Raw genomic sequence first — 57,671 nt, 5'->3', positions numbered from 1 at the left:
TACTGAGCAAGGATGGCTCAAAAAAATACGCTGCACCTGATTTGATTTTTCACTACATCACGAAATATAATTATTGCCCTCCAGAGAAATTTATTGAGGCTGTCCTTACAGGGCCAAAGCCTGGGTCATCAGAATACATACATTTTATATCAAAATATAATGAAGAGAATTTATGGGGAGAAAGCGCTGAAATCGTCCATCTATCCGAGAAGCTCAGAAAGAATATCATTAGCCACAACAATGCATTTGTCATTAGAATACTTGAAGAAAATTTAGAGTATATCAACGTTTTAACCAAGGAAGGTTCACTGCTTAATGCCTCCATTTTAAATAAAAACACTGCTCTCGCGAAACAATTATTAAACATGGGTATCGATGTGAACAAATTTAGCGGAATCGAACTCATAAGCGCATTAACGCATGAAGAAAATGATTTAATTGAGCTGCTCCTAACTAGACATGTGATGTTCAACTTAAGTTCCCCAAGAACAAATCCACTTTTTATAGCAACTAGAAAAGGAAACCTTAAAGCTGTTCAGTTGTTATTAGAAAATGGAATAGACCCATCCATAGAATACTCAAATGAATTTATGAGAAATTTTAGTGTGATAGATTTAGGACGAGAAATTTGATGGATTGTAGATGGTGAAGGAGCTACTATCTCAAATTAACAATGAACGCAATAATTATAAAGGATCTTTTTAACGATTTCTCGGTCTCCCCCTTCAGTGACAAGCATACAATAAGAAAGCAGGACTGGCTTGTCACTCCAATCTATGAAGGATGATTGATTTCATATGAACTTGCCGTTCATACCTGACCGAAACAAGACACTCTTTTATCGCCGTGTAATTAAGAAGTTTTTCCTGATTACCGCCGGCTCCGTCATGCAGGGATTCGCTATGGCTATTTTTCTGTTTCCTCATGCCATTCCCTCCGGAGGAGGGGCAGGAATCGCTGTCCTTTTGAATCATGCGTTCGGTTTGCCCATGGGCCTCGGGTTATGGTTTGCTAATACTATTTTTCTTGTGTTCACGGTCAATTATTTGGGCAGGATCAGCGCGTTTGGAACCGTGTTTGTCATCACCGTAACTTCCGTATCCGTCAATTTCTTCGAGGTGTTCATTGATCCTCCTTTTTCGAACGTATGGATCGATTTGTTGTTCGGTTCGGTCATTCTCGGAACCGCCGTCTCGATCCTGATCAAACAGCGGGTATCCAACGGAGGAATCGGTTATGTAGCTTTGGCGATCTACAAATACAAAAGAATCAATCCTGGCACTTCGTTGTTCTGGATGAACGGATTTATTTTTGCCCTTACTGCATATGTCATTGACTGGAAAATTATTATTCTTGCCGTTGTGTGCCAGTGGCTGTCTACCCGGATTATCAACTGGTTCCATCAGTACCCTGGTTTGAAATCGATTTTCTATCCTGCTTGGCGCAAAAAGTGATTCCCTCCGTATGTACTATTCAGAAGACAGAAAAACCAGCATTCATGTGGGCTGGTTTTTTGGTATTGAGCGTATAAATAGCTTTTGAAGCAAATAAATTATTTAATTACTGTAAGGGTAGCTTCTCAATAAGCGGAAGTTCGTCCTTATAATTCACTTTCATAACAAATTCAGCGGACAGCTCTCGGGTGCAAAATGCAATGTCCTCCTGTAAGAAGTCCGGTTTCGCGGGGTCGTAAAATTTCTTGGCCGCTTCCGATTTTCGAATTCGTTCGATCGTTTCATTAGCCGATAAACGGTTTGAACTCTGTAAGATCCCTGATATATATTGCGCGCATGCCAGGTCATCATCCCCGGATGGGTGTGAAGCAACTAAATGAATAGACATGGCGGTGTCTTCTTTCAATAATTTATCCCGTATAAACTCCGCTGTCGTTCTTGCATTTGTGAAGCCCGTAACAAATATATGGTCTGCATTTAATGAGTTTAAGGTTGCTTTTACTCCGTTGGTTGTCTTCTGAATCAGGAATTTCCCCCTTAGATCTGCATTTTGCAAACGTACGGGCGAATTGTCCAGATCAAACCCCGCAATCGGAAGACCTTGGATCTCTCCCGCTAAAATAAACTCGGGGAATTGCTTTTTTAAACGAAAAGCATCATCTAAAGTTCCTGCCAGAATGATTCCCTGTACCCCCTTAATAAAAGCATAATGCGCTACAGTAAAAGCTCGGATGACATCAATGATGACATTAATATTTGAAGCTCCGAGTGTATGGTTGTGCCCCTGTATAATCTTTATAGTCATTTAACATCCCTTTCAGCCAGCTAATGCGATGTTTTATAACAGTATATTGGCCTTATTGAAGGAGGTGCTTCTCCCCGGTACATTAGAAATTTTAAGTATATCCGTTTCTAAGCTCGTAAGAAGAATATTTATTTTGCAATTTGCAAATAATAATCGAACATTTCAAGTCAGGGGAGCTATCACAAATGGAAAAAACAAAATCGCGAAAGCTGAATATTAGCTTCCAGAGCGACATAGAACTGACGGAACCTCCGAAATCAAAGGACACGTCGACAAAATCGGATAAGGGCTCAAAAGGACGCATCTGGGAGTTTATTGCTCTGGCTACGATCCCTATCGTGCTCGTCTTCGGCAATTCCATGCTGGTACCGATTCTCCCCGTAATGCAAAGAGAGCTTGGAATCAGTAAATTCCAAAGCAGTTTGATCATATCCATTTTTTCTTTGGCTGCAGGAATTTTTATTCCGGTGATCGGCTATCTGTCCGATCGTTTTGGCCGAAAAGTCATTATTGTGCCCTCCTTAATCATTTATGGGGGAGCCGGCATCTTGGCCGGGTTTGGTGCCATCTGGGACTCGTATGCGATTATTATTGCCGCCAGAGCGATTCAGGGTCTTGCTGCAGCAGGAACGGCACCGATTGCTATGGCGCTTGTAGGTGATTTATACGATGGGGGGACGGAGAGCAAGGCACTTGGCTTGATCGAGGCATCCAACGGGACGGGAAAAGTTCTTAGTCCGATCATTGGTTCCCTGCTTGTTTTAATCGTCTGGTATGCCTCATTTTTCGCCTTTCCTGTATTTTGCGCCTTGTCCCTGCTAGCCGTGATCTTTCTGATCAAAGAACCGAAACAGAACGAAAAGAACGAATTATCAAAATACATTAAAAAAATCGGACAAATATTCAAGGAAAAAGGGAAATGGCTCATCACTGCATTCTTCGCAGGCTCATTAGGACTTTTCATATTATTTGGAGTGCTTTTTTATTTGTCCAACATTCTTGAGGAGAAACCTTACAATATCGATGGAGTCATGAAAGGTTTGATACTGGCCATTCCCTTATTAGGTATGGTCATTACTTCATATACCACGGGAAGCCTGATTAAAAAAAATGGCAAATTAATGCGATGGCTTATGAATATCGGGTTGGTTGCCATGACGCTTTCTCTTGCTGCCACCTTGTTCTTTTTAAAAAATATATATGTATTTATCGGGTTGCTAACGGTTAGCAGCATTGGAACCGGTCTGCTTCTCCCCTGCTTAAATACGATGATCACCGGTGCGGTTCAGAAAAGTGAACGGGGTATGATTACGTCTCTATACAACAGCTTGCGATTTTTGGGTGTGGCGGCGGGCCCCCCATTATTCGGCTGGATGATGGATAAGTCCGATAGCCTGGTTTTTATAACGGTTTCCATACTATCGCTTGGAACCCTTTGTTTTGTATTTTTTTTAATCAAACCTCCTCCTCAAATTGACTAAATAGCTCTTGTAAATTTCAAAGCTATGGGCACATGCCATGAAAAATCAGCATATGATGCCTATGTCATTGGAATGAAGCGACAAGTCAAAAAGAATTGAGGAGAATCTAGATGAAAAGTTCCTTACATGAAATTTGGCCAACAGAATTAAGTGACCCGTGCGGATTTCGTAAACCATCTGTACTTGATAGCACGAACGAAACACACCCTGTCACTAGTCGAGGACATACGATGGTTATCGATAAGGGTCTTGGCAGAAACTCATTTATGGATCTGATGGAGACAGGTTCAAACTATATCGATTGCGTGAAATTTGGATTTGGAACGGCCCCGCTCTATAATACTGAATTGCTGCTTTATAAGATCAATTTGGCCAAACTGCATGGGGTCACGGTTATGCCGGGCGGCACGTTATTGGAGACGGCCGTACAGCAGGACGTAGTCCCGGATTTCTTCAACACCATATGCAATCTCGGTTTTAATGGTGTTGAAGTTTCGGATGGTACGATTGAACTCTCCCGCGCTAAACGTACTGAATTGATCCAAGAAGGCAAGAAGTATGGCTTGAAGGTCTTCACGGAATACGGGAAAAAAATGTCGGGATCACTTATAGATGCAGCCGTGCTGGCCGATACGCTTGAGGACGATCTGAAGGCAGGGGCAGAGCTATTAACGATTGAAGCTCGTGAGTCAGGCATGGGGGTCGGCGTTTTCGATGAACATGGTGAATGTCAGTTGAATCTTCTGGATGATGTGCTGAAGTTTGTAACGGATACGGATAAATTGATATGGGAAGCGCCTTTAAAAAGTCAGCAGGTGCTGTTTCTGAACAAATTCGGCCCTAACGCCAATTTAGGTAATATCTTTCCAGGCGATATTCTTTCTCTTGAAACGCTGCGGCGAGGACTCCGTCAGGATACTTTTACCTTTGGGGTCAGAACGAAAAAAGAAAAGGAAAAGGAATATTTTTATGTGATTTAACCCTGGATGTCCATGGTGCAAAACCAGCGCGTACCGAGATTCAACGGGTACGCGCTATTCTTTAATTGCCTGAAGACAGTTACTTTTAATGAGTAGTTGAAAAGCAAATCCACTTTTTATAGCAACATTAAAAGCTTATTCCATTTCAGAAACGAGAAGGAATAAGCTTTTCTTGTTGGGTAAAATTTCCTCGAGGGTTAACCGAGATAGATAGTATGGGTCAGGAGAAGAGCCTCTCTTGTGAAAATGCCGTTTGTTGAGCCTATTTCCTCTAAAATATGTTCCACTCCTTGTCGAGAGATTTCTTGAGAAATTAACTAACGGTTGAACACTAAAAAAACACTACATAGTAAGGGAGTTTTGTATGATTACTTGGAAAGGTTGGGGGATCTTTACTATCGTTATCCCAGGGATGATATTTTATTTTGTTGATGTTTTAGTAAAGTCCTTGGGACTTCACTCATTAGATGAGCGGTTACCGATGGCTTTTTCTTTCATTGTGTCGGGAATTGTTATTTGGTATGTAGGAAAGGCATTTAACGCCGACTCGTGCAGAGTACTGATCGATGAGGAAACGGGAGAACGCTATCGAATAAAGCATAAGCATAGTTTTTTGTATATACCTATGCATTATTGGGGCCCTATCGGTCTCGGGGTAGGACTTATTCTAATAATTGATACGATATTTTCATAAGATGATTGCAAAACAAAAGTAATTAAATATATGGCAAGCTGGTCAGCATCCATTAAATTGTTGGAAGGTGGTAACGGAAAAATTGCCGCCTTCTTGACAAGGTTCAAATAAAGGTATATTTTGTTAGTAACAAATAGATAATATCAAATCGATACGAACGGGTGATTATAGTTGAGTATCAGGGATCGCAACGGATTAACGGAAGAGCAGTTTCTGAAACAGTACGACGCCGGGGATTTTGAACGTCCATCGGTGGCTGCGGATATGGTTATTTTTACGGTGATGGAGAAGGAAGAGTCCAATTATCGCAAGCTCCCGGAGAAGTCGCTTCGCGTATTGCTGATTCAGCGTGGAGGGCATCCGTTTTTGGGGAAATGGGCATTGCCCGGCGGGTTCGTAAGGCCCAGTGAGACAACCGAACAGGCGGCGGAGCGTGAACTGCGGGAGGAAACAGGCGTAGATAACGTCTATTTGGAACAGCTGTATACTTTTAGCGATCTGGGGCGTGATCCTCGTACCTGGGTGATGAGCTGCTCCTATATGGCACTGATCGATAGCAGCAAGGTAGAGGTTCGGGCAGGTGATGATGCGGACAATGCGGCCTGGTTCGAGGTATCTTATTCACTCCTGCGTGAGTTGAAGGAGATCACTCCAGACGGGGTTGTGAGAACCTGGCAGTATGAGCTGGAATTGACCTCGGAGCGGGAGCGGCTGTTGGCGGTCGTGGAGCGTAAGGTTACTTCGACGGAGACGTCCACACGAACGGAGCATGCTGTGGTGTCTAATCAGGGCTTGGCTTTTGACCATGCCCAGATTATTGGCTGCGCGATCGAGCGGCTGCGGGGCAAAATCGAATATACCAGCATTGCGCTGCATCTCATGCCGAAGCTGTTCACGCTAACGGATCTGCAGCAGGTCTATGAAGTCGTGTTGGGCAAGGAGCTGCTGAAGGCAGCCTTTCGCCGCAAGGTTGCCCATCTCGTCGAGGAGACCGATCATTACACGGAGAATGCCGGGCATCGGCCGTCACGGTTATATCGAAGAAATTGGGAGATGATTTGATGTTTTACAACATAGATAATTTACGGAAAGCGTATCAGGCGGGAGAGAATTTTAAATATTTATTTTTTTGGGGGCATACACCGCCCGCGGACGGCTCAATTAATCAGAGCTGCTTCAGTCAATGGTGGAAGTCCAGCTTCGTTGTTGAGGGGGAAACTTACTCCTGTACAGAGCAATATATGATGGCGGAGAAGGCACGGCTGTTTGGCGACGAGCCGATGCTTGCGAAGATCATGGCTGCCGGTCATCCAAAGGAAATTAAAGCATATGGACGCGCGGTACGTCATTTTGACCAAAAGGTATGGGAAGAGCACAGCTATGACATTGTTAAAAAGGGGAACTTAGCAAAGTTCGAGCAGAATCAGGAGCTGTGGCTTTTTATGAAGACGACGAAAGATCGAATTTTAGTAGAAGCAAGCCCTCGCGACCGCATTTGGGGAATAGGTATGGGCAAAGCCAATCCGGATGCGGAGAATCCGATGAAATGGCCGGGAAGGAACCTGCTTGGTTTTGCGCTTACTGAGGTGCGCGATCAGTTGCTTGCGAGAGAGGAACAGAAATGATGAAACGAAAAGAAATCGCTCAAGAAACCGTAAAAATTATGGAGCAAGGATATTATGAATATCAGGGGAAGACGGTGGACATCCGTGCTGCCCAGAACGATTCGGAAGCCCGGAGTGTGTTAATTACACCGGATGAAGGGGCAGTGCTTGTCAGACAATCACGTGAACGGGGGGAACAGTTAGCTGCTTTCAATCCTGCTCAGCAGCAGCTTAGACAGGAAGTAACTCGTCGGGCTACGGTTGAAGCTATCCTGGATAGGAGCACCGCAGGGCTTCAAAACATTGGCGTACTTAACTTTGCCAGTGCCAAAAATCCGGGAGGCGGCTTCCTGAATGGAGCCATGGCTCAAGAGGAAAGTTTGGCCGCATCCAGCGGACTGTATGGTACGCAGCTTCGCAATAAGGCTTACTATGAGGCGAATCGGGAATGTAAATCGATGATGTACACCGATCATGCCATCTATTCTCCGGATGTTGTATTTTTCAGGAATGAGCAGTTTGAACTGCTGGAAACTCCAGTACGTGCTTCCGTATTGACATTGCCGGCCGTAAATTACGGGCAGGTTGTGTTGAAAGGCGAGGATACTGCGCAGGCGGCCAAGGTGATGAAGGATCGAATGCGGCTAGCCTTGGCGATTTTTGCCCACAAGGGGGATAAGAACCTCATTCTCGGTGCGTACGGCTGCGGGGTGTTCCGCAACAACCCGGCATTGGTCGCGGTGTGGTGGAAAGAGTTGCTGGAGGATGAAGGGTATGGGGTATTCTTTGATCGCATTGAGTATGCCGTGCTGGACGGCTAGGGTGGAGCGTGCATTCGTGCTTTTGAAGAGACTTTTGGCGGTCTATAGGAAGCCAACACTAAAAAGAGAACGGGAAAGAAAAAGGAAAGGAGGGTATGGATATGAAACAAGGTAAACAAGATGTTGAACTGGGTCGTTTCCTCAGTCTGATCCTGCGTCATAACCCCGGAGCCGTGGGGGTCAAGCTTGACGCGAACGGCTGGGCGGATGTCGAAGAGCTGCTTGCAGGCCTGCGCCGTGCAGGGCGTGTCGTTGATATGGATATCCTGGAGCGGATTGTACGGGAGAATAACAAACAGCGTTATAGCTTTAATGAAGACCACAGCAAAATTCGTGCCAATCAAGGCCACTCCATTGCTGTAGATGTGGAGCTTAAAGTAGAGGCTCCGCCAGAATACTTATACCATGGTACCGCAGCGCGATCCGTTGACAGTATTCGCAAGCAGGGAATTACGAAGCAATCCCGGCAGCATGTACACCTCACCGAGGAGAGAGAGACAGCCGCCCGCGTGGGCGGCCGCCATGGCAAGCCGGTTGTTCTGACGCTTCGGGCAGGAGCTATGCATCGGGATGGATTTATTTTTTACCGGTCGGAAAATCAGGTATGGCTATGTGATCATGTACCGTGGGAGTACATCAACGTGAAGTAATATCTTTCAATTCAACATAGAGGAGAATCAGTTCGCTTGAAATTGTTGTATAAAACCTTCAGCCAAGGTCATGAGGTTGCCGTATATGAAGCTGCGGAACTGGATGGAGTGAAGGGGAATTTTCGCGTGCTGCAGTTTTCGGAAGAGGCGGTACAAGGGGCCATGGATATGGCTGATCCAGAACGTATCGTGCTGGAATACCCCCGGGCGATCTGTCATCTGATGGAATATAACCACCCCCCATTTGAACGCGTATTTCTGATTGGACATGGGATTGGCACGCTCTCCCGTCATTTTTCGGAAAGATCGTTTGATGTGGCGGAGTTAGATCAAGCTGTTGTAGAAATCAGCCGGGAGTGGTTTGGGTATTCCAAAGACGATGTCAGGGTAGGCGATGGTCGAGTTCTGTTAGAGAACGAACCACCGCATGTCTATGATTATGTGGTCCTGGATGCATTTTCACCTAAGGGGACGCCTAGTCATCTGTTGTCCAGCGAGTTCTTTCACGTGGCAGCTAGCAAGCTGGAGCACCATGGTTCGCTAGTCATGAACCTTATGGGCAGAGGCGAGCAGGATCAGTGGATGAATGCGATACATAGCACGCTTAGCGAAGTGTTTCCTTATACGAAGTGTTTTGCCTTGCCCGTTGAAGGGGACAGGGATCTCCGCAATATGATTATGATGGGCAGCAAACAAAATATCCAGTATCAGACCCGGCATATGGCGGGATTTACCGAGTTTGAAGCAGGGCAGGGTTATATTATTTATGACCCTAGTTAATAAGGCGATTGAGAAATTGAATTTATGAAAGGTTGGTATTTGCCTGAATAGATATCAATTGCAACTTATATGTGAGAAATTGGGGATTAAAGTAATTATTAATAATCGAGTTATAAAAGAAGATAAAGGGTATTATGAAAATTTTATTCAGATACAAGATGATGGAGGAAGTTGGAGCTACTTTGAAATGAATTTTGAAAGAAGGCACGAACCGGGGAAAGAAGAAGTAAAGAAATTTGACAATGAAAAGACAGCGATTAAGTATTTTTTTTTAAAAACTCTGAGAAGATTCTATTTTTATAAAATTCATATACCAAATAACCCGATTAGAAGCCTTCAAACTATCGAGGAATTAAAACATTTTTTAGAGAACCTTGGCGTTTCAGATGAAAGATATAGTTTTAATGCTATTAGACCCCAGGAGATCTATATAGAAACAGTTGACAATAAAATAACAGTAAGCTACGTAGATAAGAACAGCCAAAAAAAATTTACTACAATGCCTTTAGAAATAGAGAGAGGAATTTTTGTAGCATATAAATTAGCTTATTCTTTACACCTATTAAAAAATATAGAGCGGGAGTACCTGCAAAAGAATAGCTTGCAAGAAACATTCAGTGATGATGATATTGAGTTTTTTATCAAGTGAGAGTACTTCTACTCCGAGCCATTAATTTTATGATGCGATGTTAAGTACCACAGATATAAAAAAGTCTCATTCCTGAATATAAATATGGAATGAGACTTTTTTGTTCGTCCAATTAAGGGGCGGATAAGATTTTCAACCCGCCTTCACTGATTTATCAAAGTACCCGATGAGAAAATCACGAAACTTGCGCGCAGCGAGGGACAGATACCGTTTCTCGTGCCAAATGATTTGGAAATTACGCTGGCAAACAGGGAACTCAATTTGCAGCAAGTTCAGCGGGATGCCCGAGGCGCCGCAATTTCCCACAAGTGCAACGCCCAGCCCGGCGCGGACAAGACTTGCAATACCGGCAGGTTCGTCTACTCGGCAGACAAAGTTAGGAGTGATCCCCGCTTCTTGAAACAGCAAATCGTTCATTTTCTGAACAGGAAACCCTTCCTTGTACCCAATAAACGGGTCCTTCGCCAGTTCACTCAAGCGGATGCTCTTTTTCCCGGCAAAGCGGTGTCCTTGGGGGACAGCCAAATAAACATCTTCCTTCAAAACAGATGCCGTGCTAATGTCAGGACGATCGATTGGCAGAGGCGTGAAGCACATGTCTACCTCGCCTGTCTCCACCAAATGCGCCATTTCCTCCATCGAAGCCTGTGTAATCCGAAAGTTGACTTCCGGATGAAGCGCAAGAAATTCGCCTAGTGCATCTGATAACCGGTCCAGCGTCGATGTCGCGAGGTGAATGCTCCCTTGTTCGAGTCCAGCCAGTTCGGTCACTTCTTTCCTTCCTTCTTCCAATAAGGTGAGCGCCTTCTCGACTTTGTCCAGAAATGCTTTGCCGAATGCATTCAGACGAATCCGCCCTCCGTGCCGGTCGAACAACGGAACCCCCACGTTTTCCTCTAGTCTTGAAATCGTCTTGCTCAGCGCAGGCTGCGCGATGCACAGCTCCTCCGCTGCCTTCGTCATGTGCTCCATTCGGGCCACCGTTCGAAAATACCTCAACTGCAGCAGCTCCATATGCGTCACCCTCCCATATACCCCAGTGTATGACCTATATGTGTAAAGATATATTTTTGTTTATTTATAAGTGATTGTAAAATAAAGCATGTAAGGAAAGCAATACGCTCAGCGTAAAAAAATACTGCATAAGGCAGAGAGGAGGCTTACCGCTATGCAAGCGGCACTCCAGCAACAAACCGGCGAAAAATTGATTCGGATTTTGGCTTTCACGCTGGTCATATCTGTCATGAGCGCAACGATGTTCAATATCGTGCTGCCCGAAATTGCTCTGGAATTCAACCTATCCTTATCGCAGGTCAGTTGGGTGTCATCCGCCTTTTTGTTGGTTTATGCGATCGGTACAGTGACCTACGGTAGGTTAGCCGATACGTATAAACTCAAAAACCTGCTGACCTTTGGGCTGCTCTTTTTTGCGCTTGGCTCAATGATTGGTTTGTTGGCCCAGCAATATTGGGCCGTTCTGCTCGGCCGAGTATTGCAAGCCGCAGGTGCGGCGGTTATTCCCGCCACAGCTGGCATCATCCCGATCCGGTACTTCCCGCCGGAAAGCCGTGGACGCGCGCTCGGCATTGCAATGACCGGTCTTGCGCTCGGCAGCGCGCTAGGTCCGGTTGTCGCTGCTTTACTTGTGAGCGCTGTTCACTGGCGATGGCTGTTCTGCATGCCGCTGTTCACGCTGTTGGCGCTGCCTTATTACCGCAAATATTTGAACGACACGCCTGTGAATTCAGGCCGGATTGATTGGCTGGGAGGCGGATTGCTTGCCGGGGCCGTAGCTTTGCTGCTGCTGGCAATTACAAATCAAGCGTGGATGCCCGCCATCGGCTGCTTGCTCTTGTTCGCCCTATTTTTGACGAGAATTCACTCCGTGCCGGATCCGTTCATCAAGCCTGGTTTGTTCCGAAGCAAAAGATACTCGCTGGGGCTGACGATAGCATTCCTGGCGAACGGAATAGGGTACTCGCTTGGTTTTCTCAGCCCGCAGCTGCTGGCGCATGTCAATCAGCTGGAACCGGGACTGGTAGGCTTCGCACTGGTTCCGGCTGCGGCGATGACGGCGGTTTTAGGACGCAAAGGCGGCCAGCTGGCAGATCAAAAAGGCAATTCATATCTTTTCTATTTGGCATCGGCATCGTTGCTCATATGTTTCGTGCTATTGTCCACTTTTGCAGGTATGTCGCCTATGCTCATTGCAATCATCCTGATCTTCGGCAATGTCGGACAGTCATTCCTATCCATTGCGTTGTCAAATACGGTTTCCCGTTCGCTGCCGAAAGAACAGATAGGTGTAGGCATGGGGTTGCTTGCGATGCTGAATTTTGTTTCAGGCGCCATCGCGGCGGGGGTTTACGCACAAATTGTCGACCAAGGCGCGAGTATACGTTGGAATCCGGTGAACTCACATCCTGAAGCGACAGTCTTTAGCAATATTTACTTGGTTCTTGCGGTTTTGCATGTGGGCATTTTGTTGTTCTATTATGTGCAGTTCGGGAGGACTAAGCATGCCGTCCAGAAAGTTAATGATTTGAAACAAACAAACAGGGAGGAATTCATATGAAACCATTAAGCATCGGCATTATTTTAGGAAGCACACGTCAAGGACGCGTAAGTCCGCAAGTAGGTAATTGGGTTAAAGATATTGCTGACAGGCGTGGAGATGGGAATTATGAAATCGTAGATATCGCAGACTATCAATTGCCCTTTTTTGGAGAAGGGACTGGTGAAGAGCCTGGATTAATCGCTTGGCCAGAAAAGCTAACCAGCTTGGACGGGTTCGTATTTGTTGTCCAGGAGTACAATCACAGCATTACGGGAGTGTTAAAAAATGCACTGGATTCAGCGCGCAGCGAATGGAACAACAAAGCAGCGGGCATCGTTAGCTATGGTTCAACGGGCGGAGCCCGCGCAGCCGAACATTTACGTGGAATTCTAGGAGAGTTACTCGTGGCGGACGTTCGGACACATCCAACATTTTCGCTATTTACGGATTTTGAGAACTTCAAAACATTTAAACCTGCCGAGCTGCACGTAGAGAAAATAAACGAAATGTTAGATCAGCTTATCGCATGGAGCGGTGCATTAAAAACATTGCGGTAATCGACGGTGCTATAAAGTATGGATAAATAAGGGGGGACACTATGAAAGCAGCAGCATTTCGTTCAATTGGCGGGCCTGAGGTGATGGAGATTATGTCGTTTTCCGATCCGCAGGCTGGTCCAGGGCAAGTCAGGGTCCGGGTAAAAACGGCCGGGGTACAGCATTATGATTGCGGTTTGCGTAGCGGCTGGACACCACAGGGCGTCGTTATTCAACTTCCGCAAATTCCAGGCAATGAGTTCGCGGGCATCATCGATCAAGTGGGTGAAGGGGTGACGGGCTTTCAAATAGGCAATGAGGTGCTCGGCTTCGCCCTAATGAATTGTTATGCGGAATACGTGGTTGTGGGCACAGACCAAATCGTAAGCAAGCCCCGCAGTATGACCTGGGAAGAGGCAGGTGGGCTGACTGGCAACGGCCAGGGGGCGTATATCGCCTTGAAAGCTATCGGCGTTGGACCAGGCGATACCGTATTGATTAATGGCGCGGCTGGATCGCTGGGGGCTTTTGCCGTACAACTGGCGAAGGAGTGGGGGGCCAAGACGGTCATCGGTACTGCCAGCGAAAGGAACCACGACTACCTTCGTTCGTTGGGCGCTGTTCCGCTGACGTATGAGGAAGGACTGGCCGAGCGAGTACGCGCGATTGCGCCGGACGGCGTCGATGCCGCATTCGATACGGCTGGAGGCGAGGGGCTTCGGGCTGCAGTGGACTTAGTGAAGGACAAGGAACGGATATGCACGTTTTTCGCCTATGACCTCATCGAGGAGCACGGCCTCCGCCTCGTCCGCGGTGAACGCTCGGCAGCCCGCCTTGCAGAACTGGTCGAACTGCATTCAAAAGGCAAGCTGCACATCCATATCAGGGAGACCTTCCCGCTGGATCGGGTCGGCGATGCCCATCGGGCTATCGAAACAAGACGCGGCCGCGGGAAGATCGTCCTCACCCTCGACTAAGCAGAGGCGGGGGACGACTATACGAATCTTCGGCAGTCTTATAAGTCACTAATGTTAAAAGCTGAACGAAAAACATTGCGTACCACATTTTGACGTGACCTGTATCTACGATTCAAAAGGGTATTATTAGCCCGTTTACCGGTTCACAGGAACAGTGAATGAATCGTCCTGGTCAACGTTGATTCCGGCAGAGAAATGAATCATGAGTCACTCGACTATTTTTAATTAGTTCCCTTAATGGCAAGGGTGTGTCCATATTTTTGGCCACCATGATTGGTGGCCAGATTTATGAAAACCTACCGCTACAGACAGAGAACCTTGTCTACAAAACATGGTCTCAAGTCAAATTTACGATCTGATTCATATCCGTCCCCTCGGTATTCTTGCCTAACATTCTGCGAAACAAGAATGTTACCATTTTGAATTTATTACCCGAATCCCAGTACTCAGCAGTTTCTGCATTTACCTTTATGAGAACCAGATTAGGATCGTCAGAGGTGGTTTCAAGTAGTTCCTCGTACATCGGATTCCAAAATTGTTGCAATTTCTCCTGATCCTCCACCAATTCAGCTTTACCACGGATAGAGACAAAGGATTTTCCCACATAGGCTACGTTCACATGTTGATTCTGAAGCAACTCGTGGAATTTGCCGCTATCCTTCTTTGTCAGGAACCAAAGAGTTCCGTCAAACTCAACGTCCTGGGTTTTCATGGGTCGAGAAACGAGTCCCTCTTCTGAAACTGTCGTTAGCATCGCGGTTTCAATTCCTTTGATTAATTCATGAACGGTTTGGATCGCTTCCTGATTGTCGGTAACAGAACTCGTCATGTTCTCATCCTTTCAAAAAGTTTATGTTTTATCATTCTGTTACCTTTCCCTAATCCGAAAAAAGTAGTACCGCTGTTTATGAAATACAAAAAAAGCTCATTCCAAATTGAATTACGGATGAGCTTTTTTAGTGCGCAAATATTATATAAGCGTCTCATTAACGCTTAAGAATACGTCGCCATTTACCAGATTACAGAATTCAGTTATCAAAAAGTCTAGAGCACTTATCTGAATCAGCTTGTCCATTATGTCCAAGATAAAGCTTGAGTTTGTTTGTGTTATGCCAGCAGCCAGAATTAAACCTGAACAATTGGGATCGTCTATGTATAAATAAGTATGATCTATGGCCTTTTGGACTTTTCGTAACCAAAGGTAACTATCTGTTACATACAAAGCAAAATGATCACGAACCAAGTAACCATGGGCTACAGTGTAATCTAAATCATTGGAATCATAAGGGCCTAAAACAATACAAATACGGGTCGGCATAGGAGTGTATTGTCATCCTTTCCTAAAAAAGCTCAGCATCACGTATTTGTGTACGCATAGGCGTACATCGTTGGGATGGATTATATCGTACGCTTATAGGTACAATCAATAGGGTAAAACTAAATAAGGGGATTAAGATGAAAAAAGTGAAAATTACATTAGGGGACTTGTTGAAGCAACAGGGAATGTCGATTAATGAATTATCATTGCAATCCGATGTTCGCCGGGCGGCCATCTCTGAATTGGTTAATGGGAAGCGCGAAAATATTAATTTCCGGCATATTGAGCAAATAGCAGAGGCTTTACAAATCACCGATATCCGTAAAATCATAACGCTTGTAGATGAAGGGAAGTAAAGGCTGTTTGGAAAAAATCTATTCGACAGATCACATCTTGAGCAGCATAGGCAGGCGAAATAATTGCCTGCCCATGCTGCGGAGGCGATAAATTTTTGATCATAGCCGCCTCCCTTGGATAGTTTTTTTAATGAAATGAGAACTCTCTTACCTCACTTGCCTCTTTAAATAAACGTATATTGTCAGCGGAGCGAGGACGACGATCAGCAGCAGGCCAACACCGATGCCCGCCGCAAGGTCGGCTGTGTCCGCAGTTCCGTGAAACAGTCCGCGCGTCAGAGCAACGGCTGTACTAATCGGGTTCACATCGACCACTACCTGCAGCCATCGGGGCATTGTCGATGTGTCGACGAGTACGTTGCTGGCGAACAGGAGGGGGTACACGAGCATCATGCTCGTGCCTGATACCGTCTCCGGTTGCTTGGCTACATTACCTATGAGCGAAAATACCCAACTGACACTATAGGCAAAAAACAAAACGTATACCGCCGCCAGCACAGCGCCACCTACACCCCCGTCCGGTCGGAATCCAAGCGCAAGTCCGATTGTCAGAACGGTGAGCACTGCTGCCAAATAGCGCAAGCCATCGGCGATAACCGAACCGAAGAGGGCAGCAGGCTGCCAGAACGGCATCGTGCGGAACCGATGATAGACGCCTCTGGCGATATCCGTGCATAACGTTGTACCGCTATACACCGTCATTGGCACAACTGTCAGTACGAGGATGCCCGGCAGTAGATATTGAATATACCCGCTGACGGAACCGGCAATCGCCCCACTGAACAAGAAGGTGAAGATGAGCAGCATGATGATCGGCGACAAGACCGCCTCAACGGCCAGGCCGATGCCGTTGTTCCCCATATGGTGTAGCGTTCTTCGCATGAACAGCGCAGTTGCGACCAGGCCGCTTGGACTTCGCCGCGGTTTTCGCCCTTCATACGTCTGCGGAATACTCATGTTCCCACCTCACTTCCGCGATTTGGGGTCAGCGCGAAGTACACATCGTCAAGGGTTGGCTCACTCAAGGCGAAATCATCGATCGCTGCCCCCTGACCGATAAGCGTGCCGATGACGGCATGCGCTAATGCGGCTTCCGGCACAGCCGCTTTCACAATCAGCTCGTCTTCTTCCGAATGGGCCGCTAGCCCATGTTCGCTTGCGAGCAGATGACAAATGTCGGCTGAATCGGTTCCCTCCGCCAGTCTGATCGTCAACGTCTTGCCGCCGATCGATGCTTTGAGCTGCTCCGGCGTGTCGACGGCGATGATCCTGCCTTGGGCAATGAAACCGATGCGATCGGCCAATTGGTCGGCTTCTTCCAGGTACTGAGTCGTCAATAGCACAGTTGTCCCATTCTTCACCAAACGGCGCACCGCCTCCCACAATTCACGCCGGCTCTGGGGATCTAGCCCGGTTGTCGGCTCATCGAGGAACATCACCTGGGGCGCCGAGAGAATGCCGGCTGCAAGGTCCAGCCGTCTGTGCATGCCGCCGGAATATGTTCCGACGGTTCGGCTTCCGGCATCCTCCAGATTGAAAGATCCGAGCAATTCTGTCGCAAGCGCGTGGGCATCCTTGCGTGAATAGCCGTGAAGCCCCGCGAACAGGGTCAGGTTTTGCCAGCCGGTAAGCCCCTCGTCCAGTGCCGCATATTGACCCGTGACGCTGATGTGCCTGCGCACGACAGTGGCATCCTTGACCACATCGTATCCGGAGATGCTCGCAGTTCCCTCATCCGGACGCAGCAGCGTTGTCAGCATATGGATCGTCGTCGTCTTGCCGGCGCCGTTCGGCCCGAGGAGCGCGAACAATTCCCCTTGCCGAATCGCCAGGTCCACTCCGCGCACTGCCTCATGCGTCTGGAACGATTTGCGCAAACCTTGCGCTTCAATGGCGTAGGCCATCTTTTATTCCTCCTCTGCTCCCCATTAGGATAGAAACATCCGTTTATGCTCGTCAGCCCACTCGGCAAACGTCCGGGCTGGCCGCCCAAGTACTTGCTCGATCGTCGTCAACACGGTATAGCCAGCTTCTGGTGGATTTTTCGCCATCTGTACAAAAAAATCAACGCTCTCCTCGTCGTAGCCTTGATCCCGCCATTGCTGCCGTGCTTCTTCCTCGCTCAACTCGATAAAGGGGATATCCTTGCCGACCGCCGTAGCGATCGCGTTAACTACTTCTCGGCGCGTCAGCGCTTCGGGTCCGGTCAGCGGATAGCTTCGGCTGTGATGGCCCTCGCCTAACAGTGCTTCGACGGCAACGGCAGCAATATCGCTTTCGTGTACCCGCGCGCTCAGCGCGTCCCCGTAGAACTCCCGCACGACGCCTTCCGTTCGGATGGTCTCCCCCCAATCCGCTAGCACGTTGGCCATGAATTCGGCCGGCTTAACCAGCGTCCATTGCATGCCGCTGGCCCGCAGCGTTTCCTCTGCCGGTCCTTCCTCATAACCGACCAGTACGACAACTCGCTTTACACCGGCAGCTTCTGCCAGCGCTACAACTTGCGGGTCCGTGTTGAGATCAGCATTGGGCTCGTCGCTGGAGATAATCAAGAACATGGCCTCGATCCCTTGCAACGCTTCCTTCAGAGTCTCCGGCTTCATTAGATCACCCGCCGCGATCTGTACGCCTTCCGGCAGCTTGGCTTTCGCCCGTTCGGGATTACGCGTCAGTGCCCTTACGGAACTTCCCCGCTGCACCAGCAGCTCCGTTACATGTTGTCCAACCGTTCCTGTTGCCCCTATCACCAAAATCGTCATTTTATATTTCCTCCTCGTTTTCTCGCGTAATGCTGGCGGATGGCTTCGATATGGGCGATGACGTCGTCTTGCAGCTCAGCCGGAGATACAATCTCGACGTTCATTCCGTAGCTGGCGATGACCGATAGCGCATACTCTTTCTTGTAAAAGGTCGTGTACACATCGATCCAATCTCCCTGATACACGCATTCACCCGGGAATTGCTCTAATACACGGGTGCGAACCGTCAGGTCGAAGCGAAGATGGGCGTGAATACCTTGAATTTCGTCCTGTTCCGACTCGTCCGAAATTTGCCTAGGGACGAACAATTCCTCGGACACGTCGAGCGAGGTAATTCGCGATACGCGAAAGTACCGTTTTGATTGGCGCGATCGACAGTACCCTTCCAGGTACCAGATGCCTTTTTCCCACAAGAGATTCAGCGGCTCCACGCTGCGCTCGGTCGCTGTGCCGGATGTGCTTGTGTATTCCAGCCTGACGACGCGGGATTGCCGGACAGCTCGGAAAAGCTCCTGAACGTAATCCCTCTCAAAGTCCAACGTGCTGATGTTCAGAATGACGGCTTCGTGACTTCCTTCGTTCGCTAGTAGCGGGTTCAGGCTGGCCAGCTTCCGCATTGCGGGTGCTACGGCACCTCCCATTGCTCCTTCCATCGCCTTCAAAAGCATATAGATCACCGACAAGTCATCGACCGAGAAGTACTGCCGCGTCAGGAAAAATCCGTTCATCAACTCGAACCCGCCATCTGCGCCGGTAAACGAAGCGACCGGGATGCCAGCCCGATTGATCAGTTCGACATCACGGTAGACGGTGCGGATCGAAACCTCAAACTTGGCGGCGAGTTCTGCAGCGGTTACCCTTTTTTTGGCCATCAGCTCCAACGCGATTCCCAGCAAACGATCCAGTCTCATGCGTATCCTCCCCCTTGGTCAGTGAAGTGTGGGTGATCTGTCTCTTATCCTAAACTAACAATCCTGACAACATAGTTGTCAGGATTAAAAGATACACGAGGTCATTTTTTTTCCAAAACCCTGTTCACCAGCTGGTCCGCTTGGCGTGTTGTCTCCGGCAGGCGGTAACGCGGTGCTAGCTTCAATATCCAGTCGCAGGCTGTCGCCAGTGAAATTTTATGTCCTACCGAGACGAAAATCGGCTTGATCCCATCCTGTGTTCTTACCACGCTGCCTATGACTTTGCCATGATCAACTAATGGGGACACAGACCCTCTAACCAAGCTGGGTTCCTCGAACTCCCCTAGCAATCTAGTCTTGCCGCAGCCAATGGCAGGCATATCGAAAAGGACACCCAAGTGGCTGGCTAGGCCAAAGCTCCGCGGATGAGCCAAACCCTGCCCATCGCACACAATCAATTGCGGCGGCGTCTGGATCTGCTGAAATGCCTTAATGACAGGCGGCAGCTCCCTAAACGAGAATAGTCCTGGGATATAAGGGAATTGCACGTGATCTTCAACGACGACGGACTCTGCAACTTTCAAAGAATCCGCCTCCAAAATCACTACGGCAGCGATTAACTTGTCGCTATGCTTGCTATAGGCCACGTCGACTCCGGCGACATATTGGACGTCAGCCAGCTGATCCTCTGTTATCACTTGCCTTGCCAGCTTCTGCTGCAATTGAATGGCTTCTTCTTCACTCAGCTTCCACGAGTGCATCGCCCTAGGTTCCATATTGGTCCTCCACAATTAGGTTTACTAGTATTGATTATAACCGAATCATGGCTAGATTTAATGGGTTGGAACAAATCGTCGTCAGCAGGGATTGCCAGTACGGCATGGATCAGATTGGCCGAGGCTGTATCCGTTTCAAAAAGATTATTTAAAAGGGCGGTGTTCTTTTTTTGACTACATTTTGCCATCACCTACGTATATAGTATTAATCCTGTCGATTATTTCTGATCGATTAGGTTTACAATATATAGGTAATGCAGATATACATATTATCAATATAATAAGAGGTGTTTCTTGATGTGGCATGCGAAATCGCAGGAAGAAGTACTGAAGGAGCTTGCTGTCGACCCGGCTAAAGGGCTTTCCGAGGAAGAAGTACGAGCGAGGCTGGAGAAGCACGGCCCGAACAAACTGAAGGGCAAGCCGAAGAAGAGCATGGTCGCCCTTTTTTTCGCCCAGTTAAAAGATATGCTCATTTATGTGCTCCTGGCTGCTGCTGTGGTGACCCTTATCGTGGGGGAATACGTGGATGCGGTCATTATCCTGGCCGTCGTTGTGCTCAATGCGGTGATTGGTGTATTCCAGGAGCATAAGGCGGAGAAAGCGATTGAAGCGCTGCAGCAAATGACTACGCCGAAGTCGCTCGTTCGCCGTCAGGGCGAGGTGAAGGAGATCAATTCCGAGGACATCGTACCCGGAGACATCGTCATCCTCGATGCAGGGCGGTACATCCCTGCGGATCTCCGGCTGCTGGAGAGCGCCAATCTGCAGATTGAGGAATCCGCGTTAACCGGGGAGTCCGTTCCTTCTGACAAAGACGCCGAAGCACGACTGGATGATCCCAAAATCACGGTTGGCGATATGTCCAATATGGCGTTCATGTCCACCCTTGTGACCTATGGAAGGGGAGAAGGGATTGCCGTAGCGACCGGAATGAATACGGAGATGGGGAAAATCGCCACCATTCTCGACGAGGATACGCATGGGTTGACCCCGCTGCAGAAAAAGCTGGAAGAGCTCGGCAAGACACTGGGCTACATCGCCATTGCCATCTGCGTCTTGATTTTCGTTATCGGTCTGATTCAAAAACGAGATTTGTTTGAGTTGTTCTTAACCGCCATCAGTTTGGCTGTAGCTGCTATCCCTGAAGGGCTGCCGGCCATCGTCGCGATCGTCCTCGCGCTTGGCGTGACCCGGATGTCGCGGATTCACGCGATCGTGAAGAAGCTGCCCGCCGTGGAGACGCTGGGCTCTGTCAGTATCATTTGCTCGGATAAGACAGGTACCCTGACCCAGAACAAAATGACGGTCGTAAAATACTATACCGCTACGCCGCTGGGTGATGAACCTCCGGTAGAGCTGATTAAGACCTTCGTGCTCTGCTCTGACGCGACCCATGAGAACGGGGAAAGCACGGGCGACCCGACGGAAGTAGCCCTTGTCATTTATGGCGAGCAGAACAATATTATGAAAAAATCACTGGAAGCGGAGTACAAGCGGGTCTCCGAGAAGCCATTCGACTCCGACCGCAAGCTCATGTCTACGCTAAACAAGACGAGACAGGGCTATCGTGTCCATACGAAAGGGGCCATCGACCAGCTGCTGAAGATCTCTACCTCGGCCGTTGTGGACGGGGAAGTGGTTCCGCTGACCGAAGAGCTGAAGCAGCAATACTTGCAGGCGGCCGAAGGGATGTCGGACGATGCTTTGCGGGTTCTCGGTGCAGCTTATAAGGATACCGAGGAAATGCTGGAGCCTGAGCAGATGGAGCAGGATTTGACGATCTTAGGCTTCGTCGGCATGATCGATCCGCCAAGAGTCGAAGTGAAGGATTCCATTCACGAAGCGAAAATGGCGGGCATTACGCCGGTCATGATTACCGGCGACCATCGCAACACCGCCGTGGCGATCGCCAAAGAGCTCGGCATTGCCAGCTCGATCGAGCAGAGCATGACGGGCGCGGAAATCGATGAGCTCTCCGACGAGGTTTTTACCCAGAAAATCAAGAATATCCGGGTATTTGCCCGCGTCTCGCCAGAGCACAAAGTTAAAATCGTCAAAGCATTTAAAGCGCAAGGCAACATCGTCTCAATGACCGGCGACGGAGTGAACGATGCGCCATCTCTGAAGACCGCTGACATCGGCGTAGCGATGGGCATTACCGGCACCGACGTCTCCAAGGGTGCCAGCGACATGATATTGACCGACGATAATTTCACCACCATCGTGCACGCGATCCGGGAAGGGCGAAATATTTATGCGAACATCCGCAAGACAGTCACTTTCCTTCTGTCCTGTAATTTCGGCGAAGTTGTAGCGATTCTGGCCTCGATTTTGTTCTTCTGGCCGCTGCCGCTCCTGGCGACCCAGATTCTCTGGATCAACCTGGTGACGGATACTTTGCCAGCGATCGCGCTTGGTGTCGATCCAGGCGAGAAAGATGTGATGAAGCGGAAGCCCCGGGATCCGAAGGAGAGCTTCTTTGCCGGTGGTGCAGCGTTTCGGGCAATTCTCGGCGGCCTCCTGATCGGTTCTCTGACTTTGGTAGCCTTCTATTTGGGGCTGCGAGAACACGGCTTCAGCATGACTTCAGCGAATATTACCGATGAAGCGATGACTTATGCGCGGACGATGGCGTTTGTCGTATTGGCCGCATCCCAGCTGTTCTACTCCTTTACGAAACGGAGCGACACGAAGTCCATTTTCCAGGTCGGCCTGTTCTCCAACAAGCTTCTGGTCGGCGCGGTCATTGCCGGGCTGGCCCTGCAGTTTGCCTCGATCAGCATTCCGTTTCTGGCCGCGGCCTTCAAAGTGCATAACCTGTCCCTCGCCGATTGGGGAGTCGTCATTGTTCTGGCCTTAATTCCGCTTTTCGTTAACGAGTTGATTAAGGTGTTCATGCGCCTCAGAACAGCAAAATAAATAGGTGGCAAAGGGGCTGCCCTATCCAAGAAGTCCCTAAAATAAAAGTTAGACGGAAAACATCGCGTTTTCCGTCTAACTTTTTTACATATCTGCTATTGCTGTTGTGAGGCAGTTGGTTGTAGGTTGTCGATTGCTGGCTGAGTGGCTTGGTGGTGGTACCTGAATGGCTTGGCTGCGTGGCTTGGGTGGCTGGCTGGGCAAATGAATATGTGCAATCCTAAACGGACACAGGGGGCGCTATTTGTGAAATAACGAGGAATTTGGAGAGCTAACGGACCTACGTTCCGCTATTGCTCCCCAAAACCCGTTTATGGCAGTCAATTTGGTCGAATAGCGGAACTAGTGTCCGTAAGCATAGCGAAAGGGGCCTATTTGTGTGATTAGCGGATCTCCTGTCCGTAAGCGGATGTTAGCGGGTGACCAGCTCCATGAGTTCAGACAATTCCACTAGTCCAACAGTTCCAACGTTCTCGGCAATCTCGCTAGTCCAACAAATCCAACGTTCCCAGCAATCACGCTAGTCCAACAGTTCCACCGATCCCAACAATCTCATAGTCCGATCACTCCCAATAATCATCATCACTCTCATAATCCCCATAACTCCTATAAATCCCATCGTCCCTATTGTTCACATCAATCCCATCAATCCCATCAATCCCATCAATCCGTCCAATCCCAACATTCTCACGCGTCCTCATCATTCCGATTGATCCCAGCAATTCCCTCTCATGCTACATCGTAAATCCAGAGGTCATATTCCGGAGCTTCTCGGCCATGGCGGACAGTTGTCCGGTCGTAGCATAGACCTCGCTCATGGCGCTGAGCTGATCTTGGATGCTTGTGCTGATTTGCTCCGTGCCGTCGGCGATTTCACTGGTCGAGAGGGCGATATGGCTCATCGCAGTCTCGATTTACGTAGGACAGATTCGTTTGTGCGGAGATTCCCGCATCACCTTGGCCGGCTTAATTCCAATTGAAGGGACACTGAAAGCTTACTGAAAGAGTTACATGTTTTGAAAATCAATAAATAGCATTGCGGACTTCGGGTTTCCTGTGCTACTATAGCCTTGTCACCGAAAACGTTACCGAGAAGGATTCCAAACCTATTTTCGGAAACGTTTCCGAAAACGCTATCATAATTATTGCAAGGCGTTTTCATGACGAATGATATTCATTAAGGAAGAGGGGTCTGTACGATGAACAAGCTGAAGAAAATGCTGGGGATTATGCTTGTATTCACTCTAGTAACTGTGCTGGCTGCAGCGTGCGGCAAGAGTGATAATTCAGCTGCCGGGGAGAATGGCGGCAAAGGTGAAGGAGCTCCTAGCGGAGCCAAGGAAATTTATTTCCTGAACTTTAAGCCGGAGATTGCGGAAGTATACGAGAAGATCGCGAAAGATTATGAAGCGGAAACAGGGGTCAAGGTTAAAGTCGGTACGGCAGCAAGCGGTACTTATGAAACGAAATTGAAGTCGGAAATTTCCAAGAAGGATGCACCGACGATTTTTCAAATCAACGGACCTGTCGGTTACGAGGCCTGGAAAGATTACACGCTGGATCTGAAGGATTCGAATCTTTACAGCTACTTATCTGATCCAAGCCTCGCGGTGGCGAGTGATGGCGGCGTGTATGGCATTCCTTACGTCGTAGAAGGCTACGGCATCATATATAATGATGCGATCATGCAGAAATACTTTGCGCTGCCGGATAAAGCGGTCTCCATTTCCTCTGTGTCCGAAATTAACAACTTCGCTGCTTTGAAAGCGGTTGTTGAGGACATGACGGCGAAGAAGGATCAGCTTGGCATTAAAGGCGTATTCGCATCTACTTCGCTTGGCGCAGGTGAGCAATGGAGATGGCAGACGCACTTGGCCAACCTGCCGCTGTACTATGAATTCAAGGATAACACGGAGTTCGACAACACCGTGATGGCCGGTCTGGCAGCGAACGAAGTGCAGTTCAAATATGCAGATAACTTCAAAAACATTTTTGATTTGTATACGAACAATTCGGTAACGAAGGGAGCACTGCTGGGAGGCAAATCCGTAGCCGACTCAATGGCTGAATTTGCGCTGGGACAAGCGGCGATGGTTCAGAACGGGAACTGGGCTTGGGGTCAAATCAATGAAGTAGGCGGCAACGTGGTCAAGGCGGAGGATATCAAGTTCCTGCCGATCTACACCGGAGTTAGCGGCGAAGAGAAGCAAGGTCTGGCCATCGGTACCGAGAACTACCTTGCGATCAATAGCAAAGTGTCGCCTGAGAAGCAGCAGGCTTCGATCGAGTTCCTGGAATGGCTGTTCGCCAGCGACAAAGGCAAAGCTTACGTTACACAGGAACTAGGTTTCATCGCGCCGTTCAATACGTTTAATGAAAACGAGAAGCCGGCTGACCCGCTGGCCAAAGAAGTGATGTCCTGGATGGAGAAGGATGTGACCTCTGTTCCTTGGACGTTCGCGGCGTTCCCGAGCGAAGAGTTCAAGAACCAGTTCGGCGATGCTTTGCTGCAATACGTTCAAGGCAACCAATCCTGGGATGAAGTTGTGAAGGTGTTCACGGAGAGCTGGAAAGCAGAAAAGGCAAAATAATAACGTCGGGTGTATGCGATGCCACTGGGCTGAAGAAAGAAGCCCAGTGGCATCAATCCCATATCCATCCGATGATCGATAAGTGAACAGGCATTCCGTTATCATCATCATGTTTAATACTTAGATAGGAGAAAAAAACATGCAAAAGTCGATGAAAAAATATTTTGCCCTTTTTGCATTGCCTACGATCATCGCCTTTTCGGTAGCTTTTGTTATACCGTTCATTTTAGGTGTATACCTCTCCTTCACGGAATTTACGACCGTGAACGATGCAAAGTGGGTAGGATTAAGCAATTACGTCAAAGCGTTCTCGAATCAGGACTTTTTGAATGCATTATGGTTTACAGTGAAATTCACTGTGGTATCGGTACTATCTATCAATGTGTTCGCCTTCATTCTCGCTATGCTGCTCACCCGCGGGAAGAAAGGAACGAACTTGTTCCGTACGGTGTTCTTCATGCCGAACCTGATCGGCGGGATCGTGCTCGGTTACATTTGGCAGCTGATCATTAACGGTGTGCTGTATAAATTTGATCTCACGCTGACGTTCGATCCGAAATACGGCTTCTGGGGACTCGTCGTTTTGATGAACTGGCAGCTGATCGGTTATATGATGATTATTTACGTAGCGGGCATCCAAAACGTACCCAAGGATGTCATCGAGGTGGCGAAGATCGACGGTGCTTCCCGGTTCCAGGTACTGCGCAACGTGACGCTGCCGCTAGTCATGCCATCGATTACGATATGTCTGTTCCTGACGTTGTCGAACTCGTTCAAGCTGTTTGACCAAAACCTGGCTCTGACGGCAGGCGCGCCCGCGAAGCAGACGGCGATGATGGCATTGGATATTTATAACACCTTCTATGGTAAGACGGGTTGGGAAGGCGTGGGTCAGGCTAAAGCGGTCGTGTTCTTCGCTCTGGTGGCCTTGATTGCGCTCGTTCAACTGCTGATTACTAGAAGGAAGGAGGTTGAGAGCTGATGCAAAAGACAAACAAAGGAGCAGATATGCTCATCTTTCTGATTTTGTTCCTATTGGCGGTTGCATTCATTTCTCCGATCCTGATCGTATTGATGAACTCCTTTAAAGGAAAATTCTTTATCAGCGATACCCCGTTCCTGCTCCCCAATAGTGAGACGTTCTCCGGGCTCAGCAACTATACGAGCGGGATCGCCAAGACGGATTTCATATCGGCGTTTGGCATGTCGCTATTCATCACCGTTTTCTCTGTAGCCGTCATTGTCCTGCTTACGTCGATGACCGCTTGGTATATTACAAGAGTAAAGACGAAGTTTAATCAATTGCTGTATTACATTTTTGTATTTTCCATGATCGTGCCGTTCCAAATGGTCATGTTCACCATGACGAAGACGGCTAACGTTCTAAATCTTGACAATCCGGTCGGCATCATTCTCATTTATCTCGGCTTTGGCTCGGGATTATCCGTCTTCCTGTTCAGCGGCTTCGTGAAATCGATCCCTATCGAAATCGAAGAAGCGGTCATGATTGACGGCTGCAATCCCGCTCAGTCCTTCTTTAAGGTCGTGCTGCCGATCCTTAAACCGATTGCGATCACGGTGGCCATTCTGAACGTCATGTGGGTATGGAACGACTACCTGCTGCCTGATCTCGTCATCGGAAGCGAGTTCAAAACGATCCCGATTGCGATTCAGTACCTGAAAGGCGGGTACGGCTCCATCGACATGGGCGCTATGATGGCGATGCTCGTGCTGGCGATCGTGCCGATCGTCATATTCTATTTGCTCTGCCAGAAGTATATTATAGAAGGCGTTGTTGCTGGGGCGGTTAAAGGCTGATGGCTATTGTGTTTTTTGCTGGAGGCTGCCTTGTTTTCTAGAACTTTAACTGCTATCCTTATGAAATGTATACGGTGTAGCGGTTTAAATTACGATGTAAGGGAAGAACAATATGGCTTCTATTACAATTAAAGATATTGCCAAAATGTGCGGCGTCGGGGTAACTACGGTTTCAAGAGCAATCAACAACCATCCCGACATCAGCGAAGAGACCAAGGCGATGATCATGCAGGTCATCAAAGACAATCATTACGTGCCGAACAACAGCGCGAGAAATTTGAAGCGCTCGGTATCCAAGACGATCGCGGTGCTGATCAAGGGGATCACGAACCCGTTCTTCAACCCGATGATTCAGGTCTTTGAACGGGAAATCCAGCGGAGAAAATATTCGTTCATCCTGCAGCGCGTCGACGAGAAACAGGATGAGATCGAAGTGGCAATCGAGCTGGAGAAGGAGAAACGGCTGAAGGGCATCGTGTTCCTCGGCGGATATTTCTCGCATTCCAAAGAGAAGCTGGATCAACTGACTGTGCCTTTTGTGCTCAGTACGATCGGGATGACGGAAGAATTCGATCCTAACGATTACTCCTCTGTCTCCGTTGATGACGTCAAGGAAAGCTATAAAATCGTCGATTATTTATGTAATGAAGGACACCGTAAGATTGCAATCATTACCGCGCCGATGGATGACGTAAGTATCGGTAAGCTGAGGTATGAAGGATATAAGAAAGCCTTGAAGCAGCACGGCATCGAATATAATGAGCGGCTGGTGCGCTCCATGCGGGAGGACATCGGCAGCTACTCCATGGAGAACGGTTATGAGGTCACCAAGGAACTGCTGCAGTCCGGCGAGGAATTCACGGCGATTTACGCCGTATCCGACAGCCTCGCGATTGGGGCGTGCAAAGCGATATTCGAAGCGGGCCTAAGCGTGCCCGACGATTATTCCGTCGTCGGCTTCGACGGGTTGGATATTTCTTTCTATTATAATCCGTCGATAACGACCATTAAGCAGCCGACAGAGGAAATAGCGCAAGAGACGATTAAAATCTTATTTGATTTAATAGATAAAAAAATAACTCACGCCCACAAAACATTCCCCGGCGAGCTCGTCATCCGCAATTCGACGAAACGTGTCTCAACTAGCGATAACGGTTTACTGCGATAGCGGCAGACCCGCTCTAATCTGAGGAATGTGGAAGAGCCCTGTCCCCATTACCGTGGGAGAACAGGGCTCTATGTATGAGGCGGTACATCGTGATCAGCGATTGGCCCCGAACAGCCTTTTATCGAAAAATAAAATAACGATGAACAGGGCGATGGCGATCAGCAGGACGCAGGCCGGCAGGATGAAGGCAAGTAGTGTCGCCGTATTCTGCATTTTGTAATAGACGAGCATGCCGAAGGGCATCAATCCGCCGCCAATGATGCTGCACCATACGTGCAGCTTGGCCGTTCTAACCATGCTAATTTCTTTGAAGATATAGTAGAACATGCCGTAGGCGAACAAGGTCAGCCAGCCGACGACGAGAATATGAGCATGGGCGGGAGTCAGCGTGTAATCATATCGCCCAGCCATATCCGCACCGATCAAAGCGCCGATAAGAGAATAGATTGCCGCAATGCGAATTAACCATTTGCTGTATTTTACCATAGCACACTCCCACAATTCGAATGTAATGACCCCTTCAATATAGAACGGGAGTATGAACGCAATATGAACAAAGTGTGTCAAAGCAACCGAAGAGGTTGTACCCAAGAGTTTGTATTAACGATAGTTTTAATGCGATATAGTACTGATGGGTTATTCGTCAGGCGAGGCGAAGCATGCTACAATAGCGGAGAATGGAAAGGAGTGAGATAGTAATGGCATTGGAATTCGATGTACAGGCCACCCCGAACCCAAACGCCGTGAAGATCAGCGCGAATGAGGCGTTGTTCGAAGGCACGCGCAGCGTATCCTTGAAGAGCGGCGAGGCGACGGATCATCCCCTGGCCAGCGCTCTGCTTGGCATTGAAGGCGTGGACAACATTTTTGGATTAAGAGATTTCGTGACAATTACGAAAACGCCGGAAGCGGACTGGGATCCGATTCTGGAACAAGCAGAAGAAGCATTCAAGAAAATTTACGGCTAGCAAAAGTTAGCAAAAGTTAGCAAAAGTTAGCAAAAGTTAGCAGGATGATGGTTTGCGGTTAACAGAAAGGCGTTATACGATAAGTCTGTGGAAGTCACGCGAGTAGCCATCAGGCTAGTGATTATACGGATTTATCTCTAGTGAAAATGTGATGACACTGTAAAAAAAGGGCGGCTCCTTAAGGGAATCGCCTTTTTTTCTTGCCTTGTGTCACAAATCTGGCTCCTTTGCCGTCCCATGGGAAACAACACAAAGGAGATGGGAAAAATGAACGAATTAACATGCCTGGTCGTAGGCGGGGGTTACGCAGGAATAAATGCGATCCGCTCCATTCAGCAAGCATTTCAAAAGGCTGGCGAGACAAGGAAGATACGAATTGTTTTGATCGATAAGGAGCCTCATCATTTACGGAAGGTGTTGCTCTTTAAGCCTGCTGCCTATAAAGAGGAAATCACGATTCCTTTTGCACGTATGTTTTCGGATATCCAAATTATCAGAGGAACTGTTGGAAGGATTGATCATGAAAAGAAACAGGCTCACTATCGGGATGGTAATGGAAACGATCATGCGCTTGCATATGACATGGCTATTGTTACGGTTGGCAGCATCATAAGACGGCCTAAACCCGATCAAGGCGGGATCGCTCTAACGGAGCTGGAAGCGGCTGCGGCAATACGTCAGCAGTGGCGGGAGAATATGCGCCAAGCTGCAGCGGAGACCGATCCCGGGGCGAAGCAGCGGCTGCTGACGACGGTCGTGGCCGGGGCTGGTATTAGCGGAATCGAGACTTCCGCTGAACTGGCCTTGTTCATGCGTCAAGAAGCCGAGGCTTTGCAAATCAATCCGCAAATGATCAAAGTTTATTTGATTAATGCGCAAGCGAGGCTGTTTCCGGAGGGTCCGGCCAAAGTGGGTCGCAGGCTGGAACACAAGCTTCATGATTATGGCGTAACCGTGAGGCATGAAGTCAAGGCGCTTCAGGAAAAGGAAGGGATGGTGTCTTTATCTAGCGGTGAGGTTATACCGGCGGGATTATGCGTGTGGACGCTAGGCTTGCTGCCAAATCCAGCGCTAAGGGACATGGGTCTGCCGCTTACGGCTGCCGGGCAGGTTATCGTAGATTCAAGCTATCGGGTACAAGGCATGCCGGGGATGTACAGCATCGGGGACTGCGCGAGAATCGTCGATCCGGCTACCGGTCGTGCCGATACGATGACATGCAAAGAAGGAGGCGCACAGGCGTCCAGATTGGGAGCGATTGTGCTGGCGGACTTGAACGGCCGTCCGGCTCCACAGCATAAGGGCTACATGGACGCGTATTGCTTCGGCTTGGGAGGGGAGCGGGGGATGGTCTGGACGCGGCAATGGGGACTGGATATGATAATTACAGGCAGGCTGGGATGGAAGATTCGCCAATACACTTGGGATATCGCAAGCCTGGTGAAGCAGCCCCATCGGAAACCGTGAAAGGACGATGCGCAATGCATGAGCTTTATGAAAAATACAGAAGACTGCTGTTTACTCTCGCTTATCAGTTGACTGGTTCGGCAGCGGATGCGGAGGATGCGGTGCAGGAAGTATTTTTGAAGGTCTATGCCATGAACACGGACCATATCGAGGAACCTAAAGCTTATTTATGCAAAATGGTGACAAATCGCTGCCTGGATTTGCAGCGATCGTCCCGGAAGCGGCGCGAGCAGTATGTTGGCCCCTGGCTGCCCGAGCCTGTGCCGACGCCGGATGAGGATGCGCTGCAAACGCTGATCCGCAATGAGCTGCTGTCGTATGCTATGCTCGTTCTCTTGGAGCGATTGTCTCCAGCAGAACGGGCTGTTTTCGTACTTCGAGAGGCGCTCGGCTTCGATTATTTTGAAATCGCCGAACTGCTGGACAAGCGCGAAGCGAATTGCCGGAAGCTGATGAGCAGGGCCCGGGGGAAAATGGGGATTGACGCTAACGGACTCATAAACAGCGGTGAAGCGGCAGGCCGGCGTTGGGTTCAGGCCTTTTTGCAGGCGCTGGAGCAGGGGGATATGGATGTCTTGTTAGCGATGCTTACCGAAGATGTCGTCGTTCTTTCTGATGGAGGGGGCAAAGTTGCGGCAGCAGTCCGTCCGATCACATCGCGGGATCATGTCAGCCGTTTCCTGCTCGGTTTAATGCGGCAGCTAGCCCTGCAAGGGGATGTTCGTATCGAGCTGGCTTCCATAAACGGAGATACCGGCGTCATTGTTCGCTCGTCAGGCAGCGTAGATACGATTGTACTGCTGCAAGTTGAGGATGGTGCAGCCCGCCAAATCTATTTTATTAGAAATCCGGATAAGTTGGCGCATATATAGCCTAACGGGTTGACTTTAAATTTTACTATATGGTATATAAAAGGAAGAATTAGCACTCTGTGAATTGGAGTGCTAACAAGCGAAGAGGCTGGTGAGCGCTTGTATTGTAATGAAGCTCCAACAATTAGGCGTGAACATGCCTCTTTGTTGGAGCCAGGCCCCCTCAAAATGAACCTTTGAAAGGAGATTATTTTTCATGGCAAAGAAACAGTTTCAGGCGGAATCCAAGAGATTGCTGGAAATGATGATCAACTCCATTTATACGCAAAGAGAGATTTTCCTAAGAGAGCTTATCTCCAATGCCAGCGATGCGATCGATAAAATATATTACAAGGCGCTGACCGACGACAATCTCGTGTTTAACCGCGAGGATTACTTCATCAAAATTACGGCTGATAAAGACAACCGCACGCTGACGATTTCCGATACAGGAATCGGGATGACCGAGGAAGATTTGGAGAACAACCTCGGCATCATTGCGAAAAGCGGCTCTTTGGCGTTCAAGAAAGAAAATGAAGCGAAGGACGGGCATAACATCATCGGTCAATTCGGTGTTGGCTTCTATTCGGCATTCATGGTAGCCGACGTGGTGACCGTCATCAGCAAGCCGTTCGGCAGCGATCAAGCCTTCAAGTGGGAGTCCGAAGGGGCGGACGGCTACACGATCGTTCCATTCGATAAAACGACGCCAGGCACCGATATCATCCTTAAAATCAAAGAGAACACGGAAGAGGATCAATACGACGAGTTCATGGAAGAGTACCGTCTAAGAGCGATCATCAAAAAGTACTCCGATTTCATCCGTTATCCAATTAAGATGGACGTGAGCGGACAGCGCCCTAAGGAAGGCACGGAGAACGAGTTCGAGGAATATAAGGAAGAGCAAACGATCAACAGCATGGTGCCGATTTGGCGAAAAAATAAAAACGAGCTGACCGAGGAGGACTACGAGAACTTCTACCACGAGAAGCGCTATGGCTTCGACAAGCCGCTTAAGCATATCCATATTAGCGCGGACGGCGCAGTCGTATACAATGCGATCCTGTTCATTCCGGAGAACACTCCTTTTGATTATTATACTAAGGAGTACGAGAAAGGGCTGGAGCTGTATTCCAACGGTGTGCTGATCATGGAAAAATGCGGCGACCTGCTGCCGGATTACTTCGGATTTGTCAAAGGGATGGTCGATTCCGAGGACCTGTCGCTCAACATTTCCAGAGAGCTGCTGCAGCATGACCGTCAACTGACGCTGATCGCCCGCAACATCAAGAACAAGATCAAAGGGCAACTGCAAAGCCTGTTGAAGGACGAAAGAGAGCAGTACGAGAAGTTCTACAACTCTTTTGGCCGCCAGTTGAAATTTGGGGTGTACAACGATTACGGCATGCATAAAGAAGATCTGCAGGATCTGCTTATGTTCTACTCCTCCAAGGAGAAGAAGTTGGTTACGCTGGATGAATACGTCTCGAGAATGCCTGAGGATCAGAAGTATATCTACTATGCTTCCGGCGAATCGATCGAGCGGATCGAGAAGCTTCCGCAGACGGAGCTTGTCGCCGATAAAGGCTATGAAATTCTGTACCTCACCGACGATATCGACGAGTTCGCGCTCAAGACGATCCTGAACTACAAAGAGAAGGAATTCAAATCGGTGTCGAGCGGCGACCTCGGGATTGAGCCGGATGAGAAGGATGAGGAAACGGACGAGAGCAGCAACAAGGAGCTGTTCGAGGCGATGCAGGGCATTCTGAACGGCAAAGTGAAGAGCGTCAAAGCCTCGAAGCGCCTCAAATCCCATCCGGTCTGCTTGTCGACCGAGGGCGAGCTATCGATCGAGATGGAGAAAATCTTGAAGGCAATGCCGAGCGGCCAGGACGTTCAGGCCGACAAAGTGCTCGAAATCAACGTGAACCACGAGGTATTCCAATCGCTCAAGGCGGCGAATGAGAACGATAAGGAGAAGCTGAGCCTGTATACGAACCTGCTGTACAACCAGGCGCTGCTGATTGAAGGCTTGCCGGTACAGGATCCGGTGGAATTCACGAATGACATTTGCAAAATCATGGTGTAATCTTTGATGTAATCCCTAATTTTACAAATGGATCGGCTTTAAGTTAAAATGACGGAAGGAGCTTTTGTATTGAGCGCCTTCCGTTTTTTTGCCATTTTGAAATAGGCTATGAACTATAGTTAGGAAAGAGGTTGCTATCAGATGATCCACTACATTCGTTTACGTTAATGAGAGGTACAGACGGATAACCCTGGGTTTTTAAGAACGAGGATGCCTGGGCTTATTTAGCTGTGCCTTTTTCATTGACTAAATACGAATGAATGAGGTGCGATAGCATGTTAATATTTCATACCTTACCTGCCGGCATGGTCATTTGTCCGGTGTGCAAGGGTACGCTAGGGTTACAGGGCAATAGTCTGATTTGCAGTAACCGTCATTGCTTTGATATCGCGAAGCAGGGGTACGTCAACTTCCTGCTGCAAGCTCCGAAGGAGAAATACGATAAGCGACTGTTCCAATCGCGTGCCCGGGTCAGCCAGGCTGGGGTGTTTCGCGGGCTGACCGGCCGCCTGGGCGAGATTGTCCAGAGCGAGTTGGAGCGGCAGGAAAGGCGGGCGCAAGAGCTGGAGCGGCAAGAGAGGCGGGCGCAAGAGCTGGGGCGGCAAAAAAAAGCGCGGCCCAGCCTGGAGCCGGGTCCAGGGGGAAGGCAACGTACCACAGCTGCGATATTGGATGCAGGCTGCGGGGAGGGCTCCCATCTATCGGCACTTGTGCGCCAACTGACGGAAACAGCAGGGGGCAAGCTTGTCGCCGCAGGGATCGAAGGCAAACTTCTCGCCGCGGGGATTGATATTTCCAAAGCGGGCATCCAATTGGCGGCCAAGGCAAATCCCGGAATGCTGTGGGGAGTCGCTGACCTTGCGAAATGTCCTTTTGCCGACCAGTCCTTCGATATCATTCTGAACATATTGTCCCCTGCCAACTATGCCGAGTTTCATCGTATGCTTGCGGATGATGGCTTGGTGATGAAGGTGATCCCAGGCACTGAGTATTTACAGGAAATACGGCTGGCGCTGCATAGCGAGACAGGGCGGCGAACGTATTCCAATGAGAGAACGATTGAGCTGTTTCGCCGTCATTTTGAGCTTGTGGACATGCAGCAGGTAAAATACGTGCTGACAGTAGAGCAGGAGAATTTGGCGGATTTGCTGCAGATGACTCCGCTTGCCTGGCAGGCCGCTGAGGAGCAGCTGCGCTCGCTGCAGTCGCTGGACGAAAAACCACCAGTCCTTACCTTCGATTTTGTAATTTTGATGGGCAGGAAGAAGATGTGCTAAGCAAGATGAACTAAAAAGTGGGTTGCAGTCAAGGGAGAAAAATGATTTCCAATAAATTGAAAGCTTTCTGAAAGAAAGATGATTCTGAGGAAACTAGGGAACTGATAGCTCTCTGGAAGAAAGTTGCTTCGTGAGCATAGCTTGTGATCGCCTTAAAGCAGCTTCTGAAGCACAAGCTTGTGGTCGCGTTTGTGACCTGAATTCTACCTATATGAATCTATATGATCCAAGTAAGAAGAAGTCTGGGAGCAACAGCGATTGTGGAACATTTTACGTACTTACCCCGCATTCATTTCCATAGTTCAATTTATATAAATGGATTTTTAGCAGTTAGTTTCTGTGCCAAGGAAGGGGAAGCAGATTTAAATGTATTTTGTGTCATTAGAAGAAGGAAGATGGCCATCTTGTGCTGGATTCTTGATTCTAGGTACATAAAATCCATTTATTCCCCCGAAACATTCGTTTAGAGCATAATTAGATACATGAATTCCAATTAGAATTCGATACAGCCATCTTAGTACGAGATAGCTTAGTGCACACAGCTTAGTGCACACAGCTTAGTGGCACGCTGCTTATATTAGATGAACTAAAAAGCGGGAGGCAGGCAAGGGAGAAAAATGATTTCGAAGAAATTGAAAGCTTTCTGAAAGAAGGATGATTCTGAGGAAACTAGGAAACTGAAAGCTTTCTGGAAGAAAGCTGCTTCGAGAGCATAGCTTGTGATAACCTTAAAGCAGCTTAGGAAGCACAGGCTTGTGGTCGCCTTTGTGACCTTATTTCTACCTATTTGAATCTATATGATCTCCAAGAAATAAGAAATCTGGAAGCAACAGCGATTGTAAGAACATTTAAAGTACCTGCCCCGCATTTATTTCAATTGTTCAACTTATACTAGGGAAATATAAACGGAACGAATTAAGATGAAAGGAACCACAACCTTGGCAACAAAGCGGGGGTGTGGTTCTTTTGCCAATATAGATTCTATGCCACTATAGGGATAGGAGAGATAAAGATGTATCAGGATTTCAAATTAGCGGAAGGCCGGCCAGCTTACGTTCAGGTAAAGGAATACTTGAAACGCATGATCGTGAAAGGCGTTCTTCAGCCGCATCAGAAGCTTCCATCGACCCGGGAGCTTAGCCAGCTGATGAGTGTGAGCCGCAATACGATTATTTCGGCTTATCTTGGACTGGAGGAAGAGGGCCTGGTCTACACGGTGAAGGGGAAAGGGAGCTACATTGCCCAAATCACGGTTAGCGCCGCAGCGCCTTCATGGCAGCTGGACTGGCAGGAGCGCATGAACGAACAAGCGCATCTGGCCGAAGAAATGGATTTGATGAAACACGGCATTCGCGCGGAGCGAGGTACGATTTCTTTTACGAGCATTGCCCCTAACGAGAAGCTGTTTGATCTCGGCAACGTCAAGCGGGCATTCCTCGACCGGATGGCGGTGGAAGGCGAAGTTCTGCTCAACTACGGTTATGCCAAAGGCTACAAGCCGCTGATTGATCTGTTGAAGCAATATATGGAGCAAAAAGGCGTGGACTTGGATGGGAAGGACTTGCTTATCACGAACGGCTTCACGGAAGGCCTGGATTTGGTGCTGTCGTCCTTGACGAAGCGCAGTGGAGCCGTTATATGCGAAAATCCGACCCATCATACCGCGATCAAAAATTTGCGGCTTCACGGGTACGAGATCACCGGCATCAGCATGGAAAGAGACGGTATCGATTTGGAACAGCTGGAGCAAGCCCTGTCACGGCACTCCTTCGATTGCGCTTATTTAGTGCCTTCCTACCACAATCCGACGGGAATCGTTATGTCTCCGGAGAAAAGGCTCGAGCTCATGAGGCTGCTGACTCGTTATCAGGTTCCCGTCATCGAAGATGGGTTCAATGAGGAGCTTCGCTACTCCGGCTCCCATGTGTCTCCGCTGATTGCGGCGGCCGGCCAGGGCAACGGGGTGATTTACCTGGGCAGCTTCTCCAAGGTGCTGTTTCCCGGCCTGCGGGTAGGCTGGGTTCTGGCGGATCAAGAGCTGATCTACTACCTGGAAAGCCTGAAGCGGGCTCGCAGCATCCACACATCGACGCTGGATCAATCGATACTGTATCAATATTTGCTAAATGGCAATCTGGATAAATATTTGCGCAAAGCCAGGGCGGAATATAAACGGAAATACGAATGGACGAAACAGTGCTGCGAATCGTATTTGCCCTACAGCCAACTGACGGGAGACGGGGGACTGCATCTGTTCGTATCCTTCGGCGAAGGCGCGGATACGAGGCGGCTGCTGGAGCTGTGCAAGCAGCGGGGTGTCATTTTTACGCCGGGGGATCTTTTCCATACGGATGGCACTGGGCAGCATACGATGCGGCTGGGCTTCTCCCGCGTAAGCGACAAGGATATCGAAGCGGGAATCCGGATCATCGGCGAAGCGGCCAAGGAGCTGTTCGCACCCTTGTGATGCTTACGTACCTGGTCAAGTGATCATTCTACTCGTCTCTGTGATGTTGACTCTAGCACTCGATGAAGTGATGATTCCTCTCATCTGTGATGTTGACTCTAGCACTCGATGAAGTGATGATTCCTCTCATCTGTGATGATGACTCTAGCACTTGATGAAGTGATGATTCCTCTCATCTGAAATGAAGACTTTAGCGTCTGATAAAGTGAAGTTCTGCTCGCATTTGTGATGAAGACTCTAGCATCTGCTGAAGTGCAGATGACTCTAGTAACTGTCGGGTTGTTATCGCTTTGCGCAGAATGAAGTAAATGAATGGGACAGGAGAGGGCTAATAATGAGAAATGACTGGATTAACCCGGTAGTGCAGGAGATACCTCCATCTGGAATCAGGGCATTCGTAGGAACGGCGGATGAGCACGTCATATCCCTCGCTGTTGGGGAGCCGGATTTCGTAACGCCAAGGCCTGTGGTCGAGGCTTGCATCGCAGCGCTGAACCGCGGGGCGACAGGGTACACCCCGAACGCCGGGCTCATGGAGCTTCGGGAGGAAATCGCCGGCTATCTGCAGGCGAGATTCAGCCTAAGCTACAATCCTGCGCATGAAATGTTCGTGACCGTAGGCAGCAGTGAGGCGGTCGATCTGGCGCTTCGCACCACTCTTATGCCGGGGGATAAGGTCGTTGTACCGACGCCAAGCTACATCGCATATACGCCCATCGCCCAACTGCATGGAGGCAAGGTTGTAGAGGTGCAAACCTCGGAAGAGGAAGGTTTCAAGCTGCGCGCCCGGGATCTCCGGCGTCATCTTACGCCCCGTTCCAAGGTGCTGATCTTGAATTATCCCAACAATCCGACCGGAGCTGTCATGACGAGAGAGGACTTGGCACCGATCGCCGAGCTGGCCGTCGCCCATGATCTCATCATCATCGCGGATGAAATCTATGCGGAGCTGAGCTACGGGGAGCGCCACTTTAGCATAGCCGCGCTGCCCGGCATGAAAGAGCGCACGCTCGTTATAAGCGGCTTCTCGAAAGCCTTCGCCATGACGGGCTGGCGTGTCGGCTATGTGTGCGGACCTGCCGAACTGATCGCAGCCATGTTGAAAATCCATCAATATACGGCGATGTGCGCGCCGGTGATGGGACAGGTGGCAGCGATTGCTTCCTTGCGCAGTGGTATTAAGGAGATGGAGGGAATGATCCGCTCCTACGATCAGCGCAGGCAGTGGCTGGTCTCGGCACTGCGGGATATTGGCCTCCCGTGCCACGCGCCGGCGGGAGCCTTCTATGTGTTCCCGTCAATCGCCAGCACGGGCCTCAGCTCGCAGGAGTTCGCGCAGCACCTGCTGAAGGAGGCAGGGGTTGCCGCCGTCCCTGGCCATGTGTTCGGGGCTGGCGGAGAAGGCCATATCCGCTGCTCTTATGCCACGAGCATGTCCCAGCTGCAGGAGGCCGTGGAACGGATCGAGCGCTTCGTGAGGCTGCCGATGCGGCAAACATCGTAAGCCCACCCGTTAATTTACAACGCTCGCTATTCGCGAGCGTTTTTGCTGTTGCTTTTTTAGTAGTCCCATGCGCTTTATGTCCTGTATGTACTTCCAATTGGCAGGAAATAATTAGGGGAGGTATATGACATTTATCATGTTCGAGTACTGACGGATGTATCTGTCTGACCGGGGCTGTATTTTTTATAATTAGAATACATCAAAGAATTCGACGTTCCAGTCGTTCCAGCTTAATACTGGCGCGTCAGGCCCGGGGAGGAAAATTTAGATGAATAAGTCAAACCGTCTGTCAGATTTGAAAAGAAACGTAGCTCCCTACGAGGAAATTGACACGAAATCGAGTATCCGTCAATTGCTTAATACCTTGCTGCCCTTTGTGCTGTTATGGTATGGCGCTTATCTAAGTCTATCGATATCTTATTGGCTAACCCTGCCGATCACCATCATTGCCGGTGGTTTTTTGGTCAGAACCTTCATTATATTTCATGACTGCTGTCATCAGTCTTTTTTTAAGAGCCGGCTGGCAAATGAAATTCTAGGGACGATAACGGGCGTTCTTACGCTTTGTCCTTATCAGCAGTGGAAAAATACTCATTCTATTCACCACGCAACGAGCAGCAATCTCGATAAGCGCGGAGTAGGAGATATGTGGCTGCTTACGGTTGATGAGTATTTGGCCGCCTCAGCGTGGACGAAGTTCGTCTACCGTGTGTACCGTAATCCGGTCATGATGCTCGTCATTGGGCCAATCTATATTTTTCTCGTGGCTTATCGCTTCAATCGCAAGGGCGCTCGGAGAAAAGAAAGAATCAGCACCTATGTGACAAACGCTGCTCTAATTAGCTTGTATGCGTTGGTGATATGGGGAATCGGCTGGCAGGCTTTTTTACTAGTGCAGCTTCCGATCTTTTTCATATCCGGGATGCTGGGGATTTGGTTGTTCTATGTTCAGCACCAGTTCGAGCACTCCTACTTTGAGCATGACGAGGAATGGGAGTATGTGAACGCTGCGGTTGAAGGAAGCTCGTATTATAAGCTGCCGAGAGTATTGCAATGGATCACAGGAAATATCGGGTTCCATCATGTTCACCATTTAAGCCCGAAGGTGCCAAACTATAATCTGGAGAAGGCTCATGAGGCTTCGCCGCCGCTGCAGAAAGCAACGACGATTACGATCAGAACGAGCCTCAAATCGCTGCGATTCCGTTTATGGGACGAACAGAACAAGGCGTTTATCTCCTTCAAGGAGCTGAAGGCCGTCCGGCAAAAAAGCCTTGTAAGCTCAGCCAAAATCCCGAGAGTGCAAGGTGTGCAAGGGAAATAACCAAGAAATCAAGCTCGCAAGCCCATTACTTTTTCGTAGCGGGCTTGTGTTTGTTTTAAATTATAAGATTTTTAAGTTTTCAGCAGAGCTGAATAAATGAATAATCGCAAGAAAAACAACCGTTAAAGGCGGTCTGTCTACTTAGAATTGTTTCGATATATGTTTTTCTTTAGATTATAGGATTTATGAGTTATCAGCAGAGCTGAAATAAATGAATAATCGCAAGAAAAACAACCGTTAAAAGCGGTCTGTCTACTTAGAAATTGCATCGATATATGTTTTTCTTTAGATTATAGTATTTATAAGTTTTTAGTGGAGCTGAATAAATGAATAATCGCAAGAAAAACAACCGTTAAAGGCGGTCTGTCTACTTAGAATTGCTTCGATAGATGTTTTTCTTATGGTAAGATGAGTGAAATAACTTATGTTTAAATGAAGCTAAAGGGGACTAAAATGCAGAAATGGTATCAGATTTTTCATAGGAATACCGGGTTAAGTCCATATATATGGGTCGTTTTCTACATTCTGCCCTTCTATTTCATATTCCGGTCCTCCTCTCCTTACCAAGTCGTTCTGGGGAGCACGCTGATTATTGCCTTCTTTGCTTGTTATGTCTTGTCCTTCGTTTCCAGGGGCTGGAAGGTATACTTTTGGACGAGCCTGCAAATTGTTATTTGCATTGCGATGACGCTGTTATTCGGGTACGTATACTTCTCGTTATTTCTGGCTTTTTTCATCGGAAATATTAAGAATAGGGCGGGATTTTTTACGTTGTATACGATTCATCTGGTGACGACGGTGGTGACCATCAACTGGGGGTTTGTGACGAAAACATCATGGTTCATTACGCAGCTTCCTTTCGTTCTAGTCAGCTTGATCGGTGTTATTCTGCTGCCTGTCACCACATATAACCGCAATAAAAGCGATCGGTTGCAGGGGCAGCTGGAAGACGCGAATAAGCGGATATCAGAGCTTGTAAAGCTGGAGGAGCGGCAGCGGATTGCCCGCGATCTGCATGATACGCTAGGACAGAAGTTATCCTTAATTGGCCTGAAGAGCGACCTTGCCAGCCGATTAATCCATGAGAACCCGGAGCGGGCCGGGGTGGAGCTGGACGATGTGCGTCAGACTGCCAGAACAGCGTTAAAGGAAGTCCGTGAGTTGGTTACTGAGATGAGGGGAACAAGACTGCAGGATGAGCTGTTCCGGATTAAGCAAATTTTAAAGGCAGCTCAAATTGAACTTACTTTGGCGGGAGAGGCTGATGAACTGGACATTTCGCTCATGAACGAGAATGTGTTAGGAATGTGCCTGAAGGAAGCCGTAACGAATATCGTCAAGCATAGCAGCGCGACAGCCTGCTCCGTGGTGCTGGAGCCAGCTCGTGGCGAAGTTGTGGTCCGAATAAAAGATAACGGCGTAGGAGTCCCCTCGGAATCGGTCTATTATAAGGGAAATGGCCTGCGGGGCATGAAGGAACGTCTTGAATTTGTGAATGGGAGCATGGAAATCGTCTCCAACGGGGGAACGCAGCTTACGATCAAAGTTCCTAGCTCATTAAAACAGCCTGTAAAGGAGGCACCGCTATGATCCGTATTGTAATTGCTGAAGATCAGCGTATGCTGCTTGGAGCATTGGCTTCGATCCTTGATCTCGAGGAGGATATGACGGTAGTCGGCAGGGCCAGCAACGGGGAGGATGCGATTAGGCTCGTACATCAGCATAAACCAGATATTTGCATCATGGATATTGAAATGCCCGTAAAGAACGGTCTGGATGCGGCGATGGAGCTGAAAGGCTCTGGCTGCAAAGTGATGATCTTAACGACCTTTGCCCGCTCTGGCTACTTTGAACGCGCGATTCGGGCCGGGGCAAGAGGGTACTTGTTGAAGGACAGCCCCAGCGAGGAGTTGGCGACATCCATCAGGAGCATTATGGCAGGAAGGAGAATTTACGCTTCAGAGCTTGTAGATGAGGCATATGGGGAAGAGAATCCGTTGACCGAGAGGGAGAAAGAAGTGTTGGAACTCGTTGCGAACGGGAAAAACACAAAGGAGATTGCCAACGAACTGTTCATTACGGCAGGCACGGTTCGTAATTATATATCTGTTATTCTCGATAAGCTTGGGGTAAGTAACCGAATCGAAGCGATTACCCGGTTTAGAGAGAAGGGTTGGTTTAAATAATATAAGGGAGAATGATCGTAATATGTCATTAGAAATTGAACGGAAATTCCTGCTGCCGGCTTATCCTCACGCCCTAATCGAAAGCGGCCAAATCGAGGTGAAGTCCGAGCGGCGGATCGAGCAGACTTACCTGGCCTTAGCGGGCGATGAGGAGCTGCGCGTACGTAAAATTAAGGATTTGGGCACGGGGGAAGTCACGTATACGCATACGTTCAAGAAAGGGCATGGACTGATGCGCGAGGAAGTGGAATATGCGATCTCCGCAGGAATTTATGAACAGGTGATGGAAATCCATCAGGCGATCCCGCTGACAAAGAATCGAATTACGGCAAATTGGAGCGGTAGAGTGATCGAGATAGATTTATACGATCAAATCGATTTCATGGTCCTTGAGGTTGAGTTTGCTTCCGAAGAAGAGGCAGCGCAGTTTGCTGCACCGGACTGGTTCGGTCCAGATATTAGCACGAATAAGGAATACAGCAATAAGAAGGTATGGAAGGAGCTGCAGGAGCGCTCCAGATGACCCATTGAATGAAGCCGTCTTACTGGCCGGATACGGGCTGTCGGGATGGCTTTTTTTATTTTGTAAAAAATAAAAACCTTTCGGATTAGAAGTGTTGGTTTTAGTGTGGGAAAGACGTCCACATAGTGCTAGTGATTAGCCTTGAACACGATGGTACGAAGCCGTGCCCTCAGCAATAAGATTGCCAATAGGGTTGTCCATGGCTAAAGAGCTAAAGAGGCTTAAAAGGCTTAAAGGCTTCTGGACAGCCCTTATTTGTGTCAGCACAAAATAGTAATCTTTTCTAAAGAAAGTGATATTGCCCGATGCAGCCTTCTCGGGTATATTTTTGATAGCGCTTTCTTTTTGGGGTGAATGCAGCAAATGAACAGGGGGAGATCGTTTTGCTTAAGTTATTAATCGTTGACGATGAAGTGAGACAAGTTAAGGCTCTGTCGGCTGTCATCCGCAAAATACGGCCCCAATTGGAAGTTATCGAGGCATATGAAGGGGAGACAGCTTGGAACATCGTACAAACAGAGTCGGTAGATGCTATTATATCCGATATTTCTATGCCTATATTGGATGGAATGGAATTGATCAGCCGAATTTATACTTTCGACCCGAAGATCAAAATTATATTATTGACCGGATATAGCGAATTTGGTTATGCCCATAAAGCGATTCAGCACGGCGTGGTTGATTACCTGGTCAAACCGATCAGCTACGAGGGTATCGTCACAGCGGTTGAAAAATTCGAGCAATTAACAAAGCAGGAGTTGGTTTATGAAAAAACAGCTCAGCTCTATTACGATAAACTATGGAACCGTATGGTCAAGGGTGAACTGAGCGGGGCCGAGCTGCACGAGCTGGAAGACCTTGTCCCTAAGGGATGCTCAGGCCTATTATGTTTAATTGATAGGCAGCCTTCTCAGAACCAGGGTTCAAGCTCGGCTAGCGAGCATGCCGCTCGGCTTCGATCTGCCTTTACTGCAGAGCTTTGCGGCCTGGGGCAAGTAGTTTCATTTGCATCCAGCGGGGACGTGGAGCGCAACGTCCATTTGCTTTGGCTCGATAGGTGGAGAATCTCCACGATTTCTGACGTCAATTACAGGCTTATTAAATGGGCAGAGGACCTTCGCTCGGACTTCCCGGACCTACAAATCGGAATGAGTTCTTTAAAATCAATGAATACGGCCGAAACCTGTGAAGCTTATCAGGAAGCGAGTCTGGCGCTAGAGCATGCATTTTACTTGGAGAGAGAACATTTGGTTCGCTACGAAAGCATTATGCCATTCGCAGCGGGGAGAAGGCTTGAAAACCACAATCAGGCAGATCTTTTTGCCGATGGGATACGATCGCAGGAACGCAGCACTTTATCAAACTTGATTAGTCATTTGTTGGAACAGCAGTCTCCATATGTGCGGCCTAGTCAATTGAAGGAGCAAGCCGCAGAGTTCATGTTCGTCGTGTCGGAACGTTTGAAAAGAATGCTGGACGAGCCTGCATGGTCAGAACTGGTGGACCGCCATAGACAGCAGATCATGGCCAGCAATCGCTGGTCTGAGCTGCGTTATCGGCTCATGCAATGGTCGGAAGAATGGATCACCCATATGGAGGTCATGCAGCAGGACAAGAACAGCATCATCATTTCACGCTGCCAGAATTATTTGAAGCAGCATTATATGAAGGATGTTTCATTAGAGGAGGTTGCGCAGAAGTATCATTTCAATGCCTCCTATTTCAGCAACTTGTTTAAGAATAAAACCGGCATTAATTTCTCCGACTATTTGCTGGAGACGCGGATTCATCATGCCAAGCAATTGTTGATGAATACCGACGAGAAGATTACTCATATTTCGCAAAGCGTGGGATTTCGTAATACGGCTTACTTCATTAAAATGTTTAAACGGAAAACCGGCTTATCGCCAAACACCTTTCGGCAAATGGCAGGTAAAGAAAAAACATCATGAAGAAAATATTAAAGTCCATACAATTCGGCCGTTTACATACGAAAATACTCATTACGCTTATTATTTTACTTGTGATCCCCATGGCCAGCTTGGGATATAGCGACTACCAGCTCAGCAAAAAAACAATGCTGGAAATGACCCAAAATGATGTGCAGACGATCGTGAAGAAAAACAACCAAATTATCGACGCGCGGTTATCCCGGGTCAGAGAGATGATCTATGGATTTATGGGAGATAAGGATGCGTATGATATTTTTCTAACGATGGATAACGAGGATAAGGTGTCGATTCTAAACGCTGATATACAGCTCAAAGCCATTCTTGCGAAGTACTTTGCTCAATCCAAGGATATTTACTCCGTACAGCTCGTAACGTCATTTTTTACGTTTGGTACGGCATCCTCTGCGAACAGTGAGCATGCCAAAAATTTTATCCCCCATGAGGTATTTCCCGAAACGGAGCTGTTTCAAGCGGCTTGGCATGGCGATGGCAAAACTGAGTGGTATCCAACCTATCATTTTGCGGACATGTTTCAGCTGGAATATCTCAAGGACTATGATTACGAATATAAGTATTTATTCTCCTCCGTCACCTTGATGAACGGTTCTTATACGCAAAGCGTCGACTATCGAACGCTGGCAGAGAAGCCGGTGCTTGTTGTCAACTTTAAAGAAACGCTGTTTAATGACGTGTTCGTGGGCAGTTTGCCAGTCGCGGATACAGCCTATTTTGTTATTGATGAAGGAAGCAATGTTGTGTTCCACCAGGACGATGCTAAGGTAGCCAAGCAGATGGACACGACGATGTTTAGCAGCTCGTTTGAAGAGGAAAGCGGCGTAGAACTGATGAATCTTGACGGAGAAGAGCATGTGGTGGCTTATTCGCGCTCGGACATTACCGGGTGGCTATCCGTTGCAGTTATTCCGTCCCAAAAGCTGTTTGATCCTTTTCTTAAGCGATATTTAACCAATATGTTCATTTCGGCAATCTCTATTACGATCTTGTTCATCAGTCTCTCTTTTTTCTTGTCCCGGCTCATTACTGAGCCGTTTCGTACGATGATCCGGGCGATTGTCAGCACCGGCGAAGGCCGGTTTACAACCAAGCTTAAAGAGCATGGCAGCTATGAATTCGTCGTCGTTATGCGCAAGTTTAATGAAATGAATGAGAAAATACACAAGCTGATTCAGGAAAACTATCAAAGTGAAATCCGGGAGAAGGAAGCCCAAATCAAAGCTTTGAATTTGCAGCTTGACCCTCATTTCATGTATAACACCTTGAACATGGTGAGTTTAATGTCTCTGGAGAAAGGGGAGTATGAGATCAGTGATATCGTGGTCAGTCTGTCGAATATGCTGAAATATTTAGTCCGCGACGATTCGGCGCTGGTCACCTTCGAGAAGGACATGATGTATTTAAAAAGCTACATAATGATAATGTCTAAGCGTTTCGAAGGAGCCTTTGACATTGAATATGAGATTGACGATACATTATACGGAGAGGAAGTGCCGAAGTTTTTCCTGCAGCCGCTTGTAGAGAATGCCTTTGTGCATGGCTTTAAGCAGCTTAGCAAGCCAGGATGGCTCCGTATTCAGTGCAAGAAGGAAGGGAATTACTCCGTATTTACGGTAGAGGATAACGGCTGCGGCATAAGTGAGGAGAAGCTTAGGGCCATTCATTCAGGGGAGTGCAACGTCGGCTTAATGAATGTCAATGAAAGAATTAAAGCCTACTACGGGAATGAGTACGGGCTGAGTATTGAATCGGCGGCAGGCCAGGGCACGAAAATTGTCATTACACTGCCGAATAGCCAGGTGAAGGAGGCTGTCCAAAATGTCGCTACGTAGAAGTCTGGAAGCTTTGGCTGTTCTGATCTTCATTGGGATTATCGTAGGTGCCATCTGGCAGCTGCGGACGGGCTATGAAGAAGACGCCACCTCCGTTTCCAAGCACGACAAAATAAGGCTTCGCTTCACTTATTGGGGCTCTGTAGAGGAGAAGAAGGCGATCGAGAATGCTATGGCTAAATTTATGGAACGCTACCCATGGATCGTCGTGGACACGATCCAACTGCCCAATTCTGATTACAATACGAAGCTGACGGCGATGTCAGCGTCGAATGAAGAGCCGGATCTAGGCTATATGACGACGGAGCTAGGCGAGGTGTTCGCCAGCCAGGATAAATTTATGAACTTATATGATTTTTTGGAGCGGGATCCTGACCTGTCCAAGGAGGATTTTCTCGATTACTTATGGTACAAGCAAGCCGATGACTATGCCTGGGGCGTTAGCTCCGCTGCGGAATGCTTCGGATTGTTTTACCGGAGAGACTTGCTTGCGGCAGCGGGGGTGGCCCCGCCATCTCCAAGAGCGGAAGAAGCATGGACATGGGATGAATTCGTGAAAGCGGCTCAGAAATTGACGCTGGATCATGAGGGAAGAAATGCGCTGCATCCTGCTTTTGACAAAAATAATATTGCGCAATATGGCGTGATGTTCGAGACATGGAGCGAGCCGATCAGCAATTTCGTGTTCAGTAACGGGGGACAATGGATCGATCCAGAGGGAGCGACGTTTAAATTGAATGAGCCGGAGGCGGCCGAGGCCATTCAGAAGCTCGCTGATTTGGTCAACGTATATCATGTTGCGCCGTCTCCATTTGAGACGAAGTCGATGCCGGCCATGAATGTGTCTTTGCAGGCGGGCTTGACCGCGATGATTATAGACGGCCAATGGATCAATCTCGATCTGGGCAAGGCCGAGGTTGATTATGATATCGGCGTGCTGCCCAAGATGAAGCAGAGCGTGACAGTCGGGCTTGCTGGCGCGTCTGTTATTTTCAAATCGACGAAGCATCCGGAGGAAGCATGGCTATTGCTGAAATGGCTGGCTGATCCGAACGAGGCGATTGAATTGTACACGAGCGGGCTATGGATGCCCACGCTGAAGAAGTGGTATACGGAGCCGGAACTGATCAATACGTGGGTGAATGTTAATTCGGCGTCTCATCCTCCGGGCTTTAAAGACGCGATGCTCACTCAGCTTATGGACAACGGTGTGCAAAGCGTAGGCTACTATATGAAAAATCAGTCGGTTATTTATCCGATCGTGACAAGCGAGCTTGTTCCGGTCTGGCTGGGGAAAAAATCGGCCCAAGAAGCGCTTGACGAAATCAGTCGAAAGGTGGAGCCGTTGTTTCAACAATCAAAGTAATACTATCTCAATAAAGTATCATTTTTGACCTCCAATCCTGCTGTATATTGATGTTGCGGTTGATGGAAGCGCTTCAAAACGAAGCGCCCGCAGCGTAATCATACTTGAGATTGGAGGTTTTTATGTATGAAAAAAAGGTGGGGAATAATTTGGTCCAGCGTGCTGATCCTGTTACTGCTGCTCTCAGCCTGTGGCGGCAATTCAGGCGCAGGAAGTAAAGAAGGAGGCTCTGCAAATCGTACAGATCAAGGAGCAGGTGAAGACAAGACAGTTACCCTGAAATTTATGGGCTGGGAGGTAAGCCCGCTAGAGACGGAGAGCGTGAAAAAGGGCATCGAGCTGTTCATGGAGCAGAACCCGAATATCAAAGTAGATTATACGACGATTCCGAATGGGACGCAGTACGTCGCTAAAATGCAGGCGATGCAACTCGGAGGCGAGGCCCCGGACGTATTTTTCCTGCAAAGCGATTATTATCGCGATTTTGTGAAACGAGACTTTTTATTGAACCTGGACAGCTATGTAGCAAGCGATTTTAACCCGGATGATCTCATCGACTCCGCCGTCAGTTTAAGCACGGTGAACGGCAGTTTCTACGGTATCGAATCCTGTATCGTTGCGCCTGTTCTGTATTACAATAAAGAAATTTTCGACAAAGCAGGTCTACCTTATCCGCCAAGCGCTCCGAGCGAAGCATGGACTTGGGAAGAGTTCACCGAGGTCGCTAAGAAGCTGACGGTTAAAAAAGGCGACCAAGTCGAGCAATACGGCGTGTATGGTCTGGAGGACTATTATCAGACGATCGCTCTTATCATGAGCAACGGAGGCAACTGGTTCTCTGAAGATCTAAAGAGCTCCGCAGCGAATACGGCGGAAGTGAAGGAAGCGCTGCAGAAAATTTATGATTTGAGATCTATCGAAGGCGTAACTCCAGAATCGAAGCTGCTGCAGAACAGCGGGATGAGTTCATCGCAGATGCTGCAAACCGAAAAAATAGCTATGCTCGTCAACGGCTCCTGGGCGCTCCAGGAACTTGCAAATATGAACTTCGAAGTAGGCGTAGGCGTGCTGCCCAAGTTCAAAGAAGCGGTAACGCATGGCCAGGCTCATCTGCATGTCGCCTCCAAGAGCACGAAGCACCCGGAGGAAGCGTGGAAATTGATCAAATTCCTGTCTTCCGAGGATTACCAGCTGCAGAACGTGAAAGCGGGCTTATGGCTGCCGAACCGGAAATCCTTATACACCGAGGAAGGCATTCAAAAATGGCTTACGGAAGGCGTGCACCCGGAAGGCTTTGAGAGTATGATTCCTTATTTCCTGAACTCCAAAGTGTATCCTTATGCAATGCTGAGCAGCCAGAAAATCCAGGAGGATACGACGGCTCAATTGGATGCCTTCTTCTATGGAGCCCAGCCGCTGGATACAACGCTGCAGAATATTGAGAAGTCGGCGAATGACACGATATCCGGTATTGGCGGAAATTGAAGCTAAAAGCTGACGGCACAAATCCATTAAATATGAATAACCCGGATGGATCCAATGTCCGGGTTATGACTTCCGGGGTGAAATTCATGAAGCTGGCAAAACCCTTGCTCTACAGAGACGGCATATGGGCTTTTCTCATGCTGCTGCCGAATTTATTGGGATTTCTTATGTTTGTACTGCTTCCCGTGGTGGCTACATTCGTGATCAGTTTTGCATCATGGGATTTAACGAGCAATTTTAAGTTTGTTGGCGTCGATAACTACACACATTTGCTGGCCGATGAAACCTTTCATCAGGTGTTGTGGAATACGATTTATTTTACGGCGGTAAGTGTGCCAATCGGCATTGTTATTTCTTTGTTCTTGGCGAATGTACTGAATCAGAAGCTGCGTTTTATACGATTTTACCGGGCTGCATTCTTTATTCCGGTTATTTCCTCCATGGTGGCGGTAGCAGTGATTTGGCAGTGGATTTATAACCCGCAATACGGCCTACTCAATTATGCGCTCAGTTGGCTTGGCATCACGGGCCCAACCTGGCTGACAAGCACGAAATGGGCGATGATCGGTATCATGATTACGGCGATCTGGAAAAGTCTCGGATTTAATATGCTGATTTTCCTGGCGGGATTGCAGGGAATATCGGAGAGCTATTACGAGGCGGCTGAAATCGATGGGGCCAAATGGTATTCGAAATTTTGGAACATCACGGTGCCGCTGCTGTCTCCAACGACCTTTTTCGTGACGGTCATGGCGATTATCAACTCCTTTCAGGTGTTCGATACGGTGTATCTGATGACACAAGGCGGTCCGGCGAGAACGACCTCTGTGCTCGTTTATTATATTTATCAAAATGCGTTCCAGTATTTCCAAATGGGCTATGCCAGTGCGATTGCCTACGTGCTGTTCTTTATCGTATTAATGATCACCTTACTGCAATTTTGGAGACAAAATAGGTCGAATGTTTATTAAAAAGAGGAGGATGGAGCATGAAGCAACCGACTTGGGTGAAATTAGCGGCACATCTGTTTCTCATTGCAGGCTCTGCCGTGATGCTATTTCCGTTTATTTGGACGATCGCCACCTCCCTCAAAGACCTTAGTGAGGTGTTTACGTACCCGCCGCGTTTTGTGGGCGAAAGGCTAAAGTTTGAAAATTATTCGGCGATGATTGAACGGTTTCCGTTCTTTCGCTTCTCCTTTAATAGCTTGAAAATCACGGTCATCGTAACGATCGTGCAGCTGATAACCAGTTCCATGGCGGGTTATGTATTCGCCAGGCTGCGCTTTCGTTTTCGCGAAGGGTTGTTCGGGCTTTATCTGGCTACGCTGATGATTCCGCCGCAGGTCACGATGATTCCGAATTTCATTCTGATGAAGTTCTATGGATTAATGGACACGCATGCGGCCCTGATTTTACCGATGCTTGTCTCGGCATTCGGCACCTTTTTGCTGCGCCAGTTCTTTATCACGATTCCGGATTCACTGGAGGAAGCTGCCAAAATCGACGGCTGTACCCCGTTCGGCATCTACTGGCGAATATTTGTGCCGCTATCCAAGCCGGCTATGGCGACGCTGGGTATTTTCATTATCATGGGTACCTGGAATGATTTTATTAATCCGCTGATTTTCCTGAATTCCATGGATAAAATGACGTTAACGTTAGGGCTGGCCAATATGCAGGGCATGTATTCGACGGACTGGCCTTCGCTGATGGCCGCGACGGGATTAAGCGTTCTTCCGATCATTATTGTTTTTTTGTTCGCCCAGGATTTGTTTGTCCGCGGGGTGACACTATCAGGACTGAAGGGGGAATAGGAGTATTATGAACAAGGTGCATGTGAAGAAGATTGATTTTGCCGACAATTACTGGTATCCGCGAATGAAGCAAATGGCTGAGCAGGTTATTCCTTACCAATGGAGCGCATTAAATGATCAAATACCGGGAGCCGAGCCCAGCCATGCGATTGAAAATTTCCGTATCGCAGCGGGAGAAACGGATGGCAAATTCCACGGCATGGTGTTTCAGGATAGCGATGTGGCCAAATGGATAGAAGCAGCCAGCTTCAGCCTGCAGCACACGCCGAATGCTGAGCTGGAGCAGATTATCGATGCGGTCGTGGACTTGATGGAAAGAGCCCAGCAGGAGGACGGCTATTTAAATACCTATTTCACGGTCGCTGCTCCCGAGCAAAGGTGGAAGGATCAAAGCTTCGGCCATGAGCTATACTGTGCAGGCCATTTGATCGAGGCAGCTGTTGCTTATTTCGAAGCGACGAAGAAACGTAAATTTCTCGATATTATGTGCAGATATGTTGATCTCATCGATCGCGTGATCGGGCCGGAGGCAGATCAGCTGCAAATCTACGACGGGCATGAGGAAATTGAGCTCGCTTTAGTTAAATTGTACCGAGTGACAAAGGAGGATAAGCATTTAAAGCTCAGCCAATTTTTCGTTAATGAACGCGGCAAGCAACCTAGTTTTCTGGAGAGTGAACCTACTTTTGGGAACGATTTTAAAGACCGGTGGTTTGCCTTGGACTATCACCAAGCCCATGCTCCGGTCAGAGAGCAAGAAACCGCAGAAGGTCATGCCGTTCGGGCGATGTACTTATATTCTGCTATGGCTGATCTCGCCTTGCTGACTGGGGATACAGGCTTGAAGAATGCCCTTATTGAGTTATGGAAACATGTGACCACCAAAAGGATGTATGTGACGGGAGGTTTGGGTTCTCAAGGCCATGCGGAACGGTTTACGGTAGATTATGACCTGCCTAACGATACGGCGTATACCGAGACATGTGCTGCGATCGGACTGATCATGTGGGCAGTGCGCATGCTGCAGCTGGAGCCGAATCGTGAATATGCCGATGTGATGGAGCGAGCGCTATACAATGGAGCGCTGAGCGGAATTTCACTAGACGGGACAAAATATTTTTACGTCAATCCATTGGAGGTTCATCCCCAGGTAGCCAGATATCGTTACGATATGAAGCACGTCGAGCCGGAGCGGGTTCCGTGGTTTGGATGCGCCTGTTGTCCGCCCAATATCGCGCGGTTGATCTCTTCGCTGGATCGCTATATTTATACTACCGCTGGGGACAGTGTCTATGTTCATCTGTATGCTGCGCATGAATGCAAGCTGGAAGTCGACGGGCAGCAGGTTGGCTTGGTGATGGATACGCGCTATCCTTGGGAAGGACATATTGCTGTTCAAATCCATGCGGCTCAGCCTGTGGAATTTGACCTTTGTCTTCGACTGCCGGCATGGGCGCCGTCTGCCAAGCTGAGGGTAAACGATGAAGCCATCAATGTTCCATCCGTCATTGAGCGAGGTTATATAAAGCTTCGCCGTCAGTGGCGGGAAGGTGACCGGGTCACGCTGCAGTTGCCGATGTCCGTGCAGAGGATCGCCTCCCATCCAAAGGTTCATGAGAACGCAGGCAAGGTTGCCTTGCAAAGAGGCCCTGTCGTGTATTGCTTGGAGGAAGTAGACAATGGGGCAGATCTAACCGATATTCGTCTGAATCTGTCATCGTCATCGGACTTCAAAGCAGAGTATAGAGACGATCTGCTTGGAGGAGTTGTAATCATTCGTGCGGAAGGAGAACGCTCCGATCTTCGATACTGGGAGGGGAAGTTGTATGATGGGTTCCAGCCCGCTTATGTGACAGTCCCCGTCGTCGCCGTCCCTTACGCGCATTGGGGCAACCGCAAGCCTGGTGAAATGCTCGTATGGATGAGGCAGGGTTGAGATAAATAAGCGGAAATGCTCTTAATTTGAAGCAAGGCATGGCGGGAGAAATGAATTTTTTATAATTAATATCAACATTAAACTTTAACAGAGCCTAATCAAAAGCCATTAGTCCTACAAGTGCTGGACTAATGGCTTTTTGCGTTATTCGTATCGACTCAATCAGGTTTTGCGTATCAACTCAAGCAGGTTTGATGAATGTTAAATCGTGCTATTTGATGAATGATATAACTGGATGGGGATCATAGATGGAATTTTGGTGTCTAAAACCTAAAAGCGGGCATAGAGTGCGTAATTAACTGGATTTCGTGTCATTAAAGACGAAGTTTAGAGCCGGGAAAGGTGAATCAAGCGTTTTTAGATACATGAAATCCATCTATAATCTCGATACTGGCTGATTAGAACAGATTAAATACATGAAATCCAATTAAATTGGATAGCCAGGGAACCAGCTCATCCCGGCTTTTTTGCAATCAATAAATTCAAGCCATAGATCACGATCAAGGCTAACGTTCAGGCTCACGCCCAAGCTCACGCCCAAGCTCACGCTCCAGCTCGTGCTAACGCTCAAGGCTCACGCTCCAGCTCGTGATCAAGCATTTCATAGGTTTGTTCTTCTTCAAATTGGGTTTCTGCATCATCATCGGCAAGGGATTGGATTTCTTCGGCACTTATGGTGAGGACTGAATATCCATCCTCCGATTGCTTACGAAGGGCCCGCTGTTTAATAAACTTGGGGCTGCCCTCGCCCATTTCCTCGTCATAGACGAGAAGAATTCCGTCTGTCTTCCGCAGTAGTAAATCATCTCTGGCTATGAATTGCCACTTGCCTTGGTAGGGCTCTTTGCTGACGGCCGCATAATAATCGATGTTACGCAACAACTCTTCGTAATAACCTTTTTTCTCATCGCTCCACTTTTCTTCCGGATTGCTGAAGGCTGTAATGATGGAGCATTTCAACTGCGGGTATTGTGCTTTGAGCGAGATGGCGGCTTCACAGGCCCATAAATCAACGCCATATTGTCCAGGGGTAATTACCCACTCCAGTCCATCTTCAAGAAGTGGAATAAGTTTATTACGGATCGCCTTTTGTATATAAGGAATCCCTTGATGTTTGTTGTTGAATATGCCAAGCTCATGAGCGCGGTAGCCAGTAACGAATAAGTTCTTCATGACAGCTCCTTAGACTATAGAAAAATATAGCTGATATACTGCTTATTATGATAGATTAGCAGTCGTAATATAGCTAGAACATTGAGTATAAAGTTTCATTTTTATAGGTAATTTGGTGTGGTTCTGTGAGTTAATGGGTCTATGTACCCGGTTGACTAATGGAGTTATTTGGTTAATATGTTTAAGAGACTTATACCATATTTAGGAGGATAACATCTTGAAGAAACTGACGGCAGTATTATTGGGGGCAATTTTATTAGTAGGGCTTACCGCTTGCGGCAAAGACAAAGAAGCAGCGGGTGCCAATGCGAACGCCTCAGCGGCAACGAATGCGAACTCTGCAGAAACGAACGCGAACTCTAAAGAAGCACCAGAAACTCAGGCATTGCCTACTGTGGATGAGCTTATTACTAAAGCTACAGAGGCAAGTAAAGATTTGAAGAGCTTCTCTATGATAGCGGATGTTGAGCAGAAAGTGACGATGGAACAAGATGGAGAAGAGCTTCATGAGAATATCGACATCAGTATGACTATGGATATACAGCAGGATCCAATTGCGATGTATCAAGAGATGACGATGGATTTGGGTGCGCAAGGAAAAACGGAAATAAAACAGTATATTACAGACGAAGGAATCTACTCGCTGATTGACGGTACGTGGGTTAAGCTGCCGGCTGAAAGTTTGGGTGATTTAGTTGCGCAAATGGAAGCGTCCGCCAACCCTGAGGCTCAACTGGAGCAATTTAAATCTATTGCGGGTGACAGTAAGGTAACCGAAGAAGGCGATGAGTACATCTTATCAGCCGACTTGTCCGGAGAAGGTCTTAAAGAACTGGCGAAAGACTTGATGAGCCAAGCCGGAACCGGTAACGCAGAGCAATCTGAAGCTTTAATGGAAATGATGACAATCAAGAGTATTAAAATTACCAATGCGATCAATAAAGAAACTTATCTTTCATCAAGAGCTGATGTAACCATGGAAATGGAAATGGACATCGAAGGTCAAAAGATGACTATGGAAATGGTTATGAAGAGCACGATTTCGAATCACAATAAAGTGGAAGAAATCAAAGTTCCTCAAGACGTAATTGACAGTGCAATAGATGCCTAATAGGTAAAATAGGAAAAAAGGCGAAATAGGCAAACAGGGCACCGCTGAACCATTGGTTTGGCGGTGTTTTTGGTGTCTTAGAAGATAAATAGCCCCCTGTACGCAGGGAGGCTTAAAGGCTGTAACTGTTATATAATTTTATGACTCGGTTCATTCAGTGCCACCCAAATTGGAGCAGCAGCTCAATAAAACGTACTATCCATGAATGGCTAAGATCGTAAATACGGCATAGAAAACCGAGTAAAATGCTCCTAATCCAACAATCCAGGCAAATAAGTTGCTCTCATTTTTATACTCTGTTTTTGGGTTTTGCATGTGAATCAGCTCCTTATCGCTGAAATAAATATTTGTGAACAAATTGTGTCGTCCTTATTACATATTATTAAACATTTTGTGTCTAAATTCAAACACTTTTTTTAAAATCTTGACAAAAACAAAAAATAAAATAACCGCAGCGCCGATTTAGTGCAATCGGGTGCGGTTGAAATGTAAATTTACACCACTATCGTGATGTGCTTTGACGGGTAAAGCCTTCGTCATTCAAGTATTCTTCGGCTTCTTCCCGGGTTTCGAACACCATTTCCAAGCTGGAGCCGGCGTAAATATACCATAGATCATCCTCCTGTTTCAGCTGGAGAGACTGCTGATTGGCATCGAACCAGTCTTCAACATAGGAGTGAGCCTGATGCGTATCGTTAGTCGTTGATGGCGAATCAGGAGCCGGGCCTGAAAGAGACAGAATAGATTGCTCAATTAAACGGCGCAGTTGTTGATCTGAATAGTCGCGAATATTGACAAATCCTTTGTCGTTAATCTGAAATCTGTAATCCTCTATCAGCCCCGCGTAAACGAAGCCATTGCCGTTAGGATGCAGATGATAGCCAACTGTTTTTTTATCCAGAACGCTATCTTCATAATGAAAATTCACACGGCCGAGTGAAACATCTTTTCGCTGCAGCTGAGGGAACGATTCGAAAATAGAAAGCTTCTGTTGGAATGTGAGCATGTACTACAGCCTCCCTTAATGCGATAAAAATTTATTGTGCCGTGATTATATCATAATTTGATACAAAAGAATTTCAGCGAAAGCTCAGGGGGAAAACCGCCATGACTCGCCATGAAATCGCTATAAAACCGCCATGTAACTGCTATAAAACCACTATAAAACCGCTATAAAATGCTATCCGGGGGCTGTTTACAAAGCAACGGGTTAAAGGGTTTTGGTAGAGCACTGCAAAACCTTAATTCATAAAAGAGTGGGTCAGGGGATCAATCCCTCTGGCCCACTCTTTGTCAACAGTCCTGCCTGACGATTTTTCATCAATGGAGCTTAGTTTACAGGAGGAATGGTTTCTTCTTCAACATCCTGTTTCTTTCTATACAATAATCGCGAAGTGATAATCCCGGCCAAACCTAATGCAATGAACAGTATGGCACGAACCGCAACAGTTACCCATGGCAGGTCAAGTACGATGACTTTCAGTAATAGCAGGAACAAGAAGACGACTCCCGTCAGCCTGACGCTTGATTTGTTTGCGATAATACCGAAAATAATAATAACTACGGAGTACACGATCCAGACTGAAGACAAGGTAAGGTGCCGAATTTCAATATTTAACGATTCAGTCAGGATGTTTGTGATTTGGGTAAGGAATAATAGGCCGAACAAAGCTTCGCCCCAGTTAAACACCTTCCATAGAGAGAGTACCCATTTCGGCT

The 57,671-nt window shown here is 48.0% G+C and carries 53 protein-coding genes (2 of these 53 running past the window's edge); 39 read left to right on the top strand and 14 right to left on the bottom strand.

Features of this window, described 5'->3' with window-relative positions:
- Both G358_RS0110210 and G358_RS0110205 read left to right on the top strand, forming a co-directional pair.
- Positions 1-632: the 3' portion of an ankyrin repeat domain-containing protein gene (locus G358_RS0110210; RefSeq protein ID WP_019637118.1), read on the top strand. Its footprint begins 235 nt before the window's first position; the window shows 632 of its 867 coding nt (coding positions 236-867); its start codon lies beyond the left edge, outside the window; the stop codon is at positions 630-632.
- A 165-nt stretch (positions 633-797) separates the two neighbouring features.
- Complete coding sequence (locus G358_RS0110205; protein ID WP_019637117.1) at positions 798-1,454, top strand: YitT family protein; 657 nt, start codon at positions 798-800, stop codon at positions 1,452-1,454.
- A 106-nt stretch (positions 1,455-1,560) separates the two neighbouring features.
- Here the strand turns inward: G358_RS0110205 and G358_RS0110200 are convergent, their stop codons facing one another.
- Positions 1,561-2,259, bottom strand: coding sequence for a 2-phosphosulfolactate phosphatase (locus tag G358_RS0110200; protein WP_019637116.1), 699 nt, complete (start codon positions 2,257-2,259; stop codon positions 1,561-1,563).
- 185 nt (positions 2,260-2,444) lie between these two features.
- Here G358_RS0110200 and G358_RS0110195 point away from each other — a divergent pair, with 185 nt between their 5' ends.
- From G358_RS0110195 to G358_RS0110155, 9 genes are all read left to right on the top strand, one after another.
- Positions 2,445-3,740 (top strand): MFS transporter, encoded by a 1,296-nt coding sequence (locus tag G358_RS0110195; protein WP_019637115.1) that lies wholly within the window; start codon positions 2,445-2,447, stop codon positions 3,738-3,740.
- A gap of 110 nt (positions 3,741-3,850) precedes the next feature.
- Positions 3,851-4,720 (top strand): phosphosulfolactate synthase, encoded by an 870-nt coding sequence (gene comA, locus G358_RS0110190; protein WP_026342182.1) that lies wholly within the window; start codon positions 3,851-3,853, stop codon positions 4,718-4,720.
- A 364-nt stretch (positions 4,721-5,084) separates the two neighbouring features.
- The gene (locus G358_RS0110185; protein ID WP_019637113.1) at positions 5,085-5,414 is read left to right on the top strand and encodes a hypothetical protein; all 330 of its coding nucleotides are present in this window, start codon (positions 5,085-5,087) and stop codon (positions 5,412-5,414) included.
- A gap of 171 nt (positions 5,415-5,585) precedes the next feature.
- Positions 5,586-6,476 (top strand): NUDIX hydrolase, encoded by an 891-nt coding sequence (locus G358_RS0110180; protein WP_019637112.1) that lies wholly within the window; start codon positions 5,586-5,588, stop codon positions 6,474-6,476.
- Positions 6,476-7,039 carry an NADAR family protein gene (locus G358_RS0110175; RefSeq protein ID WP_019637111.1) on the top strand — a complete coding sequence of 188 codons (564 nt, stop codon included), beginning with the start codon at positions 6,476-6,478 and terminating at the stop codon, positions 7,037-7,039. The genes G358_RS0110180 and G358_RS0110175 overlap by 1 nt, the downstream gene beginning before the upstream one ends.
- On the top strand, positions 7,036-7,839 hold the full coding sequence (locus G358_RS29845; protein WP_019637110.1) for a TIGR02452 family protein: 804 nt from the start codon (positions 7,036-7,038) through the stop codon (positions 7,837-7,839). Before G358_RS0110175 ends, G358_RS29845 begins: the two co-directional genes overlap by 4 nt.
- Positions 7,840-7,940: 101 nt before the next feature.
- On the top strand, positions 7,941-8,489 hold the full coding sequence (locus G358_RS0110165; RefSeq protein WP_019637109.1) for an RNA 2'-phosphotransferase: 549 nt from the start codon (positions 7,941-7,943) through the stop codon (positions 8,487-8,489).
- 36 nt (positions 8,490-8,525) lie between these two features.
- On the top strand, positions 8,526-9,269 hold the full coding sequence (locus G358_RS0110160) for a spermidine synthase (RefSeq protein WP_019637108.1): 744 nt from the start codon (positions 8,526-8,528) through the stop codon (positions 9,267-9,269).
- A gap of 79 nt (positions 9,270-9,348) precedes the next feature.
- Positions 9,349-9,918 (top strand): hypothetical protein, encoded by a 570-nt coding sequence (locus G358_RS0110155; RefSeq protein WP_157274322.1) that lies wholly within the window; start codon positions 9,349-9,351, stop codon positions 9,916-9,918.
- Between the two features lie 132 nt (positions 9,919-10,050).
- Here G358_RS0110155 and G358_RS0110150 read toward each other — a convergent pair whose 3' ends face one another.
- Positions 10,051-10,932: a LysR family transcriptional regulator gene (locus tag G358_RS0110150; protein ID WP_019637106.1), complete on the bottom strand. Its 882-nt coding sequence runs from the start codon at positions 10,930-10,932 to the stop codon at positions 10,051-10,053.
- A gap of 154 nt (positions 10,933-11,086) precedes the next feature.
- Between G358_RS0110150 and G358_RS0110145 the strand changes: the two genes are divergently transcribed.
- From G358_RS0110145 to G358_RS0110135, 3 genes are read left to right on the top strand one after another with little or no spacing between them, the layout of a single operon-like run.
- Complete coding sequence (locus G358_RS0110145) at positions 11,087-12,493, top strand: MFS transporter (protein ID WP_019637105.1); 1,407 nt, start codon at positions 11,087-11,089, stop codon at positions 12,491-12,493.
- Positions 12,490-13,032 (top strand): NADPH-dependent FMN reductase, encoded by a 543-nt coding sequence (locus tag G358_RS0110140; protein WP_019637104.1) that lies wholly within the window; start codon positions 12,490-12,492, stop codon positions 13,030-13,032. Before G358_RS0110145 ends, G358_RS0110140 begins: the two co-directional genes overlap by 4 nt.
- A 41-nt stretch (positions 13,033-13,073) precedes the next feature.
- Complete coding sequence (locus G358_RS0110135; protein ID WP_019637103.1) at positions 13,074-13,988, top strand: NADP-dependent oxidoreductase; 915 nt, start codon at positions 13,074-13,076, stop codon at positions 13,986-13,988.
- Between the two features lie 337 nt (positions 13,989-14,325).
- On the opposite strand, the gene G358_RS0110130 is transcribed toward G358_RS0110135, so the two are convergent.
- Entirely contained in the window at positions 14,326-14,817 is a 492-nt protein-coding gene (locus G358_RS0110130; protein ID WP_019637102.1) for a pyridoxamine 5'-phosphate oxidase family protein, read from the bottom strand.
- A gap of 626 nt (positions 14,818-15,443) precedes the next feature.
- Here G358_RS0110130 and G358_RS0110120 point away from each other — a divergent pair.
- Positions 15,444-15,662 (top strand): helix-turn-helix domain-containing protein, encoded by a 219-nt coding sequence (locus G358_RS0110120; RefSeq protein ID WP_019637100.1) that lies wholly within the window; start codon positions 15,444-15,446, stop codon positions 15,660-15,662.
- Positions 15,663-15,809: 147 nt separating this feature from the next.
- On the opposite strand, the gene G358_RS0110115 is transcribed toward G358_RS0110120, so the two are convergent.
- The 5 genes from G358_RS0110115 to nfi all read right to left on the bottom strand — a co-directional run bounded on the left by G358_RS0110115 (position 15,810) and on the right by nfi (position 20,108).
- Positions 15,810-16,619 carry an ABC transporter permease gene (locus G358_RS0110115; protein WP_019637099.1) on the bottom strand — a complete coding sequence of 270 codons (810 nt, stop codon included), beginning with the start codon at positions 16,617-16,619 and terminating at the stop codon, positions 15,810-15,812.
- Positions 16,616-17,566 carry a daunorubicin resistance protein DrrA family ABC transporter ATP-binding protein gene (locus tag G358_RS0110110; protein WP_019637098.1) on the bottom strand — a complete coding sequence of 317 codons (951 nt, stop codon included), beginning with the start codon at positions 17,564-17,566 and terminating at the stop codon, positions 16,616-16,618. Before G358_RS0110110 ends, G358_RS0110115 begins: the two co-directional genes overlap by 4 nt.
- Positions 17,567-17,590: 24 nt before the next feature.
- Positions 17,591-18,421 carry an NAD(P)H-binding protein gene (locus G358_RS0110105; protein WP_019637097.1) on the bottom strand — a complete coding sequence of 277 codons (831 nt, stop codon included), beginning with the start codon at positions 18,419-18,421 and terminating at the stop codon, positions 17,591-17,593.
- Complete coding sequence (locus G358_RS0110100; RefSeq protein WP_019637096.1) at positions 18,418-19,332, bottom strand: helix-turn-helix transcriptional regulator; 915 nt, start codon at positions 19,330-19,332, stop codon at positions 18,418-18,420. Before G358_RS0110100 ends, G358_RS0110105 begins: the two co-directional genes overlap by 4 nt.
- A gap of 101 nt (positions 19,333-19,433) precedes the next feature.
- The gene (gene nfi / locus G358_RS0110095; protein ID WP_019637095.1) at positions 19,434-20,108 is read right to left on the bottom strand and encodes a deoxyribonuclease V; all 675 of its coding nucleotides are present in this window, start codon (positions 20,106-20,108) and stop codon (positions 19,434-19,436) included.
- 297 nt (positions 20,109-20,405) lie between these two features.
- Here nfi and G358_RS0110090 point away from each other — a divergent pair, with 297 nt between their 5' ends.
- Entirely contained in the window at positions 20,406-23,030 is a 2,625-nt protein-coding gene (locus G358_RS0110090) for a cation-translocating P-type ATPase (RefSeq protein WP_019637094.1), read from the top strand.
- A gap of 563 nt (positions 23,031-23,593) precedes the next feature.
- Here G358_RS0110090 and G358_RS33025 read toward each other — a convergent pair.
- The gene (locus G358_RS33025) at positions 23,594-23,734 is read right to left on the bottom strand and encodes a hypothetical protein (protein WP_157274321.1); all 141 of its coding nucleotides are present in this window, start codon (positions 23,732-23,734) and stop codon (positions 23,594-23,596) included.
- Positions 23,735-23,764: 30 nt separating this feature from the next.
- The gene (locus G358_RS33020) at positions 23,765-23,932 is read right to left on the bottom strand and encodes a hypothetical protein (RefSeq protein ID WP_019637092.1); all 168 of its coding nucleotides are present in this window, start codon (positions 23,930-23,932) and stop codon (positions 23,765-23,767) included.
- A gap of 297 nt (positions 23,933-24,229) precedes the next feature.
- Here G358_RS33020 and G358_RS0110075 point away from each other — a divergent pair, with 297 nt between their 5' ends.
- The 4 genes from G358_RS0110075 (at position 24,230) to G358_RS0110060 (ending at position 28,607) form a co-directional block, all read left to right on the top strand.
- The gene (locus G358_RS0110075; RefSeq protein ID WP_019637091.1) at positions 24,230-25,621 is read left to right on the top strand and encodes an ABC transporter substrate-binding protein; all 1,392 of its coding nucleotides are present in this window, start codon (positions 24,230-24,232) and stop codon (positions 25,619-25,621) included.
- 139 nt (positions 25,622-25,760) lie between these two features.
- Positions 25,761-26,603, top strand: a complete 843-nt coding sequence (locus G358_RS0110070; protein WP_019637090.1) for a carbohydrate ABC transporter permease — start codon at positions 25,761-25,763, stop codon at positions 26,601-26,603.
- On the top strand, positions 26,603-27,439 hold the full coding sequence (locus tag G358_RS0110065; protein WP_019637089.1) for a carbohydrate ABC transporter permease: 837 nt from the start codon (positions 26,603-26,605) through the stop codon (positions 27,437-27,439). The genes G358_RS0110070 and G358_RS0110065 overlap by 1 nt, the downstream gene beginning before the upstream one ends.
- Positions 27,440-27,551: 112 nt before the next feature.
- The gene (locus tag G358_RS0110060; protein WP_019637088.1) at positions 27,552-28,607 is read left to right on the top strand and encodes a LacI family DNA-binding transcriptional regulator; all 1,056 of its coding nucleotides are present in this window, start codon (positions 27,552-27,554) and stop codon (positions 28,605-28,607) included.
- Between the two features lie 93 nt (positions 28,608-28,700).
- Here G358_RS0110060 and G358_RS0110055 read toward each other — a convergent pair whose 3' ends face one another.
- Positions 28,701-29,093, bottom strand: coding sequence for a hypothetical protein (locus G358_RS0110055; protein ID WP_019637087.1), 393 nt, complete (start codon positions 29,091-29,093; stop codon positions 28,701-28,703).
- 212 nt (positions 29,094-29,305) lie between these two features.
- On the opposite strand from G358_RS0110055, the gene G358_RS0110050 reads away from it, so the two are divergent.
- The 18 genes from G358_RS0110050 to G358_RS0109965 all read left to right on the top strand — a co-directional run bounded on the left by G358_RS0110050 (position 29,306) and on the right by G358_RS0109965 (position 53,668).
- On the top strand, positions 29,306-29,575 hold the full coding sequence (locus G358_RS0110050) for a NifU N-terminal domain-containing protein (RefSeq protein ID WP_019637086.1): 270 nt from the start codon (positions 29,306-29,308) through the stop codon (positions 29,573-29,575).
- Between the two features lie 267 nt (positions 29,576-29,842).
- Positions 29,843-31,042 carry an NAD(P)/FAD-dependent oxidoreductase gene (locus G358_RS0110045; protein WP_019637085.1) on the top strand — a complete coding sequence of 400 codons (1,200 nt, stop codon included), beginning with the start codon at positions 29,843-29,845 and terminating at the stop codon, positions 31,040-31,042.
- Between the two features lie 14 nt (positions 31,043-31,056).
- Positions 31,057-31,914, top strand: a complete 858-nt coding sequence (locus tag G358_RS0110040) for an RNA polymerase sigma-70 factor (protein ID WP_019637084.1) — start codon at positions 31,057-31,059, stop codon at positions 31,912-31,914.
- Positions 31,915-32,110: 196 nt separating this feature from the next.
- Positions 32,111-33,985 (top strand): molecular chaperone HtpG, encoded by a 1,875-nt coding sequence (htpG, locus tag G358_RS0110035; RefSeq protein ID WP_019637083.1) that lies wholly within the window; start codon positions 32,111-32,113, stop codon positions 33,983-33,985.
- Between the two features lie 275 nt (positions 33,986-34,260).
- The gene (locus tag G358_RS0110030) at positions 34,261-35,262 is read left to right on the top strand and encodes a putative RNA methyltransferase (protein WP_019637082.1); all 1,002 of its coding nucleotides are present in this window, start codon (positions 34,261-34,263) and stop codon (positions 35,260-35,262) included.
- A 1,012-nt stretch (positions 35,263-36,274) separates the two neighbouring features.
- Positions 36,275-37,729: an aminotransferase-like domain-containing protein gene (locus tag G358_RS0110025; RefSeq protein ID WP_019637081.1), complete on the top strand. Its 1,455-nt coding sequence runs from the start codon at positions 36,275-36,277 to the stop codon at positions 37,727-37,729.
- A gap of 334 nt (positions 37,730-38,063) precedes the next feature.
- A complete protein-coding gene (locus tag G358_RS0110020; protein ID WP_019637080.1) occupies positions 38,064-39,233 on the top strand; it encodes an aminotransferase class I/II-fold pyridoxal phosphate-dependent enzyme in 1,170 nt (389 codons plus the stop codon).
- Between the two features lie 268 nt (positions 39,234-39,501).
- Positions 39,502-40,557 (top strand): Delta(5) desaturase DesA, encoded by a 1,056-nt coding sequence (desA, locus tag G358_RS0110015; RefSeq protein WP_019637079.1) that lies wholly within the window; start codon positions 39,502-39,504, stop codon positions 40,555-40,557.
- 453 nt (positions 40,558-41,010) lie between these two features.
- Positions 41,011-42,147, top strand: coding sequence for a sensor histidine kinase (locus tag G358_RS0110010; RefSeq protein WP_019637078.1), 1,137 nt, complete (start codon positions 41,011-41,013; stop codon positions 42,145-42,147).
- Positions 42,144-42,743 carry a response regulator transcription factor gene (locus tag G358_RS0110005; protein ID WP_019637077.1) on the top strand — a complete coding sequence of 200 codons (600 nt, stop codon included), beginning with the start codon at positions 42,144-42,146 and terminating at the stop codon, positions 42,741-42,743. Before G358_RS0110010 ends, G358_RS0110005 begins: the two co-directional genes overlap by 4 nt.
- 22 nt (positions 42,744-42,765) lie before the next feature.
- On the top strand, positions 42,766-43,266 hold the full coding sequence (locus G358_RS0110000) for a CYTH domain-containing protein (RefSeq protein ID WP_019637076.1): 501 nt from the start codon (positions 42,766-42,768) through the stop codon (positions 43,264-43,266).
- Between the two features lie 383 nt (positions 43,267-43,649).
- Positions 43,650-45,218 carry a response regulator gene (locus G358_RS0109995; RefSeq protein ID WP_019637075.1) on the top strand — a complete coding sequence of 523 codons (1,569 nt, stop codon included), beginning with the start codon at positions 43,650-43,652 and terminating at the stop codon, positions 45,216-45,218.
- On the top strand, positions 45,215-47,065 hold the full coding sequence (locus G358_RS0109990) for a sensor histidine kinase (RefSeq protein ID WP_019637074.1): 1,851 nt from the start codon (positions 45,215-45,217) through the stop codon (positions 47,063-47,065). Before G358_RS0109995 ends, G358_RS0109990 begins: the two co-directional genes overlap by 4 nt.
- Positions 47,052-48,431, top strand: a complete 1,380-nt coding sequence (locus tag G358_RS0109985; RefSeq protein WP_019637073.1) for an ABC transporter substrate-binding protein — start codon at positions 47,052-47,054, stop codon at positions 48,429-48,431. The genes G358_RS0109990 and G358_RS0109985 overlap by 14 nt, the downstream gene beginning before the upstream one ends.
- A gap of 126 nt (positions 48,432-48,557) precedes the next feature.
- Complete coding sequence (locus tag G358_RS0109980) at positions 48,558-49,916, top strand: ABC transporter substrate-binding protein (protein ID WP_019637072.1); 1,359 nt, start codon at positions 48,558-48,560, stop codon at positions 49,914-49,916.
- A gap of 86 nt (positions 49,917-50,002) precedes the next feature.
- Complete coding sequence (locus G358_RS0109975; protein WP_051107671.1) at positions 50,003-50,887, top strand: carbohydrate ABC transporter permease; 885 nt, start codon at positions 50,003-50,005, stop codon at positions 50,885-50,887.
- Positions 50,888-50,904: 17 nt separating this feature from the next.
- Positions 50,905-51,732 carry a carbohydrate ABC transporter permease gene (locus G358_RS0109970; protein ID WP_019637070.1) on the top strand — a complete coding sequence of 276 codons (828 nt, stop codon included), beginning with the start codon at positions 50,905-50,907 and terminating at the stop codon, positions 51,730-51,732.
- Positions 51,733-51,739: 7 nt separating this feature from the next.
- Positions 51,740-53,668: a glycoside hydrolase family 127 protein gene (locus tag G358_RS0109965; protein ID WP_019637069.1), complete on the top strand. Its 1,929-nt coding sequence runs from the start codon at positions 51,740-51,742 to the stop codon at positions 53,666-53,668.
- 567 nt (positions 53,669-54,235) lie between these two features.
- Here G358_RS0109965 and G358_RS0109955 read toward each other — a convergent pair.
- Positions 54,236-54,841, bottom strand: a complete 606-nt coding sequence (locus G358_RS0109955) for an SLOG family protein (protein ID WP_019637067.1) — start codon at positions 54,839-54,841, stop codon at positions 54,236-54,238.
- 217 nt (positions 54,842-55,058) lie between these two features.
- Between G358_RS0109955 and G358_RS0109950 the strand changes: the two genes are divergently transcribed.
- Entirely contained in the window at positions 55,059-55,952 is an 894-nt protein-coding gene (locus tag G358_RS0109950; RefSeq protein ID WP_019637066.1) for a DUF6612 family protein, read from the top strand.
- Positions 55,953-56,454: 502 nt separating this feature from the next.
- Here the strand turns inward: G358_RS0109950 and G358_RS0109940 are convergent.
- A complete protein-coding gene (locus G358_RS0109940) occupies positions 56,455-56,958 on the bottom strand; it encodes a hypothetical protein (RefSeq protein ID WP_019637064.1) in 504 nt (167 codons plus the stop codon).
- A gap of 324 nt (positions 56,959-57,282) precedes the next feature.
- Positions 57,283-57,671 carry the 3' end of a DUF2339 domain-containing protein gene (locus G358_RS0109935; RefSeq protein ID WP_157274320.1) on the bottom strand. It continues 1,981 nt past the right edge of the window, so 389 of the gene's 2,370 nt are visible here — the last part of the coding sequence; its start codon lies beyond the right edge, outside the window; its stop codon occupies positions 57,283-57,285.

It is taken from the genome of Paenibacillus fonticola DSM 21315 (assembly GCF_000381905.1).
GTDB lineage: Bacteria > Bacillota > Bacilli > Paenibacillales > Paenibacillaceae > Fontibacillus > Fontibacillus fonticola.
This window is presented reverse-complemented; position numbering and strand designations above follow the sequence as displayed.

Bases quoted from the DNA above. Each gene is read 5' to 3' on its own strand.
- G358_RS0110205 (WP_019637117.1), top strand. From the start codon at position 798: ATGAACTTGCCGTTCATACCTGACCGAAACAAGACACTCTTTTATCGC.
- G358_RS0110200 (WP_019637116.1), bottom strand. From the start codon at position 2,259: ATGACTATAAAGATTATACAGGGGCACAACCATACACTCGGAGCTTCA.
- G358_RS0110195 (WP_019637115.1), top strand. From the start codon at position 2,445: ATGGAAAAAACAAAATCGCGAAAGCTGAATATTAGCTTCCAGAGCGAC.
- comA (WP_026342182.1), top strand. From the start codon at position 3,851: ATGAAAAGTTCCTTACATGAAATTTGGCCAACAGAATTAAGTGACCCG.
- G358_RS0110185 (WP_019637113.1), top strand. From the start codon at position 5,085: ATGATTACTTGGAAAGGTTGGGGGATCTTTACTATCGTTATCCCAGGG.
- G358_RS0110175 (WP_019637111.1), top strand. From the start codon at position 6,476: ATGTTTTACAACATAGATAATTTACGGAAAGCGTATCAGGCGGGAGAG.
- G358_RS29845 (WP_019637110.1), top strand. From the start codon at position 7,036: ATGATGAAACGAAAAGAAATCGCTCAAGAAACCGTAAAAATTATGGAG.
- G358_RS0110165 (WP_019637109.1), top strand. From the start codon at position 7,941: ATGAAACAAGGTAAACAAGATGTTGAACTGGGTCGTTTCCTCAGTCTG.
- G358_RS0110150 (WP_019637106.1), bottom strand. From the start codon at position 10,932: ATGGAGCTGCTGCAGTTGAGGTATTTTCGAACGGTGGCCCGAATGGAG.
- G358_RS0110145 (WP_019637105.1), top strand. From the start codon at position 11,087: ATGCAAGCGGCACTCCAGCAACAAACCGGCGAAAAATTGATTCGGATT.
- G358_RS0110140 (WP_019637104.1), top strand. From the start codon at position 12,490: ATGAAACCATTAAGCATCGGCATTATTTTAGGAAGCACACGTCAAGGA.
- G358_RS0110135 (WP_019637103.1), top strand. From the start codon at position 13,074: ATGAAAGCAGCAGCATTTCGTTCAATTGGCGGGCCTGAGGTGATGGAG.
- G358_RS0110130 (WP_019637102.1), bottom strand. From the start codon at position 14,817: ATGACGAGTTCTGTTACCGACAATCAGGAAGCGATCCAAACCGTTCAT.
- G358_RS0110120 (WP_019637100.1), top strand. From the start codon at position 15,444: ATGAAAAAAGTGAAAATTACATTAGGGGACTTGTTGAAGCAACAGGGA.
- G358_RS0110115 (WP_019637099.1), bottom strand. From the start codon at position 16,619: ATGAGTATTCCGCAGACGTATGAAGGGCGAAAACCGCGGCGAAGTCCA.
- G358_RS0110110 (WP_019637098.1), bottom strand. From the start codon at position 17,566: ATGGCCTACGCCATTGAAGCGCAAGGTTTGCGCAAATCGTTCCAGACG.
- G358_RS0110105 (WP_019637097.1), bottom strand. From the start codon at position 18,421: ATGACGATTTTGGTGATAGGGGCAACAGGAACGGTTGGACAACATGTA.
- G358_RS0110100 (WP_019637096.1), bottom strand. From the start codon at position 19,332: ATGAGACTGGATCGTTTGCTGGGAATCGCGTTGGAGCTGATGGCCAAA.
- nfi (WP_019637095.1), bottom strand. From the start codon at position 20,108: ATGGAACCTAGGGCGATGCACTCGTGGAAGCTGAGTGAAGAAGAAGCC.
- G358_RS0110090 (WP_019637094.1), top strand. From the start codon at position 20,406: ATGTGGCATGCGAAATCGCAGGAAGAAGTACTGAAGGAGCTTGCTGTC.
- G358_RS33025 (WP_157274321.1), bottom strand. From the start codon at position 23,734: ATGATGAGGACGCGTGAGAATGTTGGGATTGGACGGATTGATGGGATT.
- G358_RS33020 (WP_019637092.1), bottom strand. From the start codon at position 23,932: ATGAGCCATATCGCCCTCTCGACCAGTGAAATCGCCGACGGCACGGAG.
- G358_RS0110075 (WP_019637091.1), top strand. From the start codon at position 24,230: ATGAACAAGCTGAAGAAAATGCTGGGGATTATGCTTGTATTCACTCTA.
- G358_RS0110070 (WP_019637090.1), top strand. From the start codon at position 25,761: ATGCAAAAGTCGATGAAAAAATATTTTGCCCTTTTTGCATTGCCTACG.
- G358_RS0110065 (WP_019637089.1), top strand. From the start codon at position 26,603: ATGCAAAAGACAAACAAAGGAGCAGATATGCTCATCTTTCTGATTTTG.
- G358_RS0110060 (WP_019637088.1), top strand. From the start codon at position 27,552: ATGGCTTCTATTACAATTAAAGATATTGCCAAAATGTGCGGCGTCGGG.
- G358_RS0110055 (WP_019637087.1), bottom strand. From the start codon at position 29,093: ATGGTAAAATACAGCAAATGGTTAATTCGCATTGCGGCAATCTATTCT.
- G358_RS0110050 (WP_019637086.1), top strand. From the start codon at position 29,306: ATGGCATTGGAATTCGATGTACAGGCCACCCCGAACCCAAACGCCGTG.
- G358_RS0110045 (WP_019637085.1), top strand. From the start codon at position 29,843: ATGAACGAATTAACATGCCTGGTCGTAGGCGGGGGTTACGCAGGAATA.
- G358_RS0110040 (WP_019637084.1), top strand. From the start codon at position 31,057: ATGCATGAGCTTTATGAAAAATACAGAAGACTGCTGTTTACTCTCGCT.
- htpG (WP_019637083.1), top strand. From the start codon at position 32,111: ATGGCAAAGAAACAGTTTCAGGCGGAATCCAAGAGATTGCTGGAAATG.
- G358_RS0110030 (WP_019637082.1), top strand. From the start codon at position 34,261: ATGTTAATATTTCATACCTTACCTGCCGGCATGGTCATTTGTCCGGTG.
- G358_RS0110025 (WP_019637081.1), top strand. From the start codon at position 36,275: ATGTATCAGGATTTCAAATTAGCGGAAGGCCGGCCAGCTTACGTTCAG.
- G358_RS0110020 (WP_019637080.1), top strand. From the start codon at position 38,064: ATGAGAAATGACTGGATTAACCCGGTAGTGCAGGAGATACCTCCATCT.
- desA (WP_019637079.1), top strand. From the start codon at position 39,502: ATGAATAAGTCAAACCGTCTGTCAGATTTGAAAAGAAACGTAGCTCCC.
- G358_RS0110010 (WP_019637078.1), top strand. From the start codon at position 41,011: ATGCAGAAATGGTATCAGATTTTTCATAGGAATACCGGGTTAAGTCCA.
- G358_RS0110005 (WP_019637077.1), top strand. From the start codon at position 42,144: ATGATCCGTATTGTAATTGCTGAAGATCAGCGTATGCTGCTTGGAGCA.
- G358_RS0110000 (WP_019637076.1), top strand. From the start codon at position 42,766: ATGTCATTAGAAATTGAACGGAAATTCCTGCTGCCGGCTTATCCTCAC.
- G358_RS0109990 (WP_019637074.1), top strand. From the start codon at position 45,215: ATGAAGAAAATATTAAAGTCCATACAATTCGGCCGTTTACATACGAAA.
- G358_RS0109985 (WP_019637073.1), top strand. From the start codon at position 47,052: ATGTCGCTACGTAGAAGTCTGGAAGCTTTGGCTGTTCTGATCTTCATT.
- G358_RS0109980 (WP_019637072.1), top strand. From the start codon at position 48,558: ATGAAAAAAAGGTGGGGAATAATTTGGTCCAGCGTGCTGATCCTGTTA.
- G358_RS0109975 (WP_051107671.1), top strand. From the start codon at position 50,003: ATGAAGCTGGCAAAACCCTTGCTCTACAGAGACGGCATATGGGCTTTT.
- G358_RS0109970 (WP_019637070.1), top strand. From the start codon at position 50,905: ATGAAGCAACCGACTTGGGTGAAATTAGCGGCACATCTGTTTCTCATT.
- G358_RS0109965 (WP_019637069.1), top strand. From the start codon at position 51,740: ATGAACAAGGTGCATGTGAAGAAGATTGATTTTGCCGACAATTACTGG.
- G358_RS0109955 (WP_019637067.1), bottom strand. From the start codon at position 54,841: ATGAAGAACTTATTCGTTACTGGCTACCGCGCTCATGAGCTTGGCATA.
- G358_RS0109940 (WP_019637064.1), bottom strand. From the start codon at position 56,958: ATGCTCACATTCCAACAGAAGCTTTCTATTTTCGAATCGTTCCCTCAG.